We start from the raw sequence: 57,671 nt of genomic DNA, 5'->3' as shown, positions 1-57,671 counted from the left end.
GTCATATACCGCAGAAAGCCCTGTCGTCTCAACGTCAAATACAACATATGTATCTTCTTCAAGCTTCCGGTGTTGTTCTTCAAAAACAATCGGTACTCCGTCATCCACTAAATATGCTTCCAGTCCAAAAATAACTTTTACGCCATTTTTCTTTCCTGCAGAATAAGCTTCCGGAAATGATTGAACGTTCGCGTGATCTGTAATCGCGATGGCAGGATGTCCCCATTTTGCTGCTTGTTCAACAAGAGCTGTTGCGGAGACAACTGCATCCATCTGACTCATCGTTGTATGTGCATGTAGTTCAATGCGTTTACGATCCTTTGGTGCTTTGTCCTGTCTTATAATAGGTGATACTTCCATAACATCTTGAGCCATCATAATAAGGTCGCGTACGAATGTATCGTTTTGAATACCTCCACGCGCACGAATCCAGGCTCCTTTTTTCAAAGTCTTCATCATTTCTGCATCTTCATCATCCCGCGAGAACATTTTCACAAGAATGGAATCCGTGTAATCGGTCACTTTGATTGTCAGGAGTGACCTTCCGCTGCGCAATTCACGCACGTCCGTATCAAACACATACCCTTCAATTGTCACTCGGCGTTCTTCATCTTGAATTTGTTGAATTTCCAACATTGGCTCGTCAGGTTTGATAGGTGTACCAAGTCTGAATGGTCCAGAAACATTACCATTTTCCTTCTTGGTTGTTTCACGCAGTTTCAAATCAGCTAACGCTTTTTGACCATACGCTTCTTCTTCTGCATCACGTTGTGCAACAAATGCTTTACGCGCATCTATGGCACCACTATCTTCCTCTGTCAATTTGAAATCGACGGCAGGTCTTGGAAAACCGAATGAAGTGTAGACATCCGAAATGATAGAAGCGTATTTACTTTTCATCGTTTGCAGTTCCATATCACTTGTACAAAGTAGCGTCATTTTACCACCTTGCATAACCGGCTTTTGGCTTATCAGCCGCTCTCTAATCGGTGGCGACATGTCGCTCATTTCTTCAATAATAAACGGCCAATAGTCTGTGATTAACTTGTTGTCCACATCTTGGGTTTCAGACGATATATGAATCTTGACCGTTGCGATAGCAGAGAATGTTTCATTGATGCGCTGAGAAAAAATTGTATATATATCTACCGGTAGTGGCTTATTTAAAGTTATATTGAATTGCCACACTCTTGATTTCCGATGAATGTTCACACGGTTCAGTTCTGCATTTTCAAAGTGGATGACAAATTGGTCATCTGTCATTCCGATTTGCTGTAACAATATATATAATTTATTTAAAGCGTCCATAAGCCTCTCCAATCTTTCATTAGTGAAAAAGAAGGGAAGTACCGATGTGCGGCCTTCCCTCCTCTAACTTATTCCGCTGTGAAGTACGCCTGTAGTTTTTCGGTAAGTTCTTCTTTTTGCCATTCAGTCGATTCACCAGTTTGTCTGAATTTAACTTCAACAATTCCTTCAGAAGCTCTCTTTCCAACTGTAATCCGGACTGGCAAGCCAATCAAATCTGAATCAGCGAATTTGACTCCCACACGTTCAGGGCGATCATCATAGAGAACATCATATCTGTAAGATTCCAAAATAGTATATAATTCATCGGCCAATTCTTTCTGACTGTCATCTTTGACATTCACAGTAATGAGATGGATATCAAATGGGGCAATCTTCTTAGGCCATTTCAAACCATTCTCGTCATTGAACTGTTCTGCGACTGCTGCAAGTATACGGGATACACCAATACCGTAACAACCCATAATATACGGTTTAGCCCTGCCGTTCTCATCAAGGAATGTTCCTTCCATCGGTTCGCTGTAAGTCGTCCCTAGCTTAAAGATATGTCCAAGTTCAATTCCTTTAGCGAACTTAATTGTACCAGTTCCATCTGGAGAAATATCTCCTTCGTGGATGAATCGAAGATCCGCATAGCGATCAACTGCAAAATCGCGTTCAGGATTGATGTTCGTTAAATGGAATCCATCTTCGTTCGCGCCGCAGACACCATTCACGACGGACGCAACTGAGTGATCTGCAATTACTTTAAGATCAATTGGCAATTTAACAGGACCGATTGAACCAACTTCACAAGAAAGAAGTTCTTGAACCTCAACCTCGCTAGCAAGTTCCACAAGTGTTGCACCAAGCGCGTTTTTAAGCTTGATATCATTAATTTCATAATCCCCACGGCACAGCACTGCAATTAGTTCATCATCTGCTTTAAAAACAAGCGTTTTAATGATACGCGATGCGTCAACGTCCAAAAACGTAGCTACATCGCTAATCGTACGTTGTTCGGGAGTTGCAACTTTCTCGACCTCTTGTAAGTCTTCATCAATCTTTTCATATGCCATATTAACTTCAGCCATTTCAACATTGGCTGCATATGATGATGCGTCACTATATGCAATGGTGTCTTCACCGATATCAGATAGCGCCATAAATTCATGCGTATCTGTCCCACCGATTGAACCACCATCCGCTAAAACAGCACGGAAATCGAGGCCTAGTCTTGTGAAGATGTTCACATAGGCTTGTTTCATTTCCTGGTATTTCTCGTCAAGACTTTCTTCTGTCGCATGGAAAGAATACGCATCTTTCATGATGAATTCGCGTCCTCGAAGAAGGCCAAAACGTGGACGCTGTTCGTCTCTAAACTTTGTTTGAATCTGGAACATCGTAAGCGGTAACTTCTTATAGGATTTCACTTCGTCACGGACGAGGGAAGTAATCACTTCTTCATGCGTTGCTCCTAGAGCAAATTCTCTATTATGACGATCTTTCAGTCTAAACAACTCAGGTCCGTAATTAAACCATCTTCCCGTTTCCTGCCAAAGTTCGGCTTGTTGCAAAGCAGGCATCAATACTTCTACGGCTTCAATCGCTTCCATTTCTTCGCGGATAATCGATTCAATCCTCCGAATCACTTTAGTGCCAAGTGGAAGGAAGGAATATACCCCACTCGTATTTTGGCGGATAAATCCTGCACGTAAGAGTAATTGATGTGAAATAATATCAGCGTCAGAAGGTACTTCACGCATTGTTGGTATGAATGTTCGTGATTGTTTCATCTATGTTTCCCACCTCAAGTAATGTTTTTGAAATCCTGATCTATTGGCTAGACGTCAACGCCCTGAATTGCTTCAGAGCTGTATGTCTACTTTTACTACTTTCATTAGAAGAAAAAGCGCTGTATATCATTCCAGGTTACAACGAGCATTAGTACCATCAGGAGCATAATCCCGACAAAATGTACCATTCCTTCTTTTTGTTTGTCGACTGGCTTGCCGCGAATGGCTTCCAGTAAGAAGAACAACAACCTTCCACCGTCAAGTGCTGGTAATGGTAGTAGGTTCATAATTCCAAGGTTAATGCTTAAGATTGCTGCCCAGTTCATGAGTTGGTATACGCCGTATTGCGCGACTTCCTCCGTCGCTTTGTAAATGCCAACTGGACCCGATAAAGCGTCAATTGTGAACTTACCTGTTACAAGCATACCCAGTAATTCAAATATCCTGACAAACCAAGTTACCGTTTCTTCCGCTCCATATTGAACTGCTTTCAGCGGATTTTTAATCACCGGGCTTGTATAGCGCACACCGATTTGGCCGATTTCTTCTCCCGACTCTTTAACTTTAACTGTGTCTGGCACAACATCCAGCGTCAGCAAATCGCCGCTTCGATCCACTTCAAATTGGAGAGGCACGCCGGCACTCTCTTGAATGATAGCAGCAAACTCCTGCCATGTGCTAATTGGATTGCCGTCAACTGCTTTGACATAATCTCCATCTTGCATTCCAGCTTTTTGCGCGGAACCCTCACTTATGACGTCCGAAATAATAGGTTCATATGTTGGAACGCCTTGTAACAAACCGATTGCAAGGAATATGAAGAAAGATAAAATAAAGTTAAACATAGGACCTGCAAATATTGCCATCGCACGAGCGCCAACAGATTTCGATTCAAATTGACGGTCGTATGGGGCAATAAGTGTCTTCTGCCCCTTCTCAAAAATGATAGCCTTTCTAGATACGTTATAACGTACTAGCTGCCCTTCATCATCATATCCTTCAATGAATAGTTCTTTTTCCAAATCTGAGGATTCTGTTTCCAGAAACAGAACATCCGGATTTGCAACATTACGGTTCAAATAAATTTTCTCAACTTCATTAGAAGCATTAATCAGGAGACCTACGCGATAACCCGGTTGTAATTCAACCGTATCGAAATCTTCTCCTGCCATTCTGACATAACCGCCAAGCGGCAGAAGTCGGATTGTATATAAAGTTTCACCTTTTTGAATTCCAATAATTTTAGGGCCGAATCCAATTGCAAATTCGCGCACCATGATTCCCGCCTTTTTCGCAAACAGGAAATGTCCTAGTTCATGAAAAAAGACCAAAGAACCGAATATGATGATAAACGCTATAACGGTTTCCATGAAAAACCACCTTCACTGACCTTATTGGCCTTTTCTAAAAAACTTATTCTATCATAGCATACACCATTTTCCGAGTCAGTGAATCCGTTTCTAAAATCGATTCTAGTTCCAGAGCAGAACTTGTTTGATGCGTGTCCATCACTCGTTCAATAATGTCTTCAATCTGTACAAAAGGTATGCGTCCATTCATGAACAGCGATACCGCTACTTCATTCGCTGCATTCATGGCTGCTGGCATTGTCCCACCCTCTTTACCGGCTGCATAGGCAAGCGCCAATGCTTTGAAACGGACCAAATCCATTTTTTCGAAATGGAGCTTGCCAATCTCCTCAAGACGAAGCGGTTTTGCGTTTTGCATTGGGATTCGATCTGGAAACGTTAAGGCGTACTGAATAGGAACTCGCATATCTGGTGACCCCAGTTGAGCCATAATACTTGTATCTTCGAACTCAACCATGGAATGGATGATACTTTCCTTATGAAGTAAACAATCTATTCTTTCATAAGGCATTCCAAAAAGATGATGGGCTTCGATTACTTCAAGACCTTTGTTCATCATTGTCGCTGAATCTATTGTTAATTTGTTCCCCATAGACCAATTCGGATGAGCAAGTGCCTGTTCTAAGGTCACATTTGTAAGTTCATCTCTTGTAAGATTTCTGAAACTCCCTCCTGACGCTGTCAAAATAAGCCGAGAGACACGTTTAGGATTTTCTCCATTCAATGCTTGGAAAAGCGCTGAATGTTCACTATCTACCGGTAAAATGGGTACACCATGTTTACGAGCTTCATTCATAACGACATCCCCGGCTGCTACAAGCGTTTCCTTGTTGGCGATAGCAATTGTAATTCCCGCACGTATTGCTTCAAGTGTAGGTTTGAGTCCCACACTTCCAATAACTGAGTTAACCAAAATGTCAGCGCCTGTGTGCCCTGCGATTTCAATCAAACCCGCTTCGCCGTATAAAAAGTGACTACTCGGGAATTCAGCTTGCAACTTCTCAGCATCTTCTCGTCTTATTACCGATACCGTTTTCGGTTGAAACGCAGAAACAATTTCCCGTACCTTATCAATATTCAAACCAGCCGAAAAAGATACGAGCTTAAATTTCTCAGGGTTCGAACCGATGATATCGAGCGTCTGTAAACCAATGGATCCTGTAGCACCTAATAAACTAATATTCTTCATCATAAGACATCCTTTCCGTTAACCCACGAAGTGTAAGAAATGAAGCAATGGCAAAACGAAAAGGAGACTGTCGAACCTGTCTAGGATCCCACCATGACCAGGCAGAAGTTGTCCTGAGTCTTTCACCTCGAAATGCCTCTTTAGTGCCGATTCGACAAGGTCACCCAGTTGTCCAATAATTGAGGCTATAATTGTCACTACAATAAGTATTATGTAAGTTGAAGCTACCGGGAAGAAGTATTGAAAAATGAATGCAAAGACAACTGCGGACAATACTCCGCCAATAAAACCCTCAACGGTCTTATTCGGGGATATTTCTGGCCATAGCTTACGCTTCCCTATTTTTCTGCCTATGAAATAAGCACCCGAATCAGTTGTCCAAATCACCATAAGTGCATATACGACATATTCGATTCCATAAACCCGTGTTTCAATCAAATAATAAAACCCGATTCCAACGTATAATGCGCCCAAAACAGAAAACGCTGCATGGTCGAACGTAAACCGATTTTTAACAATGACAGTATAGATTAATAAAATAAGTACAATGGCAAATGTCAATTCGATTTTTGTATAGCCAATCATTTCAAATAGATTGTCACTGGTAACTGCAGGCATTAATAATACTGCTAGCGCTATCCATGTCAAAAAACCTTCAATTGAAAATAGATGTATGTCTTTCATTCGCAATAGCTCATATAGTCCAATTGTTGCAATTACATATACCGCAATTGTGAATGGTATTCCTCCCATGATGACTAGCGGAACGAATAAAATTAACGCAACGATTGCAGTCAGTATCCTTTGTTTCAAACGTCCCCATTCCCTTCCACACTTCCAAACCGCCTATTTCTCAGTTGGAATTCTTCGATTGCATTCAACATGCATATGTCATCAAAATCTGGCCATAACACATCAGTGAAAGAAAACTCAGCATATGCCAACTGCCATAACATGAAATTAGACAATCTTACTTCACCGCTAGTTCGGATTAGCAGGTCTGGTTCCGGTAAATGGGCAGTCATTAGATGGGAACCGATGAGTGTTTCATCAATATCTTCAGGTTTAATAGAACCGTCCGCAATGAGTTCAGCAATTTCTTTTACAGATTCAACTAACTCGAGTCTGCTTCCGTAGTTCATGGCGAAATTTAAAGTCAAACCGTCGTTGTGTTTCGTTTCTTCAATCGCTTTGCTAATTGCATCTTTTGTATGTGTCGGCAACATATCAAAGTTCCCAATCATCTCAACTTTCACGTTTTGCTCAATTAGTTCTGGGAGATATGTGCTTAAAAACTCACCAGGTAACTTCATTAAGAAATCTATTTCGAGTTTCGGTCGTTTCCAGTTTTCTGTAGAGAATGCGTAGAGTGTAAGTACTTTAATGCCCAGATCATTTGCAATACGCGTTATTATACGAACTTTTTTCATACCTTCATGGTGACCTGCAACTCTTGGTAAATTACGTTGTTTTGCCCATCTTCCATTTCCGTCCATAATAATTGCTACATGGGCAGGGATTGGCCTACTTTGAATTTTGGCAATTTTGTCCAATAACAAGCCCTCTGGCACCACTGTTTTTTTCCGAAAAAATTTATCCAGCATATTGTTTCCTCCACTCAGCTACTGTCAGAGCAAGTTCATACTCTATCGTAACAAATTAGACGGTTAATTTCATTTTTTATTGCTGTTCAAGGAACAAACGCGGAAATACCTATTCTGAGATTATAGCCAAAAGGCGACTTAAGGAAGGCTGTCTAAGTTCGCGACAAGGAGTGATAAAGTTCAATCTTTCCACTCCATAACCTGCGTACTGCAGGCAATCGCGGCGTCATTTACCATAAGCCTGGACTGACTCATAACCTAATCCTCGCCTCTAGATGTTGGAATCTAGATATGGAATATCGCCTATTTAAGGTTTTCCACGGTCCGTGAACTTTATAGTTTCCTTAGCAAAAGAAAAAGACGTCCTGAAATTAGGACGTCCAGAAATATAGAAAGTTCTTCTATCAGATTTCCATGATTTCATTCTCTTTATCTTTCGCGATTTCATCGATTCGCAAAATCTGTGAATCCGTCAGCTTCTGAATTTCATCACCATATCTGTGTAATTCATCTTCAGTAATTTCACTGCTTTTTTCAAGCTTCTTGAAGCCTTCATTTGCGTCACGACGAACATTACGTATTGCAACTTTTGCTTCTTCAGCTTCTTTTTTCACAGACTTCACTAGTTCTTTACGACGATCTTCCGTCAATGCTGGAACTGCAAGGCGAATGACAGTCCCGTCATTCGAAGGTGTAATTCCGATATCTGATTTCATGATTGCCTTTTCAATATCAGCCAATATTGTTTTGTCATATGGTTGAATGACAAGAAGGCGCGCCTCAGGTACTGAAATCCCAGCCATCTGTGATACCGGAGTAGATGCACCATAATACTCAACCGTTAATCTATCCAGCATAGAAGCGCTTGCACGCCCTGCACGAATTGATGCCAGTTCTCTTGTATATCCACCAATTGCTTTTTCCATACGGTCTTTCGCTTCGTTCATAACTTCGTTTGCCATTATATATTCCTCCTGACGACCGTCCCGATTGGCTCACCAAGGACAGCTCTCTTAATATTTCCATTTTCCATAATAGAGAATACTACGAGCGGGATATCGTTGTCCATACATAGGGTTGAAGCTGTTGAATCCATAACTTCAAGTCCTTGGTTAATGACATCCAAAAATGATAGTTCTAGGTATTTTACTGCATTTTTATCTTTCGCTGGATCAGCGGAATAGACACCATCCACATTGTTTTTTGCCATAAGGATAACATCTGCTTCAATTTCAGCCGCACGTAGTGCTGCTGTCGTATCTGTAGAAAAGTAAGGATTCCCTGTACCCGCGGCAAAAATAACGACCCGTTTTTTTTCGAGATGTCGAATAGCTTTCCGGCGTATGTATGGTTCCGCAACCTGTCTCATTTCAATAGATGACGATACGCGCGTTTCAACACCGATTTTTTCTAGTGAATCCTGTAGAGCGAGGGAATTCATGACTGTAGCAAGCATGCCCATGTAATCCGCCGTTGCGCGGTCCATCCCCATTTCGCTGCCAACTTTACCACGCCAAATATTTCCGCCACCGACAACAACAGCAACTTCGACATCGAGATCGACAACTTCTTTCACTTGCGTTGCAACAGTTTTGATAACTTCTGGCGATAGACCGAAACCTTTATCACCTGCAAGCGCTTCTCCGCTTAATTTCAAGACGATACGTTTATATTTTGGGATGCTCATTTGTACCCTCCATCTACTATTTTTCTTAAAAAATGAGGAACACACGCGTGTGTTCCTCATTTTACTTTATAATGGATCAGTTACCTTTAACTTGATTCATAACTTCGTCAGCGAAGTTATCTTCAGGTTTTTCGATTCCTTCACCAACAGCGTAACGAATAAACTCTTTCAATGTTCCGCCAGTTGATTTTACGAAGTCCCCAACTTTTTGATCGGAATTTTTGACGAATGACTGATCAAGAACACAGATCTCTTCGAAATATTTTCCGATGCGGCCTTCGACCATTTTCGCTACGATATTTTCAGGTTTACCTTCATTAAGTGCTTGTTCTGTAAGGATTTTACGTTCGTGTTCAACTTCCTCAGCAGAAACTTCATCACGTGAAACGTATTTAGGATTTAATGCAGCAATATGCATCGCAACATCTTTTGCAGCATCTGAATCAGTTGAACCTTCTAAGAGAACAAGAACACTGATACGACCACCCATGTGCAAGTATGGACCAAATGCATCGTTGTCTGTTTTCGTACGGATTTCATAACGGCGTAGTGAAATCTTCTCACCAATTTTAGCAACAGCATTAGAAATGTGATCTGCTACTGTTAATCCGTTTGGTAATTTCGATTCAACCGCTTCCTCAACTGTTGCAGGTTTTGTAGCAAGAATGTGCTCAGCAAGTTCATTTACAAGTGTTTGGAAACCTTCGTTTTTAGCTACAAAGTCAGTTTCAGCATTCACTTCTAAAATAATCGCTTCGTTGCCGTCAACAAGGATGTATGTTGTACCATCTGCTGCAATACGGTCCGCTTTTTTAGCTGAACTAGAAAGACCTTTTTCACGTAAGAAGTCAATTGCTGCTTCCATATCACCATTTGTTTCAGTTAACGCTTTTTTACAATCCATCATACCTGTACCTGTTTTTTCACGCAGTTCTTTAACCATTTGTGCTGTAATTTTCATTTTTCCATTCCTCCTATATTAAGCCGTCAATTCCGAAAAAAGACGATAAGGGTATAAGCCGCTTATCGTCTTTTCATTTACTGGATTTACTCTGCAGCTACTACAGTTTCCTCTTGAGTCGCTTCTTCGTCTTCGCCTTGTCTAGATTCGAGCAAAGCGTCAGCCATTTTACTTGTTAACAGACGTACCGCACGAATCGCATCATCATTCGCAGGAATGATGTAGTCGATTTCATCCGGATCACAGTTCGTGTCAACAATTCCGACTAGAGGAATTTTTAATTTAATTGCTTCTGCAACCGCGATGCGCTCTTTGCGTGGGTCAACAACAAACATAACATCTGGAATTGCTTTCATATCACGGATTCCGCCAAGGAATTTCACAAGACGTTCGTGTTGTTTTTTAAGTTGTCCAACTTCTTTTTTAGGAAGTACGTCGAATGTACCGTCTTCTTCCATTTTCTCGATTTGTTTCATGCGTGCAACACGTTTTTGGATTGTACCAAAGTTTGTAAGTGTTCCACCAAGCCAGCGTTGGTTAATATAAAACATTCCAGCGCGTTCAGCTTCTTCTTTAATTGCATCTTGTGCTTGTTTCTTAGTACCGACGAATAGAACTTTCCCGCCATCAGCACCCACTTGACGCATGAATGCGTAAGCTTCTTCTAATTTCTTCACCGTTTTTTGAAGATCGATGATGTAGATACCGTTACGTTCTACGAAAATAAATTTCTTCATTTTCGGGTTCCAGCGACGTGTTTGGTGACCGAAGTGCACCCCTGCTTCAAGCAGTTGTTTCATTGAGATTACTGACATTTGTTATTCCTCCTGTTTGGTTTGATTCCCTCCGTGTACTTCATCCGACAGAACGACCTCTCGGCACCATTTCTGACGTCCGTGCACGTGTGTAGTAATACCACTTGCTAATATAACATAGGACTTTTACATTTGCAACAAGTTCATCGGAATTTCAAGATAAGTTCTATTTCCGTAAGTCCTTTACCTAGTTTCTTTGCAATTTCCTCATCAGAATGACCGGCGTCATGCAGGATGAATATCCTCGCCCTGTCGTCTTCTACTATCGGTTCATCCGCATCAACTTCTTCGAGTGTAATCTCTTCTTCAAATAAAGTTTGCTTCTTCGTTGATTCGCTGAAATGTTGGTGCCATAATAAAAAATATTAGAAAAAGCGAGAGCCCCACGAGTACTTGGTTTGGAGGCATTTGGTTTGTAGCTAATGCTGTTCTGACGAATGATAGAACAATTATGATTCTCTCAAAAGAAGTCATCAAAATTTAAATCTCTGGAGCAAATGATAAAACCGTCAGCAACAACATCATTTTAATGGATGTCGATACGTCGGATGGGTCACTAACCGAAAAAAATTTAGTGATGTCATTCATCTCGGTTACGCCCCTTTTCTGTCAAGCGGCCGATTTGTCGTTTTCTTTTCTCTCTCCTCAATCTTCGATCTAATGGGGCTGCTAAAAATCGTTGAGTATTCCGAATTTTAATAATGTGATTTTTTTATTTTCTTGCTACTTTAACTAGTAATTGATTGGGTATTCCAGTCGCCGAATCTATAGTATCTGTATTGTAAAATTCAATAAGTTTATTAGTTTTTTCAGGGTCCTTCGTAAACGAATCTGACACAGGCTTATCGGGATTCGGCCCTGCGTCAGCGTAAGCAGTCAATAATGTGAATTGATTCACTAAAAAAGTGATTATAATGAGAGCTAAAAATGCTTTTGTACATTCATTAATTTCATGCTTTGGTTAACCTAATGCTTTTTCAACTGCTTCGACGATGCGGTCTGCCTGAAATGGTTTAACAATGAAGTCTTTCGCACCTGCCTGAATCGCATCGATAACCATACCTTGTTGTCCCATTGCCGAACACATAATGACCAGTGCAGAAGGATCTTTCTCTTTAATCGCTTTTAGGGCAGTTATTCCGTCCATTTCAGGCATCGTGATGTCCATCGTAACGAGATCAGGCTTTAATTCTAAATACTTTTCAACCGCTTGTGCACCATCCGCCGCTTCACCGACAACCTCAAAATTATTTTTCATCAAAATATCTTTAATCATCTTACGCATGAAAGCTGCGTCATCTACTATTAATATACGTTTAACCATTTTCATTCCCCCCCGTTAGTTATCTTAAATTATTCAAACGATCTATTTGGCTTAATTTATCTGTAATCCGTACACCGAATTTCTCCCCAATTACAACAACTTCACCTTTTGCTATATGGCATCGTTCACTAGAAAATCAACTTGCTGGCCAGCCCGCAAGTTTGTCAAGTTCAATGATAGAACTTCTCGACATCTCCAATATCTCTTTAACAAAACGTTTTGTTCTTCCCGGTTCAACGGTAGCCTGTAACGGAATGACCTAAAACATATTCAAGTTATTCGTTTCCGAACTTTTCAATAGAACGAGTCGCAGACATCAGGTCATTCATTTCACGCAACAGGTCAACATTTGACATCGAAACATACCCATCCTCATGCGCATCAGGGGGAGATGAATCATAAACAAGTTTAAAGGGCGTTTCGGCATCTTCTATAATAGTTGAAACGAAATAGATTTACTGCGGTAGGGCTGCCATTCTCCCGCGTGTCGTATAGACATTCGCCATATAGGGGATATAACATCCATCCTAAAACGTCGTGTAGTCAATGCTGATGCAGAGGTGTTCCAGCTGTTAAATATAGTCATTGTTAACAACCTTCTTTAATACTGACTTTAATCGCTTTGTAAACCAAAGTGTCAACATTCGCTATTTTTCGCAATATCACCTTTCCTTTTGTACGGAATAATCCGAATACTGTTCTAATCACGAAATCGTCGTTCCAAATAAACTCGATTTCCCCGAGTCTTAATCTATATATTCCCCAATAGTGTGATAATAAGTCTTTATAATTCGGGTTATATTTTAGTATAAATATAGCCACTACTATTGTAGCGGATTTTGTAAATTCTTGTCTATCACTATAAGATTAACACCATTAGTTCATTTAGCTCTATTTACAATATATAAGTCGTTATGAAGGTAATGATCGTTCAAAAATAATGGTTACTATGGATTCTTTTTCTTTTTCTTTTTCTTTTCCTTTTCCTTTTCCTTTTCCTTTTCCTTTTCCTTTTCCTTTTCCTTTTCCTTTTCCGAATTTTAATACTCCCCTTCGGCAAGCTTGTTTATTGCAAATAAAAAAACACCTCTCTCTTTCAAAAGAAGTGTTTAAATACTATTTGCTTTAATTATGATTTTTGTTTTTCAAGTTCTTCTAGGAATTTATTGTTAAGAACTTTAATATAAGTTCCTTTCATACCAAGTGAACGAGATTCGATGACGCCGGCACTTTCAAGTTTACGCAAAGCATTTACGATAACCGAGCGAGTGATTCCCACGCGATCTGCAATTTTAGATGCCACTAGCAAACCTTCGTTACCGTCAAGCTCATGGAAGATGTGTTCGATAGCTTCGTGTTCACTGTAAGAAAGTGAACTGATTGCCATTTGAACAACTGCTTTACTGCGTGCTTCAATTTCGATTTTCTCAGATTTTTCACGTAAAATTTCCATACCTACGACTGTTGCTCCATACTCTGCAAGAATCAAGTCGTCATCTTGGAAGTCATCTTTAAGTCTTGCGAGGATAAGCGTACCAAGGCGCTCACCACCACCGACGATAGGTACAATTGTCGTCAAACCGTCTTTGAATAATTCTCGGTTTTCATTTGGGAATACTGAATGAGTATTGTGGACATCAAGGTTAGAAGATGTCTCTCTCACGTCAAACAAGCGATTCGTATATTCTTCAGGAAATTTGCGATCGATGAACATTTGTTTCATGCGTTCATTGTCAATTTTATGATGAATTTCTAGGCCAAGCAACTTCCCTTTTCTACTAACGATAAAAGCGTTACATTCGATTACAAAGCTGAGTTTTTCAGCCATTTCTTTAAAGTTTACCGGTTTTCCTGCTGATTCTTGTAGCATTGCGTTAATTTCGCGTGTTTTTGATAACAAATTCATTTTTATATTTCCTCCTCAAGGTAATTGCTGTCGTTTAATGAATATTCTAAAGGTTTTCAATCATTAAATAAACTAATACGTTTCGTTATAGGATAAATTGTGACAAATCTTTGTTTTTTGCGATATCTTTCAACTTTTCGTCGACATATGCAGGTGTTATTTTTATTGTTGCAGGTCCAATATCAGATGCTTCAAACGATAATTCTTCAAGTAACTTCTCCAAAATCGTATGTAAGCGTCTAGCTCCGATATTTTCTGTCGAATCATTCACTTCAAATGCGATTTCAGCAAGCCTACTGATTGCTTCATCCGTAAAGTCTAAAACGACATCTTCTGTATTAAGCAGTTTTTCGTATTGCCGGATTAATGAAAAGTCTGGCTCTTTTAAAATACGGATAAAATCATCTTTAGTTAGTTTTTCAAGTTCAACCCGGATTGGAAATCGGCCTTGCAGCTCTGGAATGATATCAGAGGGTTTTGACATGTGGAAAGCTCCCGCAGCAATGAATAGGATAAAGTCTGTTTTAACAGTTCCGTACTTAGTAGTGACGGAAGAACCTTCAACGATTGGTAAAATATCTCGTTGTACACCTTCTCGTGAAACATCAGCTGAAGAACTACCTCCACCCCGACTTGCGATTTTGTCCATCTCATCAATGAAGATGATCCCTGACTGCTCTGTCAATTCAATAGCACGCCGAGCGATTTCATCAGTATCAATGAGTTTGTCGGCCTCTTCCGCTTCGAGTGCAATACGAGCGTCTTTTACTTTCAAATTCCGCTTCACTGTCTTTTTCGGCATAAGTGAAGAAAGAGCATCTTGCATATTTGCACCCATTTGTTCCATACCCGAGCCTTGCAAGCTGTCAAACATGGATGGCTGCTGAGCAGAAATTTCAATCGTAACCATTTGCTCTTCAAGTTCACCCGCTTTAAGGCTTGCGGCGATATCAGAACGTTTACGCTTCACATCGGCCATTTCTGCATAATCCGGCTCTTCTTGTTCTGTTTTTTGCCCGAACAGCATTTCAAAGGGATTTTGTATATTACCCATTTTCTTTTTTTCAGGAACGAGAAGTTCAATGAGACGCTCTTCGGCAAGGATAGATGCATTCTCTTTCACAGCTTCGCGTTGTTCTTCCCGAACAATCCGCACACCTGCTTCAGTTAAATCTCTTATCATCGATTCAACATCACGTCCGACATAGCCAACTTCTGTAAACTTTGTAGCTTCAACTTTTAGGAACGGCGCGTTGACAAGTTTCGCAATGCGTCTAGCGATTTCAGTCTTCCCAACACCGGTCGGACCAATCATTAGTATGTTTTTTGGAATGATTTCATTTTTCTCTTCATCCAATAAAAGACTTCTTCTGTATCTGTTACGAATTGCAACAGCCACTGCCCTCTTCGCTTTATCCTGCCCAATAATATATCTATCTAGATGCGCAGTTAGTTCTTTGGGTGTCAGCTCTACTTTATTTTTCATTCAAGCACCTCCACAATAATATGGTCATTCGTAAAGACACATATTTCTGCAGCCGTCTCCAGCGCCGCTTGTGCAATTTCAGCAGCGTTCAGTGATTGACCGCTATATTTTTTCAATGCTCTTCCGGCAGCAAGTGCATAATGACCACCAGAACCGATTGCTAAAATTCCGTCATCCGGTTCAATCACTTCACCAGTACCCGACACTAGAAGTAATGTTTCGCTATCCATGACAAGCAACATCGCTTCAAGTTTACGAAGAATCCGGTCGCCCCGCCATTCTTTAGCAAGTTCTACTGAGGCCCGTTGAAGATTCCCATTGTACTCGGTTAGCTTTGCTTCGAACAATTCAAATAGTGTAAAAGCGTCTGCTACGGATCCCGCGAAGCCTGCCAACACTTTACCGCCAAATATTCTACGTACTTTTTTTGCCGTATGCTTCATAACGACTGCATTTCCTACTGTTACTTGCCCATCACCCGACATGGCACTTACACCATTATGACGAATTGCAAAAATTGTAGTTGCATGGAATTCCATCAGATCATCCTCCTATGCTCGCGGATGCGTATTCATATATGTTTTCCTTAAGTGCTCTTTTGTTATGTGTGTATACACTTGCGTTGAAGATAAGTGACTGTGTCCCAGAAGTTCCTGAACAGTCCTCATGTCAGCCCCTCCTGCCAAGAGATGAGTTGCAAAAGAGTGGCGAATCATATGTGGATAAATCTTTGAGTGGAGTGATGCGCGTTCCATCATCATGCTCAAGATATGACGCACACCTCGGTCAGTCAAAGGATCGCCCCGCAAATTGACGAACAACATGTCATGTTCTTTTTGTTTCATCAAATCCAGTCTGCTTTTCTCACGATAAGCATCGAGTGCGGATTGCGCAAAACTACCAAACGGAACATATCGTTCTTTGCGACCTTTTCCCATGACCAGAACGATGCCAAGATGGTCATCTATATCCTGTATCTTGATGGACGTTAGCTCACTAACGCGTATGCCTGTTGCATAAAGTAACTCCAAGAGTGCATAGTCACGTAATGACTTCTTATCCTGCCCATCACAAGACGAAAATAACAGCTCCAGTTCTTCTTCATAAAAAAAAGCCGGAAGTCTATCTTCCTTCTTCGGATGGTGGAGTGAACGGAATGCAATATCATTAATCTCATATCTGGCATTCGCAAACTTGAAGAATGAACGGATTGAAGATACTTTTCTGGAAATCGATGCTCTCGATAAACCCTTGTCATAAAGTTCCGTCGCATAAAGCCTTGCTTCGGGATATGTGACATCATTTAAATCTGTTATCCCCTCAACTTCTAGAAAGGACAGAAATGCATCTACATCTTTTTCATACTCTAATACTGTATAAAAAGAATAGTTTTTTTCCAGGCGTACATATGAAATGTATTCATCACGAATGATAGAAGGTTGTACAGTCATACATTTCACTCCTCGAATGAAAAAGTCCTAAAGCTGATAAACTATTCTGAGTCATTTGAATAATAACACATTTCACACAAAACACTATAGCAAATTGATGAATAGACGTAAAATAATGACTTCTTAAGGAATTCAAAAGTCATCCACGATTCACTATACAATAAATATCGTTAATTCGGCAACTATCTACCACCAAGATGTCTGACCTCTTGCAATTTGTTCTACTTTTAGACACAATTTGTTCATATCCACAAAAAAAAGAAGCCCGGATCACATCCATGACTTCACTAATCTTAATAAATTAAAATCAACTTAGTGTGACTGTCTGAAATTCACTAATTGCATTCAGAGCGCGCTCTGCATGCTTTTCTGCTCTTTCAACTTTGGTTTTAACGCGTTTATCAAGTTCTGGGAAGAGACCAAAGTTAATGTTCATCGGTTGGAAATTATTCGGGTTAGCTTCCGTGACGTATCGCGCCATGCTACCCAGTGCTGTTTCGTGTGGGAAAGTGATAGGTTCATTTCCAAGTGCCAAATTGGCGGCATTCATACCTGCTATGAGTCCCGAACCAGCCGATTCGACGTAACCTTCTACACCAGTCATTTGGCCTGCGAAAAATAGATTACGATTCGCTTTCAATTGATAAGTCGCATCCAACACACGGGGTGAGTTAATGAAAGTGTTCCGATGCATAACACCATAACGAACGATTTCAACATTCTCCAAGCCAGGAATAAGATTGATAACTTCCTTTTGTGCGCCCCATTTCATATGTGTTTGAAAGCCCACGATGTTATATAATGTACCCGCCGCATCATCCTGACGAAGCTGGACAACTGCTTTTGCAAGCTCTCCAGTTTCCGGATGTTCAAGCCCTACTGGTTTAAGTGCACCGAATAAAAGTGTTTTGGCACCTCTTTGAGCGATTACTTCAACGGGCATACACCCTTCGAAATAAATCTCTTTTTCAAATTCCTTAAGTGGTACGATTTCCGCTGCGACAAGCGCATTATAAAATCGTTCAAACTCTTCCTCATTCATCGGACAATTTAAATAAGCGGCTTCACCTTTATCATATCTAGATTTCAAATATACTTTATCCATATCAATTGAATCTTTTTCAATGATAGGTGCTGCTGCGTCGTAGAAATACAGATAGTCTTCGCCTGTTAGTTTACGTATCTCTTCAGCTAGTGCAGGTGACGTCAAAGGACCCGTTGCAATGATAGTAATTCCTTCTGGTAGTTTAGTCACTTCTTCATTAATAACCTCGATGAGCGGATGATTTCGAATCGTTTCTGTTACTTTTCCTGCAAATTCATGACGGTCAACCGCCAATGCTCCCCCTGCAGGAACCGAGCAAGCATCTGCAGCTCTAATAATCAGTGAATCAAGCATTCTCATCTCTTCTTTAATAATACCTACTGCATTCGTCAGATTGTTTGCGCGCAGTGAGTTACTGCACACCAGTTCAGCAAATTTGTCTGTATGGTGCGCTGGCGTCTGTTTTACCGGACGCATTTCATATAAACGAACATTTACACCACGACTGGCGATTTGCCATGCAGCCTCACTCCCAGCGAGGCCTGCGCCTATCACATTTACGATGGGTGTCATACCTTCACCTTCTCTTCTAAGTTGTTATTGTCCAGGCTCCAGCGCCTAGAGGCTCGGGTCATAAGTCGGTCCGGCTATGCAGCAAAGAACGCTGCTTCGCCAGCCCGTCTTATTCCTGTCGCCTCTGAACAGGCGCTTTCGCTTTTCTTTATTGTTTAGTTCCAGGCGTCAGATGCTCGGCCATAAGCATACCGGAAAGTTCACCGGTACGTCGTCGTTCTGGCTGTGCAGCAAAGAACGCTGCTCCGCCAGACCGTCTTATGTCTGCCGCATCTAAACGACACCTTCCACTTTTCGTTATTGTCCAGGCTACAGCGCCTAGAGGCTCGGGTCATAAGGCAGCCTGGCTATGCAGCAAAAAACGCTACTTCGCCAGCCCGTCTTATGCCTGTCGCCTCTGAGCAGGCGCTTCCGCTTTTCCTTATTGTCTAGCTCCAGGCGTCAGATGCTCGGTCATAAGCATACCGGAAAGTCACCGGTACGTCGTCGTTCCGGCTGTGCAGCAAAGAACGCTGCTCCGCCAGACCGTCTTATGTCTGCCGCATCTAAACGACGCCTTCCACTTTTCGTTATTATTGCGTATCTTCTTTGTAGTCACATTCTGTACATTGAATCTGAACGCCTTTTTTCGATTTCTTTTCAACTAACGTGTTTTCACATTTTGGACAAGGTCTTGAAACAGGCTTATCCCATGAAACATATTCACATTCGGGATACTGATCGCATCCGTAAAATATACGTTTCGTTTTACTTTTTCGTTCGACGACCTGTCCTTCTTTACAAGTTGGGCAAGTGACGCCGATGGGTTTGATAATCGCTTTCGTATTACGGCATTCCGGAAAATTCGAACATGCCATGAATTTCCCATAACGGCCTAATTTGTATACCATAGCCGAACCGCATTTCTCACAATCTTCACCCGCAGGCTCGTCTTTGATTTCAATTTTTTCCATCTCAGCATCTGCAACTTGCACATGCTTTTCAAAATCCCCATAAAAATTATCAATTACTTCGACCCATTTTGTCTGGCCATGTTCAACGTTATCAAGTTCTTTTTCCATTTGCGCTGTAAATTCAAGGTCAATAATATTTGGGAAGTATTGATTTACTGCCTGATGGACTATCCCGCCAAGCTCTGTCGGAATAAATCTCTTCGCATCCAGTGTCACATATCCGCGTTTTTGAATTGTGTCGAGTGTCGGTGCGTACGTGGACGGACGACCTATTCCCTGCTCCTCGAGCGTTTTAACCAATCTTGCTTCCGAATACCTCGGAGGCGGTTGAGTAAAGTGCTGTTTGGGATCAATTTCACTGAACTTCACTTGTTCCCCTTCTTCGAGCGGCGGGAGAATACGGTCTTTCTCCTCTTCTTTATCGTCATTACCTTCAACATACACTTTCATAAATCCTTGGAATTTCACTTGTGATCCATTTGCCCTGAAGCGGACTTCACCGTTCACAAGGTCAACAGCGACTGTATCAAGTACCGCTGGAGCCATCTGACTAGCAACAAGTCGCTCCCAAATCAGTTTATAGAGACGCAGTTGATCGCGGGACAACACCGTTTTCATCGCAGCTGGTGGTCGCATGACTGACGTCGGGCGTATCGCCTCGTGTGCGTCCTGCGTTTTTGCAGTACTTTTTGCTGCTGGCTTAGATGTTGCAACAAACTCTTTTCCATACATTGTTTCGATGAATGATTTTGCTTCTTCTTTAGCACTATCGGCAATTCTAGTTGAGTCTGTTCTCATATAAGTTATAAGACCGACTTGTCCTTCTTTTCCGAGGTTGATACCTTCATATAGTTGCTGGGCAAGCATCATTGTCTTTTTCGCTCGGAAGTTTAGCTTTCTAGCCGCTTCCTGTTGCAAGGACGAAGTTGTGAACGGTAGTGCCGGATTTCGTTTGCGCTCTTTTTTCACGACTTTCCCAATATCGAATTTATCTCCTTCTAATTGACTTAGAATGGCATCGACTTGTTTCTTGTCTGTCAGTTTTACTTTTTTCTTTGAATCGCCAAAAAACTCCGCTTCAAATGAAGTATCATCTTTTTCAAATTGAGCCGAAATACTCCAATACTCTTCAGGTACGAACGCATTGATTTCATTTTCTCTATCGATAATCATACGAAGTGCTACAGATTGAACGCGTCCTGCGGAAAGACCTTTTTTAACTTTCTTCCAAAGGATCGGACTTATGTTATAGCCTACCAGGCGGTCCAATATACGACGTGCCTGTTGAGCATCTACGCGATCCATATCGATGGGACGTGGATTTTTAAAGGATTCTTTAATCGCTTCTTTTGTTATTTCATTGAATACAACACGGCAATCTGATTCAATATCTACGCCAAGTTGGTTTGCTAAGTGCCAAGCAATTGCTTCCCCTTCTCTATCTGGGTCAGCTGCGAGAAAGATTTTTTTAGCTTTTTTAGCTTCTTTTTTCAATTCTTGAAGAATCGGGCCTTTGCCACGGATCGTAATGTACTTCGGTTCATAATTATTTTCGGTATCTACACCCATCTGGCTGCGCGGTAAATCGCGTAAGTGACCAAGTGATGCACGCACTTTATATTTCTTTCCGAGATAACGCTCGATCGTTTTCGCCTTTGCGGGTGACTCTACAATTACTAGGTAGTCTGCCATTAAGTGTCTGCCTCCTTAAAGAGGTTCCATATTTATTCCTCAAAAGAATATCTGTTGCAAAATGTATACCAGATTTCGAATTAATGCAAACTTTTTAGAGGAAAAGGTGTTTTTTCAATTCTTAAAAACTAGCGATTCGACGATTTGAAATCCATTCCAGACCGGTTTTGCGCCCTCATCTAGCAACTTATTCGGCCCCGCCGATAATGGTGATGTGATAGGACCGGGAACGGCATAGATATCTTTCCCATGATCAAGCGCATGCTCGACTGTGCTCATCGTTCCACTTTTATCTGCGGATTCTGTTACTACGACTGCATCTGCTAAACCGCTTATGATTCGATTCCGCATCGGAAATGTCCAACGTTCAGGACTTACGTAAGGTGGATACTCTGTGACTAGCAGATGTTCAGCCGCTATTTTCTCCGCAAGCAATCGATTTTCTTTCGGATACAGGTGTAATAACCCATGGCCCAGTACAGCTATGGTTTTTCCACCAAATTCAATTGCAGCTTCATGAGCCATCGTATCAGCACCCATCGCAAGTCCAGATACAATAACAGCCTTATTTTCTACGAGTGGTGGCACAATCAATGACATTGCTCTTTTTGAATAAATTGTTGCTTTTCGAGATCCAATAATTGCAACATTAAGGGCGTTGGCAAATAGCGTTGGATCACCTTTAATATACAGTACTGCCGGGGGATCGATAAGTATTCGCAACTGGTCAGGGTAAAGGGGGTGTGAGAATGGAATGGCGGTGATTGCATGCCTTTGATATAACTTTTCGTAGGGGGTCGACATATTTTGAAACAAATTACCTTTTAATTGGCTCGCTTTTGACGTAGTGATATTCAAAATTTGAGCAAGTTCAATAGCCTTGTAAACATATAATCTATCGAGATTGGGGTCTATCTCGTAAAGGCTGTTTAATCTGTTCAAAGGTACCGGAAATACATAGTGAAGCCCTAGCAATCGCTTTTCAGCATCTGTCAGTTCCATTGAATTCCTCCCTTATTAGATAATAAAAAAAGATGCAGCGCATAAATCAGCACGCTGCATCTTTAATATTAGTGTGTTTTACAACTTTCGTACAGACCTTTTTCTTTAATAACTTTAATTAACGTTTCACCGATCACAGAAGGAGTGTCTGCAACTTCAACCCCAGCAGCATTTAGCGCTTTGATTTTGTCTGCAGCTGTTCCTTTACCGCCGGAAATAATGGCACCAGCATGGCCCATACGTTTTCCTTCAGGAGCTGTTTGACCACCGATAAAGCCAACAACAGGCTTCGTCATATTCGCTTTAATCCACTCAGCTGCTTCTTCTTCAGCAGTTCCGCCGATTTCACCGATCATAACAACCGCATATGTCTCAGGGTCTTCGTTGAATTCTTTTAGCACATCGATGAAGTTTGTTCCATTGATAGGGTCTCCGCCGATACCAACAGATGTTGACTGTCCGATTCCAGCATTCGTCAATTGAAGTACTGCTTCATACGTAAGTGTACCAGAACGTGAAACAACGCCTACATGACCTTTTGTATTAATGTAGCCAGGCATGATACCGATTTTACATTCGTCTGCCGTAATAACACCCGGACAGTTTGGACCGACAAGACGTGTTTTCTTGCCTTCCATGTAGCGCTTCACTTTTGCCATATCGAGTACTGGGATATGCTCTGTAATACAGATTGTCATATCAAGTTCAGCTTCTACTGCTTCCAAAATTGCATCTGCAGCAAATGGAGCTGGTACATAAATAACAGAAACGTTTGCGCCTGTCGCTTTTACAGCTTCTTCAACTGTATTGAAAACAGGAACTCCCGCTACTTCTGTTCCGCCTTTACCAGGCGTTACTCCGCCAACAATTTTCGTTCCGTACTCAAGCATTTGTTCTGTATGGAAAAGTGCCGTAGCACCTGTAATTCCTTGTACGATAACCTTTGTATCTTTGTTAATAAAAATACTCATCGTTTGTCCCTGCCTTTCTTAACCTACTAGTTCTACAATCTTTTTAGCACCGTCTGCCATTGTATCAGCAGCGATGATGTTCAAACCTGATTCATTCAAAAGTGCTTTACCTAAGTCGACATTTGTACCTTCTAGACGAACGACAAGTGGTACTTGAAGACCAACTTCTTTTGACGCAACAATAACACCTTCAGCGATAACGTCACATTTCATGATACCACCGAAAATGTTGACGAAAATCCCTTTAACATTTTTATCAGAAAGGATGATTTTGAATGCTTCAGTAACTTTTTCAGCTGTCGCACTGCCACCAACGTCTAGGAAGTTAGCAGGTGATCCGCCGTAGTAGTTGATTGTATCCATTGTAGCCATCGCAAGGCCTGCGCCGTTAACCATGCAGCCAATACTACCATCTAGGGAAATATAGCTAAGGTCATACTTCGAAGCTTCGATTTCTTTTGGATCCTCTTCATCAAAGTCACGTAGTTCTTGAATGTCTTTGTGACGGTATAGTGCACTGTCGTCAAAGTTGAACTTCGCGTCAAGAGCAAGTACATCGTCACCAGCTGTTACAACTAGCGGGTTAATTTCAACGATGGATGCGTCTTTTTCTACGAATACTTGATAAAGTCCAAGCATAAATTTCGCAGCTTTGTTTACAAGGTGTGTAGGGATGTTCATGTTATATGCCATGCGGCGTGCTTGGAATCCAGTTAAACCGATAACTGGGTCAATGACTTCTTTGAATATCTTTTCAGGTGTCGCTTCCGCAACTTCCTCGATATCCACTCCGCCTTCTTCAGAACCCATAAGTGTTACGCGATCTGTAGCACTATCAAGGACTAGTCCAAGATAATATTCTTTCTTAATGTCGGAACCTTCCTCGATAAGTAGACGTTTAATCTCTTTACCTTCAGGACCTGTTTGGTGAGTAACAAGTGTCTTACCAATCAATTCTTTTGCGTAAGCACGAACTTCATCAAGATTTTTTGCAATCTTAACTCCGCCTGCTTTCCCGCGGCCACCTGCGTGGATTTGCGCTTTTACTACGATAATGTCTGTACCTAGTTCCTTCGCAGCTTTTACCGCTTCCTCAGGAGAGAAAGCAACAAGACCATTAGAAACAGCTACCCCGTATTCTCTTAGTAACTGTTTACCTTGATATTCATGGATATTCATCTTACATCCTCCATTCGAACTTCTAACTCTTTTAATTTACTGCCTCATCCATTGTAGTAAACTTGTCAAACATTGTCCATAGTTGTGTGTCGAATGTTTGATTTTGTCGAAACTTTCTCAAATCATTTACCAATTCCATGTTTACGGTCAATCTGATAAATATACGCAAAAACCTCAGATACCGCTTTATATAACTCTTCCGGAATGGATTCATTGACGTTCAACTGTCCTAGTATTTCGACTAAACTTGAATCCTCCTGAATTGGAATGTTATTGGCAAGTGCCCTTTCCAATATACTTTCAGCAATTTTACCCTTCCCTTTCGCAACCACTTTTGGTGCTCCCTCTGAGAATGGTTCATATGAAAGGGCAACAGCCTCTTTTCGTACATGCAATTCTTCAGTCATATGCGAAAGTCAACTCCTTGTCCATCAACTTTTGATGGACTCTTCTGTTTAGGTACAATTTTTTCTTCTTCCGTAAACTTTTTAAAGAAGACTCCTGATAGTTTATAACCCGCTGACTCGAGTCCTTCCTTCAACTTTAGCTGAAGAGGTGCTCCAATTGTCTTGAGCGCATCATCCGCATTAAAAATAGTTACCGATACAATCCGATTTTGAACTTGCATATCGATTACCGTCTTTTTTATTGATGCAAGATCAAGATAAAACAAGATCCTTGCAAATTCAGGGTCAATTTTCCCGTCCTCTTTCATGCGTCCGTTCCACTGTAATGTCGCCTCAATACGCTTACCAAAAAAATCGAGCGGTACTTGCATAACGAGCTGATGCTGGATTCCGTTTTCCCCGGATTGCAATAAAGGACCATTCATCCTCATTACGACAGTTTCTGCGGCCTCACGAAGAGTAACGGATGCAGAGGGATTATGCATAAGCGCAAGTAATTGTGGCTTCAAAGATTCAGCAAGACGTCCAAAGTCAGGTTCTTTTCCGAGCAACCCGGCTTCGTAGTTAAGTCCGAGTGAGCGCATCACTGTTTCCAAAGCGTCCTTCACGGCCTTCCCATCAATCAATGATGCAACATTAACTTCAGCTGTTTGTATCGCTTTTTGAATGTCTGGATTGACGGACTGTTCTGCCGCCCGTAAAAGTACAGATAGTTTTTCCGTTCCTAGCCGTCCCAGTAATGTTAGTAGTGCTTCTATAGGGTCCTCTGATGGAGTGCTAGATTGGAATGGATTAGCAATTGTATTTTCTGCATTTACACGTATAAACCCCTGACTGAATTCCTGAACGAATTTTGTCATCGACTCGACTGGTGGCTGTGCATTTACAGCCCGGTCGATAATTGCCGAAAGTAAGTTTTTTTGCTGTAAATTCATTCCTGTATCGGATAAAATCAATGCTTTCAAACTAGCTAACGGAACCTGTTGATTTTGTTGTTTTGCCTCCTCAACTTGTTTAAGGAGTGTCACTACTTGCTGCACGATGGGTATCGGCAACGAGGTAGGTTGAGGTGTGGTGGCAGCCTGCCCAGCCATATTTGTAGCAGGAATACCCTGTGCTCCAACTTGGCCAACTCTTTCAGCTGATAGTAGTGAAATGAGGACTTGTGGTAAATTTGCAAGGGACGTCCGTTCTGGTAATATACCTGCACTTTTCATTAATTGCAGTGTAGCAAAACGGTTTTCAACAGGTGCGGCATGATCAAGTAGCGTCACAATGGATTGTCCTAGCAGTGAACCGCCTGTTGCCTGCGCAAAAGGCTTAGCCATCTTTTCAAGCGCTGTGAGTATGGCGTCTTTAACTTGTGGTGCTAATGCGTTATCTAGAACCAATGCATTTTTCAATAACTGCAATACGCTATGCAGGCCTTCTTTCGTCTCAACGCCTAAAAGTGATCTGAAGTTATTTTCTGTAAACGGTAATTTCAGTTCATGCATTTTCTGAATGGATGCTAGCGCCTCATTCCGAGCAGATGTCGGTACACCTTTCAGTAATTCTTCCGATTCTAGCAGATACCCTCTGTTCATCGGAATTCTATTTTTCAAGACAAACGTTAATAGGGATTGCATTTCTTGCGTCTTTGGAACTTGCATTGCGTCCATGAGTGCACCAAGTTGACGAGCTTGCCCTTCTGTCGCTTGTAGGGGTCCTGATATAATTTTAAGCTGTAACTCAGGCTTTACCGAATTTACTTGAAAGTAATAGGAGTCGCCCGCTTTCATTGGCACTTCAAGTTTTGCGAACAGCTTTTGTCCGCCTATTTGTACTTCTGCCATTTGTCCTGGGAAAAGTTGTTTTATTTGCCCATGAAACATCTGGCCTTCATTTAAGACGAATGGTCTATTCGGTGCATCTCCTACCATCGCTTGTCCCGACATTGATACTCCGGCAGTTGGAAAACTCATTCGTTCTTCCTCCCGTCTTTTAACATTGATTTCACAGGTTCAAAACTGGCACGATGATGTTTGCTTGGGCCATGTATTTGAAGCGCCAAAACATGTTCTGATGTTCCATATCCGGCATTTTTATTAAATTTATAAACAGGAAATTCGTTATGTATTTCATCCATAATTGCATCTCTCGTCGTTTTTGCAATTATCGAAGCGGCCGCAATTGCCAAGCTCTTTGCATCGCCTTTTATAACAGACTCTGTCGGACAATTTACAGCGAGTGACATTGCATCCGCAATGACAAAATCAGGTTTGATTGACAACCCTTTTACAGCCCGTTCCATGGAGTCCCTTGTCGCAGCGTAAATATTTGTTTCATCGATGGTTTTAGCTGATTGAATATGCGCTGAATAGGAGATAGCGACACTTCGAATCTTTTCCGCAAGTCGTTCCCGTTCCGCCTTCGGAATGGCCTTTGAATCATCCAATCCGATGAGTTCAGGCGTTTCTCGAGGTAAAATGACCGCTGCAGTGACCACAGGACCCGCTAACGGTCCTCTTCCCGCTTCATCCACCCCAGCAACCATAGCACCCTCAAACGGCGCGTAAGACTTGTCAAATGCTTTTTTCTCTGCATGCGCTTGCTCTATCACTTTTCTTTTTTCATAACGACGCTTCCAACGATTAAGTGCATTTTGCACACCCATTCTTGAATCCAGTTCCAGTTCTTCCATCCACAATTCCGGTTCTCCAACCGTTTTTAGCAGTTCTGTAATATCCTTTATGGTTTTCAACGTGATCACCTTTCATTCATAAGCGGTTTATCGATTCATTCCTTTTGTATTATATCGGTTGCTATTGAGTGGTATCCACAGGTCAACTATATAAAGTACTCTAAACAAAGAAAAAACCGATTGCCGCGGAAGTAAATTCCGTGCCGGCATCGGCTTAATCCATTTGCGGTTGAAGTGATGTAAAGTCGAATGTCAGTTTTCCAAGGTATTCACTTCGGATATCGCGCACGATTAACTCCGCTACCTTATCAAGATCTATTTCTCCACCAGTTGTATAAACTTTACGAAGAGATCCGATCTGTTCAAAGACCGGAAGAATTTCTTCTCCTACCATTGTCAAACCATATCTAGCTGACAGCCGATCGGGATAATTTGCTTCAAGAAAACGTAGGCCGTATACAGCCAAATCTTCCATATTGACGATTGTATCTTTAATAGCTCCTGTCAGCGCAAGTTTGTAGCCAACTTCTTTATCTTCAAATTTCGGCCAAAGAATACCAGGTGTGTCCAGAAGTTCCAGTTCTTTTTCGTATTTAATCCATTGCTGCGCTTTCGTAACGCCTGGTGTATTGCCCGTTTTGGCAATGTTTTTCTTTGCAAGTCGATTGATAAGGGTCGACTTTCCGACATTCGGAATCCCAACAATCATCGCTCGCATGGCGCCTGGACGAATGCCCCTAGAACGCAATCTTGCAAGTTTCGGTTCCAATATCTCTTTAGCAGCTTTAATAACAGTCTGAAGCCCTTTTCCTTCAAACGAATTGATGGCAACGGCACGTAATCCGCGCGTTTCGAAATAGTGAATCCAGCGTGCGGTCTCCTTTTCGTCTGCGAGGTCCATCTTATTCAAAATTAACAACCTCGGCTTTTGATGAATAACCTCGTCAATCATCGGATTTCTTGAAGAGAGCGGAAGCCTAGCGTCGATTAACTCAAAGACGATGTCGACTAGCTTCAATTTTTCAGTTACTTCGCGTCGTGCTTTTGCCATATGTCCGGGAAACCATTGAATTGTCATGCTGTAAGTTCCTCCTGTCAGTTGATAATTCCGAAATCTTTAACCGGCCAGAAGACGATTTTTGTACTACCGATAATTTCATCGATTGAAACAGCTCCAATATGTCTGGAGTCTTTACTTTTTCTTCTGTTGTCCCCCATGACAAATACATGGTCTGCAGGAACCGTTGTACTTTGAATTTTTTCTTCAAGAGTGAAATTTTCAGTTAGCGGACTGTCTATAATTTCTGACTTGTATTGATCGAGATACGGCTCCTCGAAAGGCTCTCCATTAATGTATAAAATGTCGTCCTGATATTCCACTTCATCACCAGGAAGTCCGATTACTCTTTTTATATAATCTTTTTCTTCAGGCGCATGGAACACCACGATATCAAAACGCTTCGGTTCACCAATTGTGTATCCAATCTTATTTACAATCATCCGATCACCATTTTCGAGCGTCGGCATCATCGATACCCCATCAACAACAATCGGCGTAAAGAGGAACACCCTGATAATTGCAGCAAGACCGAATGCGATTAAAAGCGCTTTCGCCCATTCCCACGTTTCATTTTTCTTCTTTTTCTCTTCATTCATCGGCTGAGCCTCCTGCGTATTTCTGTCCTTATTGTACAGTCTATTCAATTTTGAGGCAAAAAGAAAGGAGGCCGTTTGTTGGCCTCCTGGATTTTGCTTTTGTTTATCGAAGTTCTTTGATACGTGCAGCTTTTCCGCGCAGACTGCGAAGGTAGTACAACTTCGCACGGCGTACTTTACCACGACGTGTTACTTCAAGTAGAGTGATTTTTGGTGTATTTACAGGGAATGTACGCTCAACACCTACACCGTTGGAAATTTTACGGACTGTGAAAGATTCACTGATTCCGCCTCCACGACGTGAGATAACAATTCCTTCAAATAGCTGAATACGCTCACGCGTTCCCTCTACAATTTTCACGTGCAAACGAACTGTATCTCCTGCACGGAATGATGGATGATCAGTACGAAGCTGATCTTTAGTAATTTCTGAAATAATATGTTGCATAATTTAACCTCTCCCTATCCACAGAAGTTCTTGCACTAATTGCCTTTGCAGCGGAACATCAGTAATTATGTACTCACATAGAAGCACATAGTACATAATACCACAAAGGTCAAATCGATGCAAGGTCATCTGTCTACTTTTTCTCGATTAAGCTGGTTGAGTAACTTGCGCTGATTGTCCGTAAGCGGCGCGTCTTTGAGCAAATCTTTTCTCCGTTCAAACGTGCGAATAAGCGACTGCTGTTCACGCCATTTATCGATTTCTGCATGGTTGCCGGATAACAATACATCTGGTACTTCCATTCCTTTAAAATTAGAGGGTCTTGTATATTGGGGATGTTCAAGTAAGCCTGTTGAAAACGAATCCAGTACAGGAGAATCCACATTGCCAAGGACATTCGGTAACAGCCGCACTACACTATCAATCACAGCCATTGCAGCAATCTCGCCCCCTGTCAGAACGAAGTCCCCGATGGATAACTCGTCCGTCACAAGATGCTGGCGTATCCGCTCATCGTACCCCTCATAATGCCCACATATGAACACGATATGTTCCTCACCAGATAGTTCTTCCGCTTTCTTCTGTGTAAATCGTTCTCCCTGAGGACACATCAGAATAACACGCGGAGGCTTTTCAAGTCCTTCTGAAATCGCTTCGACTGCCGCAAAAAGCGGTTCCGGTTTAAGGACCATTCCCGCTCCTCCGCCATATGGATAATCATCAACTTTATGGTGCTTGTTTGTTGAATAGTCCCGAAAATCAGTTACACCAAAGGTTACTGCATCATTTGACTGCGCCTTTTTCATGATCGAGGAATGGAGAACGCCTTCAAACATTTCTGGAAACAGTGAAAGGACATCGATTTTCATCATGAAAGAAGCCCTTCCATTGGATCAATGATGATTTTTTTATTGTCTATATCTATTTCTTTGACGATGTCTTCAATGTAGGGGATATAGTGCGGCTTCCCTTTTTCGGGTATTACCGTCCATACATCATTCGCACCCGTTTCAAGAATCTCCGTTACTTTTCCGATGTCAGTACCATCGGTCGTGAACACTGAACAACCGATAATCTCGTGATAATAGAATTCGTTTTCATCTAAATCACCAAGCTCATTTTCAGGTATTTTAAAAATACCGCTACGATACTTTTCGACATCATTAAGATTTGGATGATTTTCAAATGTTAACAGATCAAAGTTCTTATGTTGTCTGTGACTGGCAACAGTCAAATAGATCGGGGCTTTACTGTCCGGCATGAACAAGGCCAGCTTGTTTCCAACCGTATAGCGCTCCTCCGGGAAATGAGTGCGTGAAACGACACGAACTTCTCCACGGATACCGTGTGTATTAACAATTGTACCAACATTAAACCATTGCATATATTGCACCATCCTTTATATGAAAAGCGAAAATCGCCTGATCAAACACAACAAGCATTAGACAAGTCAGAGGATAGGGTCTACGTTCGTCGTAGCGTATCGCAACAAAGTGAGATACGGTTCATCCCTCCCAACTTACAAATGAACTAAATATTTGACGCCTAACCTAAAGTGTTCTGTGTCTACAAACTATTATTTCCTTACATTTTATAATTATTCAATTAATAACTCAGACAAAAAAGGAAGGAACCTGAGCTCCCTCCCTTGCTATATCAATCTATAATATCGATATAAACCTTTTTGCCGTGGTGACTGCCTGCTGCTGAATAAACAATGGTGCGTATCGCTTTCGCAACACGTCCCTGCTTTCCGATAACTTTTCCCATATCTTCGGGATTGACGGATAGTTTATAAATGACACGGTTATCATGTTCATCCATCGCTACCCGGACATCTCCAGGATAATCGACTAACGGTTTGACGATTGTTTCAATCAGCTGCTTCATGTGCACCCCTCCTGATTATTTACCGTGTTTAGCGTTATGGTATTTTTCCATGATGCCTTTATCGGAAAACAGGTTACGGACTGTATCAGAAGGTTTAGCACCATTCTGTAACCATTGAAGAGCTAGCTCTTCGTTGATTAATACTTCAGCCGGTTTTGTAAGCGGGTTGTAAGTACCAACTGTTTCGATTTGACGACCATCACGTGGTGAACGTGAATCTGCTACAACAATACGATAGAAAGGAGTTTTCTTTGCTCCCATACGTTTAAGACGAATTTTTACTGACATTTTTACTTGCACCTCCGAATAGTTTCACACAAGATAGTATATTATCAAGCTTTCTGTTGTTTGTAAAGTGTTTTTTCTTAACACCTTGAATTTTATTTGAAAAACGAATCTAATCCAGGCATTTTCATCTTCTTTTTACCTTTTTGTTGCATGCCGGACATTTGTTTCACCATTTTTTTCATGTCTTCGAATTGCTTTAATAGCCGATTGACGTCTTGAATGCTTGTTCCTGAACCTTTTGCAATTCGCTTGCGGCGATTTGCATTAATGATTTCAGGTGTATTGCGCTCATTTTTCGTCATCGATTGAATGACCGCTTCAACGCGTCCCATTTGACCTTCATCTACTTTGGCATTTTCTAGACCTTTGATTTTATTGGCGCCAGGCATCATTTTCAATAGTTCGTCGAGTGGCCCCATCTTCTTCACTTGCTGAAGTTGATCAAGGAAATCATCCAGTGTAAATGACTGTGTCCGGAACTTTTCTTCAAGTTCTTTCGACTTCTCTTCGTCAACGTTCTCCTGAGCCTTTTCAATGAGAGACATGACGTCTCCCATACCAAGAATTCGCGACGCCATACGCTCCGGATGAAATGGTTCAAGCGCATCCATTTTCTCGCCCATTCCGACAAACTTAATCGGTTTTTCTGTAACAGCACGAATTGAAAGCGCAGCTCCGCCTCTGGTATCCCCATCAAGTTTTGTCAGAATAACACCTGTAATACCTACCGTATCATCAAAACTTTTGGCAACATTGACAGCATCTTGACCCGTCATCGCATCGACAACTAAGAATACTTCGTCTGGAGTACTGAGTTCACGGATATCCTTAAGTTCCTGCATCAGAACTTCATCGACATGCAGCCTTCCTGCTGTATCGATGATAACGACATCATGGTGTTCTTTCTCCGCCTCTGCAAGCGCCTGGCGGACAATTTCAACAGGTGAAATGTCTGTTCCAAGTGTAAATACAGGCATTGTCAATTGTTTTCCGAGTGTTTCCAACTGCTGAATTGCAGCCGGTCTATAAACGTCTGCCGCAACAAGAAGAGGCTTTTTATTGTGACGTTTTCGAAGAACACTCGCCAATTTTCCAGTAGTGGTCGTTTTCCCAGCACCTTGCAAACCAACCATCATAATAACTGTCGGTGATTTTCTCGCAAATTGGATTGGGTTCTGTTCGCCACCCATCAGATTCGTCAATTCATCTTTAACGATTTTGACAACTTGCTGACCGGGTGTAAGACTTTTCATAACGTCTTGTCCGACAGCACGTTCGCTGACGGTTTTCACAAACTCTTTGACCACTTTTAAGTTGACGTCAGCTTCAATTAGCGCAAAACGTACTTCACGCATCATTTCCTTAACGTCAGTTTCATCAATCTTTCCTTTGCCCTTAATCTTCTGTAGCGTCCCTTGCAGGCGCTGGGCTAATCCTTCAAATGCCATGCACAGAGCCTCCTACTCATTATCTTTTATTGCGATTAATAATTCCCTGATTGTTTCCGACTTTTCATCATTATCATCGGTTACGAGCTCTTCAAGAGAATCCACAATTTCTGCTCGCTTCTGGAATTTCGAAAATAAGTTCAACTTCATTTCGTAGTCTTCGAGCATTGCTTCAGTCCGGCGGACGTTGTCATAAACAGCTTGACGTGATACGCCGTATTCCCCCGCAATCTCGCCAAGTGAAAGGTCTTCCAAATAATAAAGCTGCATATAAAGTCTCTGTTTATCAGTCAAAAGCGACTGATAAAAATCGAAGAGGAAGTTGATGCGTGTCGTTTTTGCAAGCGTCATAGGCTCTGCCTCCCCGCTTGTCTTCCTAAGCCATCATAATATGATGTCAGAGTACTGTCAAGCTATTTTACTTGTCTGTTGCAGTATCCTCTTGTTCAAGGCCGTCAGCAAAAAGACCATACACATACTTTTCCGGATCAAAGGGTTGTAAATCATCCACACCCTCGCCTAGACCAACAAATTTAACTGGGATATTCAATTTCTTTCGAATAGCAAGGACAATACCGCCTTTTGCAGTACCATCTAGCTTCGTCAAGACAATTCCAGTAACGTCTGTCGCTTCCTTGAATGTCTCGGCTTGTATTAATGCATTTTGCCCTGTAGTCGCATCCAGAGCCAACAGTACTTCGTGTGGAGCACCTTCAACCTCTTTGCTAATGACGCGGTGTACTTTCTGAAGTTCATTCATCAAATTGACTTTGTTTTGAAGTCTACCAGCAGTATCACAGATAAGGACATCCACTTTACGATTTTTAGCAGCTCGGATAGCGTCGTACATGACTGCAGCCGGGTCAGATCCTTCTGATTGGCGAATCACTTCAACCCCAGCACGTTCTCCCCAGACAACTAGCTGATCGATTGCACCTGCACGGAAAGTGTCACCAGCAGCAAGCATGACGGTCTTTCCTTCCGCCATTAGACGTGCCGCCAACTTGCCGATTGTGGTCGTTTTTCCGACCCCATTGACACCTACTAATAACACAACAGTCAAGCCTTCTTCCTGTATATTCAAGCGATTGTCGAGTTCTTCGCCGGCTTGATAAATCTCAACGAGTTTTTCAGAAATAACCGATTGAATTCCCGCAGTGTCTTTAATATTCTTACGTTTTACTTCCACTTTCAGTAAATCAATTAGTTCCATAACAGTTTCATATCCGACGTCAGCCTGTAATAGCAACTCTTCCAATTCTTCAAAGAACTCTTCATCAACCACCCGGAATCGGGCAACTAAGTCATTTACTTTAGATGTAAACTGATTACGTGTTTTAGATAATCCATCCTTAAACTTTTCTGTTACTGATTCGTTCGCACCTGTAATCTTTTCTTTAATTTTTTTTATAAAAGACAACTATAGCCTCTCCTTTACATTATCGCTTCTGCAGGCACATCGGAAAGTTTGACCGAAATGACTTTGGAAACTCCTGATTCTTGCATTGTAATACCGTAAAGCACATCGGCACCTTCCATTGTTCCTTTCCGATGTGTAATTACGATGAATTGTGTCTTCTCAGAAAACTTCTTCAAGTATTTACTGTAGCGTAAGACATTCGCTTCGTCGAGTGCCGCTTCGACTTCATCGAGAATACAAAATGGCACTGGCCGCACTTCAATGATTGAAAATAACAATGCAATCGCTGTTAACGCTCGTTCGCCACCCGATAACAGACTTAGATTTTGCAACTTCTTCCCTGGCGGCCTGGCTACAATTTCCACACCTGTTTCCAGTAAATTATCAGGTTGCGTAAGATGTAAATCAGCGTCCCCGCCGCCAAACATTTCCTTGAACACATGTCTGAATCGGTTCTGTACTGCATTGAATGTCATTGAGAACCGCGTCGTCATTTCTGCATCCATTTCAGACATCGCTTCGTGAAGAGTCGTTTTCGCTTCAAGTAGATCATTGCGTTGTTCGTTTAAGAAGATATGACGTCCCGATACTTCTTCAAATTCTAAGATGGCTCCTGGATTAACGGTACCCAGTAAGGACAATTCTTGTTTTAAAGATTCAACGTTAGACCTAGTTTGCAATTCATCAAAGTCATCTGATAAATCCATGTTAGGATATAAACCATATTCATCTAACAAACGCTGAGTGACCGCGTCGTATTTCACTTCCACGCGGGATAACGAAACAGAAACTGAATTCAATGTGGAGATAACGTCTCCGGCTTTGGCTCGAAGTTTTCGGAGTAATATACTTTTTCCCTCGAGTAAATCAGCAAGTTTTGCACGTTTTTTTCTGCCTGCAAAAACTGCTTTTTCAATTGTGTTTTTTTCAGCAGTCGTTCTATTAATCTCCATTGCAATTTGTTCAGCGGTTAATTCACCACCACTGTCGCTTCCAGTGTAATACTGCATTTCATCTTGCAATAGAGACAGTTTCTGTTCAGCCTGTTCGGATGCGAGCACCGTTTCTTGTATAGATGTTAGCTGATGCGTCTTCTGTTCACGTAAAACCGCTACTTGCTCCCGAAGTGCGTTATAACGGACTGTCAAGGTAGCTTCTTCATTTCTACGGTCAGAAGCAAGTCGTTCAAGCGTTTGCACCTGCATTTGAATTGAAGTTAATTCTTTTTTCACGTGTGTATGTTTTTTTTCTAATTCTGCTTTCTTTTCCAACAGTGCCGAACCCGTACTTTCTGCACCTTGTCTCCCCATGTCGGTCAAAGTAAATTCTGCTTCAGCAGAATGGATTGCAATACCAGTCTCCCGAATACTCGATTCCATAGCCACAATTTCAGCTTGTAGACTAGCAGTTTTCTTACGATAATCATCCACTTCGTGCAGTTTCCTCGCAACTTCCATTTTCGTGTCGCCGATTTTCTTTGTAGCGGATCCGATTGATTCCGCCATCTGATTTAGTTGTTTCTGCAAGGTTTCAAGTTCCGCTTTTCTTGTGAAAACAGAAGCCTGCCCCTTGGCACCACCACCAGTAAGCGAACCTCCTGCATTTACGATATCTCCGTCGAGCGTCACTACACGGAAGCGATAGCCTAGTGCTTTCGCAATAGCTGAAGCCCCCGCAAGTGTTTTCGCAACAATTGTATTACCAAGCAAGTTTTCCTTGATGATTAAGTACTTAGCATCACTTTGCACGAGTCGATCTGCCGTCCCTATGTATTCCGGATGCTGTTCAACCGAGGCCAGTGCAGCTGATTGGAGCTTCCTGGATTTCATCACGTCTTTTGGTAGGAAAGTCGCCCTTCCCGCATTCTTCGCTTTTAAATAAGCAATTGCCTTTCTTGCCTCGGATTCGGTCGATGTCACAATATGTTGCATTGCTCCACCAAGCGCGGTTTCCACTGCTTTAATATACTCTTTTTCTACAGATATTATTTCTGCGACCGCACCATCTATCCCTGTCAATTTACCGGATTTTTTCGCAACAAGGATTTCTTTTACGCCCGAATAAAATCCTGAAAAGTCCGCTTCCATACTTTCAAGTGCACGCACCCTGCCATGCATCTCGTGCTGTCTGTTAAGTGCATTTTGCATCAGTTCCTGCTGTGAACTTAGTTCCCCTTCGGTCTTCCGCAAAGCTTTTGTCATTGCGTGAAAAGCCGTATTCACTTTGTCCATTTTCTGTTTTAACATGGACAACTTGTCCGATTTTACAGACCTTTCTTCGGTAAGGTTTTTAATACGTTCTTTCAGCACTGATGTCTGTTGGATAATCTTTTCAGAAGATGTTTTTTCACCTACGAGACGCTCCTCCGCATGCTTCAAATCGTTGCGAATGGTGGCTTCCTCGTTTAGCCTATCGATATAAGCTGATTTCAACTCATCGATTTCTTTTTCAGTCTCTTTGACTGAACGTTTGAGTATTTGGGAAATCCCATCCATCTCAACATTTGTTTTTGCGTATTCTATTTCTGTGTGTTTCAGTTTTTCACGGGCTGTTTTAAGTTTTAATGAAAGGGCTATCACTTCTTTTTCCGTAGCAGCCAATTCAAATCGGGTTCTTTCAATCTGCTGGTCTGCATTGCGGCGTTTTTCAAGTGATAACAGCCGTCTACCTTCCCATTTCTCTGACTCTGCACTCGTTACTACAAGTTTTTTTTGTAAAATATCTAATTGGTCATCCATGACCCCAAGTTCTATTTTCGCTAATTCAGATGCTTTTTCAGCTTTTTCAGAGTCTGCTTCTAACAACTCTTTCTTTTTCTGTATGCGCACAGCTTCTTCTGTTTTTTCACGAATAGAACTGTAAAGATTTCCCGCATCGAAAGTCAATAGAGATACGTCGGCTTCACGCATCTCTTCTGATAGGACTTTATGTCTTTTTGCCGCTTCTGCATTTATCCGTAGAGGCTCCATTCTGGAATCGAGTTCTTTCAGAATGTCAAGAACCCTGTCCAGATTATCTTCTGTTTCAAATAGTTTTTGTTCTGCCTTCTTTTTCCTCGTCCTATATTTCAGAACGCCAGCCGCTTCATCAAAAATACTTCGCCTGTCTTCAGGTCGGCTATTTAGAATTTCATCTACACGACCTTGTGAAATAATTGAAAATGCTTCTTTTCCAAGTCCAGAATCCATAAATACATCATTGATATCCTTTAACCGGCATTGCTGTCCGTTTAATAGATAGGCGCTGTCTCCTGAACGAAAAACACGTCTGCTGACACTGATTTCCGTATAATCAAGTGGAAAGAGGCCTTTACTATTATCTAGTATGAGCGTCACCTCTGCAAAGTTAAGTGATTTTCTTGAATCACTCCCTGCAAAGATGACATCTTCCATCTTCGATCCCCGTAGAGATTTCGCAGATTGTTCGCCAAGGACCCAGCGAATGGCATCCGTAATATTACTTTTTCCACTTCCATTTGGACCAACTACCGCTGTAACTCCTGGGACAAAGTCGATTGCAATCCGTTCCGCAAACGATTTAAATCCTATAATTTCAAGTCTTTTCAGAAACACGATTAAATCTCTCCTTCAGCCTGCCGACTCTTCAAATCTTGAATTGCCTGACGGGCTGCTTCCTGCTCGGCCTCTTTTTTTGATTTGCCAAGGCCAGTGCCAAGTTGCGTATCGCCTAATTTGACGACAGTTACAAAGTTTTTTGCATGTGCCGGGCCTTTTTCTTCAATGATTTCATACTGAAGTTGACCGCTATTCGTTTGCTGCACAATTTCCTGCAAACGGCTCTTATAATCCATCACATGCGAAAAAGCACCGATACTGATTTTTGGGAAAACGACTTTTTCAAGGAAAGGTATAACTGCTTCCATTCCTTGGTCTATATACAATGCTCCAATATATGCCTCAAACACGTCAGCGAGTAGTGCAGGGCGCATTCTACCCCCTGTCTGCTCCTCGCCTTTTCCAAGGAGGATGTAACGTCCAAACCCAAGTTCATTTGAAAACTTCACAAGTGAAGGTTCACAAACAATAGCTGCTCTCAGTTTCGTAAGTTCTCCTTCGCTCATATTAGGCTCAGTCGAATAAAGGAATCGGGAAACACCCAATTCAAGCACTGCATCTCCCAAAAACTCAAGTCTTTCGTTATCCGTGAAGTTTTTTCTCCGATGCTCATTCACATAAGATGAATGTGTAAATGCGTTGTAAAGTAATAGATTATTTTTAAAGTAGATGTTTAATTCTTTTTGCAATTCATCGAACTTGATTCGAACTGCAGCCGGTAGGGATGCATTTGTATTTTTGCCTCTGTAATTGTTTGTATTAGTCATTATCGATTCTACCTTTCAGTGCATAGTGCATATAATTTTACCCTTTTCAAGGCTACAGTGCAAAAAAAATATGGGAAAACCGAAAAGAGACGCTTGCCATCCTCTTTTATAGAGAGGACGGAAGTGTCTCAACCGGAATGTACATTAGTTAACTTTCTTTTCGATATGCGAAACTGCGTCACCGACAGTTGCAATCTTTTCAGCTTCATCATCCGAAATTTCCATTTCGAATTCATCTTCTAATTCCATTACTAGTTCTACGACGTCCAATGAATCTGCGCCGAGATCATCACGGAAAGAAGCTTCCATTTTAATTTCACTTTCATCGACGCCAAGGCGGTCGACAATCACTTTTGTTACACGTTCAAGTACTGTTGACAAATTTGTCACCTCCTCTCAAGAAATGTGGAAGGCGTCGTTTAGATGCGGCAGACATAAGATGGATTGTCCGAACGGCGTACTTTGCCCGGGAAGGATGCATTTCAATCCTTCCTAGGACGAGCCAGCTTATGACCGAGCATCTGACGCCTGGAACTGGACAATCAAGAAATGCGTAAGCGGCCTGCTAGAGGCGACAGGCATAAGACGGATATAGGAAGGCAGTCTAACTGCGCGACGTCCTGTCGCAACGACTGCATGACCTGCATCCTTCCTAGCTTGACCGACTTATGTCCCGAGCCTCTAGGCGCTGAAACTGGACAACAAAGAAATGTGTGGCTGGATGTTCGATTTACCTTTATTACATTACCATACCGCCATCGACATGAATCGTCTGGCCGGTAATATAAGCAGCATCTTCCGATAATAGGAAGAGAACAGTGCGTGCTACATCTTCCGGTTTGCCAAGCTTAGCAAGAGGGATAACCGATATCATTTGGTTTTTCACTTCTTCGCTTAGTGCATCTGTCATGTCGGTTGTAATGAAACCCGGCGCGACAGCATTGACATTGATATTGCGCGAAGCGAGTTCCTTAGCAGCAGTCTTTGTAAAACCAATGACACCAGCTTTTGCAGCGACATAGTTTGCTTGTCCGGGATTTCCAGAAACGCCTACAATCGATGCAACGTTGACGATTCTTCCTTCGCGTTGCCTCATCATCTGACGCGTGACACCTTTCGTACAAAGGAAGACACCTTTTAAGTTAATGTTGATAACATCATCCCACTCGTCTTCCTTCATGCGCATGAGCAAATTGTCTCTAGTTATTCCTGCATTATTAACCAGGATATCAATTCGACCAAAAGTATCTACTGTTTTATCAACCATATTTTTAACACTGTCCGCATCAGAGACATCCGCTTGGACAGCAAATGCTTCTCCTCCGAAATCAGTGATCAATTTAACAACTTCATCTGCCTTGTCTTTACTGCCGCTGTAGTTTACAACAACACGAGCACCTTCTTTGCCTAGAAGCAATGCAATTTCACGACCAATGCCACGTGACGCCCCTGTGACAATTGCCGATTTACCATCAAATCTCCCCATTACGACCACCCTTTCGATGCTTCAATTACAGATTGTAACGTTTCTTCATCATAGACTGGTAATACCGTGGCGCTCCGATCGATTTTTCTCACGAGTCCACTCAACACCTTACCCGGACCACACTCTATAAAGTGTGTAACACCAAGGTCTAGCATTGTGCGTACAGAATCTTCCCAAAGGACCGGCGAATACAGTTGTTTGACAAGTAGGTCTTTTATTTCATCCTGTTTGTTAACAACAGAAGCGTTGACATTCGCAATAACTGGAATAGTCGCATCATGCATCTCAACGCCATCAAGCGTTGCACGCAATTTTTCCGCCGCAGGTTTCATGAGTGATGAATGGAACGGGCCACTCACATCCAGCGGAATTGCTCTTTTTGCTCCCGCTTCCTTCAATTGTACACACGCTTTATCGACGCCAGTTTTCGTTCCTGAAATAACAATTTGGCCTGGGCAATTCAAGTTAGCCGGTTGAACGGCAAATCCATCTGCTGTAATGGCATCTGTGACTTCCTTCAACTTCTGACCATCAAGACCGAGAATTGCCGCCATAGCACCTTCACCTGCCGGAACGGCTTCATTCATATATAATCCACGCTTATGCACAATTGACACACCATCTTCAAAAGACATTACGCCTGAAGCCACAAGTGCTGTGTACTCCCCAAGGCTATGACCCGCCGTATAGTCCGGCAAAACACCTTCTTCGACTAGACGCGCCGCAATCATAGAGCCAACCGTTAGAAGTGCCGGCTGCGCATTGTAAGTCAACGTTAGTTCATCTTGAGGTCCTTCTAGAATAACTTTACTCAGTTGGAAATCAAGCACACGGTCTGCATTGTCTAAAAACAGTTTGCTTTTTTCAGCGGTTTCCACGAGTTCTTTTCCCATACCAACCGATTGTGAACCTTGTCCAGGAAAAATGAATGCTACTTTCGTCATTGCTTTTCCACCTCTCCAATCGTTTTACGTATTGTTCCGCAAACGTCATACTGCACCATCGTCCTCGCTTGGCGAATTGCATTTAATATGGCGTTCGCATTAGACGAACCATGTGCTTTTATGACGGGAGAATTCAAGCCAAAAAGGCCTGCTCCGCCGTATTCGGTATAATCCATTTTACTTTTCAATCCGCGTAAATCATCTTTTACTAGTCCAGCAGATAGTTTTGATTTCAAAGAGGCGTTAAAAACGCCTTTCAACATGGAGAAGAATGCGGATGCAGTCCCTTCTATTGTCTTAAGAACCATATTACCTGTGAAACCATCTGTAATAACAACGTCTGCCACGCCCGTTAATAAATCGCGAGACTCGACGTTTCCGATGAAGTTGATTGGCGCTTTCGAAAGCAAGTCAAAAGCCGCCTTCGTCAATTCATTCCCTTTTCCTTCTTCCGTTCCGATATTTAATAATCCAACACGTGGATTTTCGAGACCACGTACCTTTTCAGCGTATATGCTTCCCATCACTGCATATTGTTCTAGATGGGATGGTTTCGCGTCCGCATTTGCGCCAAGGTCCAGCATGACGAATCCTTTTCCATCAATAGTAGGTAGTGTCGGCGCTAAAGCAGGTCGCTCAATACCGTCAATCCTGCCTACGATGAATAATCCTGCCGCCATTAAGGCACCTGTATTTCCTGCTGAAACGCAAGCTGAAGCTTCGCCGTCTTTGACAGCTTGAGCCATCCTCACCATTGATGCATCTTTTTTCCGACGAATGGCACGAACTGGCTCATCGTCTGGTTCCACTTTTTCTGTACAGTGAATGACTTTTAGACGGGCGTGTTCCTTTAGGAAAGGCGCCATCGCCTGTTCATCACCATAAATATGTATGTTTATATCATCAAATTCAGTTAGACTTTCGAGTGCCCCGGCAATAATTTCGCCTGGTGCATGATCTCCACCCATTCCATCTACAGCTATGATCATTTTAATTCCCCCTGCTTCCTATCAGTCGTCCGGTACATGTGAAATTCGCCAGTGAATACCGTTTCGTCATTGACCGTCGATGCGACCACGACTAATGTCCGCTTCTCTCCAAGACTTTCTTTTTTCACTTCTGCACGTGCAACTACTCTATCACCGGCTCTTACCGGCTTCAGAAAGTCAATGGTCGACTTCACAGTCAAAGCAAGATCATCATTCATAACAGCAACAGCAAGTGAGTTTGCTTGGGCGAAGAGGTGATGCCCTCGCGCAATACCGTTGCGCTGAAAGACATGATCCTCAGTCACATCGAATATCGACAATGCCCTCTTATCGAGCTCCATATCAATAATATCTCCAAATACTTCATCGGAATGAAGAGACTTCACTTCCTCTTTCATCGTTCGAGACGCCACAGTTTTCAAACGCTCCCGTAGCTCTGGAATACCGTTCTCAAGCCTGTCCAACCGGATTGTTTGAACGCTAACAGTAAAATGTTCTGACAGTTCTTCATCTGTCAGAAACGGATTTTCATCAAGCAACCTTCCAAGCAGTCGCTGCCTTTCCCTTTTAGGCACTCTCAATCGTTTCACCTTCCGGATTAGCACTTGGTACTAATAGCAGTATATAAAAATAAAAAAAAGAAAGCAAGTATAGAAATGCGAAAGTGGCCGTTTAGATGCAGCAGGCATAAGACGGATTGGCGAAGCGGCGCCTTTTGCCGCATAGCCGAAGTGGCTTATGACCCAAGCATTTGGGAGTCGGAGCTAGACAGCATTGAAATGCGAAAGTGGCCGTTTAGATGCGACAGGTAGGAGGTCTTGAAGAGAATGGCGCTCTTTGCCTTTTATCCTGTAGCCTGAAGCGACTCGAAGGGCTGACGCCTGATGTTGGACACCACCGAAATGCGGAGACGACCGTTTAGATGCGACAAGTAAGAGGGATGTAGTTCAATCCCTCCATGCTGGAGTTAGACTTCAATCAATTCTATCGCCACTCAATGCACCCGACTGTTCCAAGTCTAATCGGAGGGAGCTGTATTCGGGGTTTTCCCAGAAATGACGTGACTCCAAAAGTCTCTCGGCATCTTTTCTTGCCGTTTCAAGCGCCCTGTAATCATGTACAGGATCAGCCACCTTGAACTCGGGTATACCACTTTGCTTTTTCCCGAAAAAATCGCCGGCACCTCTTAGCTCAAGATCTTTTTCCGCTAAGACAAATCCGTCATTCGTTTCCGTCATCGTCTGCATCCGTTCTTTTCCTTCTTCCGACTTCGGATCAGCTAGCAGAACGCAATAAGATTGTTCAGCCCCGCGCCCTACCCTTCCCCTCAACTGATGCAGCTGAGCAAGTCCGAACCGCGTCGCGTCGTAAATAAGCATGAAAGTAGCATTCGGCACGTTAACGCCAACCTCAACGACAGTTGTAGAGACAAGTACATTGATTTTGCAATCACTGAAATCTCGCATAATGGCATCTTTATCATCAGAATGGAGGCGACCATGCATAAGGCCGACTGTGTATTTACCGCTAAAATATGTAGATAATTGACTATGGACATCCACCGCATTCTGAACATCCAATTTATCGGATTCTTCGATAAGCGGACAAATGACATACGCCTGATATCCGGCATTCAACTCTTTTTCCATTTTCCGTAAAACAGGTTGCAAGGAGTCTTCTTTTAGCCAATGTGTTTCAATTTCTTTCCTGCCTGCTGGTAATTCATCTAAAATTGAGACATCCATTTCACCAAATGCAGTTATGGCAAGTGTCCGCGGAATTGGGGTTGCCGTCATGAACAAAACATCTGGATTCAATCCCTTATCCCGTAAAACACGCCGCTGTTCAACACCAAAACGATGCTGTTCATCCGTAATGACCAAGCCTGGATTTTTAAAAACTACATCAGGTTGAATCAGTGCATGCGTACCGATTAGTAGATTCACTTCACCCGACTCGAGTTTTTCAAGCAAATTTTTACGTGCTTTCGCTTTCGTTGAACCTGCAAGGAATGCCACAGTGACGCCGTGTGGTTCAAGCCATCCAGCAAGCGTCGTGGCATGTTGCTCTGCCAGGATTTCTGTCGGAGCCATTAGTGCACCTTGAAACCCGGCGGTAATAGCAGCATACAAAGCGATTGCTGCTACAACTGTCTTTCCGGAACCGACATCTCCTTGAAGTAGACGGTTCATCCGAGTTGGGCTTTTCAGTTCTATGCATAACTCATTGACAACTCTCTTTTGGGCTCCTGTCAATTCAAAAGGTAACGCCGCAATAAAGGTCTTAACCTTCTTTAAATCGTAATTGATGATTTGACCCTTCTCTGCTTCTTTCCGAGCTTTTTTCATGCCTAGCATTTTCAGCTGGAACATCAGTAATTCCTCGTAAACGAAACGTCTTCTTGCCTGTTTTACCTCTGCAGTGCTCTTTGGGAAATGAATCATCTCAAGAGCCTTCTCGATTCCTGGCAAGCGATAAAGTTCACGAATATCAGCGGGTAGTGTTTCCGTATGAATGCCTGAAGCTGCATCCATTGCACTGCGCATGATACGTCGAAACGTCTTCTGATGCATAACGCCTTTTAAGCTGTATACAGGCTCAAAGTCAGCTTGTTCCGTTTTGGGACCATCTTTGAAATTACTCACATTTATCACTTGTCTGCCACGATCCCATTTCCCGGTAACTGTAACAATCATTCCAGGTGCCAAACGATCTTTTAAATAGTGCTGATTAAAAAAAACCGCCTTCACAAGATGCCTTCCGGCAAGAAGGCGGACTTGTAGACGGGATCTATTTTTACCTAAAAAAAGTACAGATGGTTCACTTTCGACTCGACCTTCAATAGTAACCCGCTCATTATGCGGAGTTTCGGTCAAATCTTTCAACTGGAAGTCTTCATGGCGATACGGGAATGTCATGAAAAGGTCTTGGAGCGTGGAAATCCCAAGCGCTTCAAGCTGTTCACGGGCTGCTTTCCCCACCCCTTTTATCGTCGTGACAGAATTATGATTTGACAGTGTCACGATCGGCCTGTTCATTACCAAAAATTTTCGCTTCCAGTGCTTTTCCAGTCGGCGTAGCGGCCAGTCCACCTTTTCCTGTTTCTCGAAGTGCTGAAGGCATCGATTTACCTATTTTGTGCATCGCTTCAATCACTTCATCAGTCGGAATACGGCTTACCACACCCGCTAGTGCCATATCCGCACCAACAAGTGCTTTAGCTGCACCCATTGCATTACGTTTTACACAAGGCACTTCAACAAGTCCAGCAACTGGATCACAAACTAAACCTAGCATGTTTTTCATGACGATTGAAAATGCCTCTGCACTTTGTTGAGGAGTTCCGCCCGCCATTTCGACGATTGCAGCTGCTGCCATTGAACCAGCAGAACCCGTTTCAGCTTGACAACCACCTGCAGCACCCGATATCGACGCATTATTTGCGACGACAAATCCGAAAGCACCCGACGTAAATAGATAATTAATCATTTGTTCCCGTGTAGGGTTCAACTTATTTTTCACCGCAAACAATGTTCCTGGAACGATTCCCGCTGCGCCTGCGGTAGGTGTCGCACAGATTGTACCCATAGCTGCGTTCACTTCATTTGTGGCTACCGCTTTACTAACAGCATCCATTACGAGGTCTCCGGTTAGTGATTTCCCAGTCGCCATGTATTTTTGAATAAGGACTGCATCGCCGCCAGTTAGCCCAGAAGCCGAATGAACACCTTCCAGACCTCTTTCTACAGCTTTTTCCATCACAGTCAGGTTGTTATCCATCTGGGCGATGATTTCTTCTCTAGAGCGCTTTGTCATAAGTACTTCCTGTTCAATCATAATTTCTGAAATAGGCTTATTTTGCGACTCGGCAAGTGCAACGAGCTCTTTTACATTACTGAATAAAATATCCATCTATGTGTTCCTCCTCGTTTACTGTTATTAGTTTGCCAACGTTGATACTTGCGTTACGTTAGGTAGTAATTCCAACTCATTAATCAGTTCAGCATTTATCATTTGGTCGACTTCAATAACCATAAGTGCCATTTCACCTTTTTCTTTCCTGTCCACTTCCATATGTGCAATATTAATATTCAAATTAGCAATTGCATTGGAAACGCTCGCTATAACACCTGATCGGTCATTATGAACGATTAGTAGCGCTGGATAATGACCAGATAATCTAAGTGGGAAACCGTTAAGCTCAACGACTTCCATGGTGCCGCCTCCTATGGATATCCCAGTCAGTTCCATCGTACCTTCACTATCCCCAATAATTAAACGGGCTGTGTTCGGGTGTACTGCCTCTTCCTCTTCTGGAATAAATTCATATGTCAATCCCAGTTTTTCTGCATCAGCAAATGCTGATTTTATACGTTCATCGAAAGTATCATAATCTAATAATCCACCAATAATCGCTATATCGGTCCCGTGCCCTTTATACGTTTCTGCAAACGATCCGTATAAGTGGACTTTAGCCCATTGCGGTTGTCTGCCGAAAAGAGTTCTTGCTACGCGACCGATTCTTGCAGCACCTGCAGTATGTGAAGATGATGGTCCAATCATTACTGGTCCTATAATATCAAAAACTGATCTGAATTTCATAAATGAAACCTCCTTATAGTCAAGAACATACTGTTATTCATTTTACACGATAAATCTTTAAAAGACAAAAAATGTTGTTCGCATTACATCCATAAAAAAAAGCAGTGCGGCATTGCAGGCGCACTGCTTTTTACTTGGTTATTCAACAGAGATGATATATGGATATAAAGCCTGTTTCCCATTGAATAGTTCAACTTCTGTATGGTCAAAGTTATCCTCTGCAAAACTTGCTATAGCAGTTGCTTCTTCCTTACTGACATCTTCACCATAAATAATTGTAACGATTTCATCGTCTTCATCGATAAGCGTTTTTAGTAGTGTTTTTATAACATTCTCTAGAGAAGGTTCCGATGTAATGATTTTACTTCCTGAGATTCCCATAAAGTCATCTTTTGTAATTTCAATGCCATCGATTGACGTATCTCTCACTGCATATGTCACTTGTCCCGTTTTTACAGATGATGCTGCTTCCAACATCAGGGTAGCATTAACACTTACTTCCGCTTCCGGATTAAATGCTAGAATGGCTGCAAGTCCTTCTGGCACCGTTTTTGTAGAAACAACGGCAGCTTCTATACCAGCGAGTTCGGCTGCTTGCTCAGCTGCCATAATGATGTTTTTATTATTCGGTAAGATAATGACCTTTTCAGCACCCACTTCACGAATCGCCTTTACGATATCCTCGGTAGATGGATTCATCGTCTGCCCGCCCTCAATCACCACGGAAGCACCTAAACTTTTAAATAATTCAGAAATCCCGGCTCCCATTGCAACTGTAACGACCGCATAAGGATGTTTTACCGTCTCTTCTTTTATCATATTTTGCGCTGAATGATTTACTCCCACGATTTCAAGATGTTGCTGGCGCATATTTTCAATCTTGATGTTGATGAGAGAACCAAATTTTTGTCCATAACTCAGTGCATCACCAGGTTCTTCAGTATGAATATGTACTTTTGCGACTTCCTCATCGGAGATAACTAAGAGTGAATCACCAAATTGGCTTAATCCATTTCGGAAGTCTGATTCATCATATGGATTTGTTTGCAATTTATCGTCTTCAAACTTCACCATAAATTCCGTGCAATATCCAAATTCAATGTCTTCCGTATTCATGTAACCTTGTACGCTTCGATGATGTTCTGCACTAACCAACTCATCCATCGATTCGACAATTGTTCTTTCAGGGAGCGCTTCACCTTTCAATACTGCAAGGAAACCTTCATATACATAAACTAAACCTTGTCCACCGCTATCTACAACGCCAACTTCCTTCAAAACAGGTAGCAAGTCAGGTGTACGTTCGAGTGAAGCAATAGATTCCATTACTATCGCTTCCATCACTTCAATGAAGTCATTTGTATGCGTAGCTTTTTCCACTCCGGCATTTGAAGCATCTTTAGCGACTGTTAAAATTGTTCCTTCAACAGGCTTCATAACTGCTTTATAAGCTGTTTCTACGCCATACTTCAAGGCAGCTGCGAATTGTGTGCCGTCGACATCAGATTCATTTTCAATTGCTTTTGCAAAGCCTCTGAATAACTGTGAAAGAATGACACCCGAATTACCACGTGCTCCCATCAGTAATCCTTTTGATAGCGCTTGTGAAGTTTGACCAATGTGCGCAACCGCATTTTCTTCCGTCTCTTTTGCTCCTGATGTCATTGATAAATTCATGTTGGTGCCGGTATCTCCATCAGGTACTGGAAAGACGTTTAGTGAATCGACATAATCGGCATTTTGATAAAGATGATGAGAACCCATTTTTATCATTTCCGCAAATTTCAAACCATCTATGGATTTCATAGAACTTTTTTCCTCCTTCAACCTACAGGTTTGTCACTCGGACTCCCTGAACAAAAATATTAACAGACTTCACAGTCATGCCGACTGTCTTTTTCAATGTATACTTTACTTTTGATTGGACTTGGTATGCAACTTCTGTAATTTTTGTACCGTATCCAACAATTACATACATATCAATATGCGTATCTTCACCAACATTACGGACGATGACCCCACGCGCAAAGTTTTCTTTTCTGAGGATTTCGGTAAGGCCATCTCGAATCTGATGCCTTGAAGCCATACCAACAATCCCATAACATTCGATAGCCGCTTCCCCTACTACTTGGGTAATGACGTCATTTGTAATGTCAATTTTGCCGTATTCGTTCTTCACTTCGATTGACATGTCTAATCCCCCTTGAATCCTTTTTCACTTATCCCATTGTACTATACCTGAAATTATAATAAAAGAAAGCACATCTAAGAGTTTCAACGTGTAAAGGTATTTACCTTGAAAGATGTCGCAAAAAAGGGTTGCAACGTGCCTATTCATATGATACATTATTATGGTATGCGAATAAAGAAGTAAGTCATCTAATCATCATTCGCAAGGAGGTACTATTATGTCTAAAGAATGTGTTATTACAGGACGCAAAGCCCGTACAGGCAATGCACGCTCCCACGCATTGAACTCAACTCGTCGTTCATGGGGTGCGAACCTTCAAAAAGTCCGTATTCTCGTTAACGGTAAACCTAAACGTGTATGGGTCTCAGCTAGAGCCCTTAAATCAGGTAAAGTTCAACGTGTATAATGGACTGTAATTCTAATTTGGGTGCCATCCATATCGATTGGCACCCAAGTTTAGAGGAAATAAAACGCCGAGCTGAATTTCTTCAGCCCGGCGTTTTTTCTTTTTTCCTTTTTTTACTCTTGTTGTTACTTGCAGTTGCTTTCGGTGATTCATCTTTTTGGAAAACAACCATGCACTTCCTCACTATTCCACTCACAAACTTCGGCATTGTAAAAGTATAAACCCGCAATTCCCCACTCCTTTCAGGAATCTGAACTCCTTACCATTAAGCATATGCCTTTGTAGAAGGAGATAGTACAGACTTCTGAAACTGGTTCATTGCTCGTGAATAAGGTCATGCCTGTTTCGAGGGTAGCATTAGTCGTTTCATATTTGAATCCGGTAAGCGTTAGACCTTCAACGGTTCCCCCAAATGGAAAAAAGGATATGTATGGATAGCGGGTACCCGGCTTCACTTGATGCTCTCCCGGAATAAGTATCGAAAGCTCATTCGTTCTATTATGAATTGAAAATGTTGTTTGCTTATTAGCCATCTGAAGCCGGTACATCAGATGAAGGGCAGATTCCATATGATCTAGCCTTCCACCTGTAACACCTGTCAAAACAATATGTTCAGGTTGATAGGATAGAGCGCGATTCACTGCGAGTTCCAAATCCGTCTCATCCTTCTCAGAACGAAATCGGCCTATTATCTGGACCGATGTAGCAATCAAATCGTATTCAACTTCAGAAACCGAATCAAAATCACCGATTGCTTCAAGAGGAGTAATTCCTCTATTTAGTAAGTGAAGTGCTCCTCTATCCGCACCGATGAACACCGTATCTACATGACGGAATTTTTCCAAATCGGCTATCTCAGAAGCTGGTCCGCCTGCACAAACGACTGCATATTTCATTTTTTCAGTGCTCTTTCACCTGCTGCTTTGATACGATGTAATGCTTCCGTAGGATTTGGCGCATTATAGATGGCTGATCCCGCAACAAAAATTGTAGCCCCAGCTTCCACGCAAGGAACAATTGTTTCTTCATTAATGCCTCCATCGATTTCTATTTCAATGGGGAGCTTATTTTCACGAATAATATCTGCCAACTGTTTCACTTTTGGAATAACGGAGTGAATGAACTTTTGGCCACCAAATCCCGGATTAACCGTCATGAACAAAACCAAGTCGATTTCATCAAGAACATGTAGAATCGTTTCAATCGGTGTGTGCGGATTTAAAACGACCCCGGATTTCACGCCCGTGGACCGTATCAACTGTAGTGTACGATGTAGATGGGGACACGCTTCTACATGTACTGTGATGTAATCTGCCCCCGCTTTAGCAAATTGCTCAATATATGCATTCGGGTTTTCAATCATTAAATGAACGTCAAGCGGCAATTTCGTTATAGGTCTAAGCGCTTCTACAACAATTGCTCCCATTGTGATATTCGGAACGAAGTGACCATCCATCACATCTATATGAATGAGTTCAGCTCCTGCTGCTTCTACTTCTCTCACTTCCTCAGCAAGCTTTGAAAAATCTGCCGCTAATATTGAAGGTGCAATTTTAATCATGTTTTTCATACCTCGGCTTTCGGTCAAGTATTTCTTGCATGAACTGCAAGTAGTGATCGTAGCGGTGACGTGGAATTTCTCCAGTCTCCACCATTTCTTTTACTGCACATTTAGGCTCTTTCAAATGCAAGCACCCTCGAAATCTGCAGTTTGGTGAAACTTCATCCATATCAACAAAATAACGGGATAGTTCCTCTTTCTCAATATGATCGAATTCGAGTGAACTAAACCCTGGAGTATCTGCAACAAGGCCACCTGACATCTCAAGCAATTCAACATGTCGCGTCGTATGTTTCCCACGTCCAAGTGCTTCGGAGATAACGCCCGTTTTCAAATCGAGTTCAGGCAATATTGTGTTTAACATAGTTGATTTACCTACACCTGATTGGCCAGCAAGAACAGTCGTTTTTTCCGCCAAGTATGGGTTCAACAAGTCCACCAGCTTCGGATCGTCAATATATGTCTCGATTACATCATAGCCAATCTTTTCATAATACGCAGCATGCTGGGCTACTACTCTCAATTCTTCTTCATTCGCTAAATCTTTTTTCGTTAAGCAAATAATCGGCTTCACATCAAATGATTCGACGACAACGAGGAACCTATCTAGTAAATAAAGACTGAATGCTGGCTCCACAATCGAGAATACCAACAGCGCCTGGTGAACGTTCGAAATTGGCGGACGAACAAGCTCATTAAAGCGTTCATGCACCTCAGTTACAGTCGCATCGTTATCTTCAACCCGCACATAGGTAACAAAATCTCCGACTAACGGATGGACGCCACGGTTTCTAAAAACCCCACGCCCTCTACATTGTATAATTTCTCCGTTATTTTCAACATAGTAATAGCCACTAATTGCTTTTCTGATTTGTCCTTCTGGCATTCTTTCACCCCTTCTATTTAGCGTCGCGTTAAGGGACTTCTTTCTCAATGATCATTGTCGAATCCCGTGTAACTTTATACGCTCCGCTTTGTCCTTCTTCTAATTTAAGAGTAATTTGTTTTTGTATTGTTTTCGTAATGGGGAATTCTTCGATAGGGCTGGTCATCGTATTATCTTTGTCTTGAACATAAATACGGATCATCTGCTCAACCGGTTTAGGTTGGATTTCATTTTCAGTATCATTCTCTACGTCAGAATCGACTTCTTCACCTGATTCAGGTTCATTTACTTCAGGATTAGGTTCAATTACTTCAGGTTTATATTCAATTGTCACAGTTTCTACATATAACCTAGTCGATTTTTCCTTCTGTCCTTTTGATACAACTACTTCCACTTTTCCACCTTTTTCAATGCTACTTCCCGCAACTGGATCTTGAGAAATGACTTGCCCTGCAGGTACGGTGTCGTGATACTCTTGTTTCCCAGCCCCAATATTGAATCCTGATGTTTTTGCATATTCCTTCAGTTGGTCGTTATCGAACCCTACTATATTACCAACGGTTCGCATATCTTTCCCTTTGCTAACAGTAAACACTAAATCTGTTTCACTCGGAACTACATCCGTACCCGGTTCATGACTTTGTTCTAAAATGGTTCCCTCAGGCTCATCAGAAAATTCTTCTTCCGATTTTACACTTTTAAAATCGAAGTTTTCCAGAAGTTCAGTAACTGACGAGTATTCTCGTTTCCTATAATCGAGAAGGGTCATCTCTTCTTTTCCCGTACTAATATAGAGGGTAACTGATGAACCTTCTTCCCTTTCTATTCCAGCCTCAGGCATTGTTCTAATCACATCTCCTGCATCGACATCATTAGATGGCTGCGCAGTTCTTTCATCGACCTTAAAACCCTTTTCAACAAGCAAGTCTTCCGCGGCTTTTTCTTCCATTCCAGCTACCTCCGGAATTTCGACCATTTTAGGTCCTAGCACGCCCGGAATCTGAGATAAAAGTAATAACAGAATTATCACGCCGAAGACGCCTCCCACGATGAATGGCCACTTTTTACGTTTTTTCTTAGGCAATGGAGGTTGTTCTGGCTCAACCGGCTCGATTTTCTTCGTTATTTCAATATTATCAAATTTTGGTGCTTCGTTTACAATCGGAATAGCCCGTGTATGATCATCGTCAAATACAATTTCGAATTTCTTCTCATCGGCACGTTCTGGTAATAGTACAGTGCCTAAATCATCATACATTTCATCCGCTGAATCATAACGATATGTGGCATCTTTCATAGTAGCCTTTAAAATAACGTTTTCCACACTTTGTGGAATCGTTGGGAACAGCTTCTTTACAGATGGTGTTTCTTCCTGTAAATGTTTCAATGCAATCGCTACTGCTGTATCGGCCGAAAACGGTAATTCGCCTGAAAGTAATTCATAAAATACGATCCCCAACGAATAAATGTCTGATTTCTTTGTTGCCATTCTGCCACGTGCTTGTTCAGGTGACAAGTAGTGAACGGTTCCAATGACAGAGTTTGTTTTTGTATGGGCTGTTGCGCTCAGTGCCATCGCAATTCCGAAATCAGTAATTTTCACATCCCCATCTGAATCCATTAGAATGTTCTGGGGTTTAACATCTCGATGGATGATTCCATTATGATGGGCATTCGCCAAAGCAGACACAATCTGCTGCATAATCGGTAAAGCCTGTTCAGGCGTTAAAGGACCATTATCTTTAATAAACTGTTTCAAAGTCTGCCCTTCAATATACTCCATCACAAGGTAGTGAAGTTCGTCTTCTTCACCAACATCAAATATGTCGACAATATGAGGATGTGTAAGACTAGTTGCGGATAGTGCCTCACGTTTAAATCTTCTTTTTAAAGCCTCTTCATTGGCAAAATCATAATTGAGCACCTTGATTGCGACATCGCGATCTAAAATGACATCATGTGCAAGGTAGACTTTTGACATACCACCCTCACCGATGTTTCTAACAATTTCATATCGCCCGCCAATTCTTTTCCCGATCATGGATTAGTCGCCTCCACTCCGGTCGGATCAATCAAAATGACAGTTATATTATCTTCTCCGCCCATGTCGTTCGCGTAGTTAACAAGATCTTCCGCCTTCTTACGTAACGTAGAATTTGATAGCACCATTTTTCGTATGGAATCATTGTCGATTTTATTACTAAGACCGTCCGTGCAAATGAGTACGAACATTCCATCGTCCAGCTCAAACGAATAAAGGTCCGGTGTTATTGTTTTTTCAGAACCAATTGCTTTCATAATCCAGTTCTTTCGTGGATGGGACGCTGCCTCCTCTTCGGTAATTTCACCGCTGTCAAGGAGTGCATTGACGTAGGAATGGTCCCGGGTCACTTGCCGTATTCCTTTATCTTCGATTGTGTATACACGACTGTCTCCGGTATGCGATACAAGACAAGTACGACCGCGAATTAAAGCCGCCTCAAGTGTAGTACCCATTCCTTTATACTCTTCATTTTCAGACGCTTGTTTATAGATTATCTCGTTCACATGAATGATGGCCTTCTGAAGCCACTCCGCCCAGTTCTCTTCCGCATTAAAAGTTGAACTATCCAATTTCATGAATTGTTCTCCAATAACTTTGACCGCAGTCGAACTAGCATAGTCACCTCCACGATGGCCACCCATACCATCTGCAGCTACAGCAAGAATAATCCCCCCAGGAAGTGTGTATACCGCTGCACTATCTTCATTGACCGTTCTTTTCTTACCAATGTCAGTCAAGACTTCAAATTGCAATGTCCATCTCCCCTTTTCCACTCGAGTCCCTCTACTTATTTAACTTTCTTTCGGAAAGCTGCAACAAAAAATCCATCGCTACCAAAATGTTGCGGTAGCACTTGTAGTGTATTGTCTTCAATCGCTAATTTCTCATTACCAATCAATTGTGTCAACGGAATCTTTTCCATGTCTGGATGACGTGTAAGGAAACGTTCTGCCATCCCCTGATTTTCGGAATATTCCACAGTACATGTACTGTAGACAATTACCCCATCCGGTTTTATCAATTCGCGAGCCGTGTCGAGAAGGTCCGATTGAATAACTGTTAATGCATCAAAGTCTGCTTTCGTTTTATTGTATTTGATTTCGGGTTTTCTACGAATAACACCGAGACCACTGCAGGGAGCATCGACGAGGATACGATCGAACGAAGCCAAGTCATAAAGATCCGTCAATTTCCGACTGTCACCGCTTAATGCTTTGATGGATGATAAACCAAGTCTGGTTGCATTCGCTTCAATAAGCTTCAGTTTATGTTCATGAAGATCATGTGCGAATACTTCTCCTTCGTCATTCATCTTTTCAGCTATATGGGTCGTCTTACCTCCAGGCGCTGCACACATATCAAGTACTTTCATGCCAGGCGATAAATCTAGAGCCAGGATTGGAAGCATTGAACTTTCGTCTTGGATAGAGATAAGCCCTTTTTTATAGGTTTGTGTATTGGCGAGATTTCCACTCTCGGAAATGATGCACTCCGCAACTACTTCACCTCTTCTAACTTCGATTCCTTCCGACTCAAGTAAGGCAATTACTTCTTCCGTAGTTGCTTTTGCTGTGTTGACACGCACCGTCATCGCCGCCGGATGATTGTTTTCATGCGCCATCACAGCTGCTTCTTCCTCACCAAATTGTTCAATCCATCTCTTAATAAGCCATTCGGGATGACTCGTTTCTATCGATGTCTTCAGACTACTGTCTTCCATATCATCCAGTGAACGGACACCTTTTCGTAATACTGAACGAAGAATACCATTCACTGTTGGTGCAATCCGTTTGTGACCACGTCTTTTTGCAATTTCCACTGCCTCATGGACAACCGCATGCGGAGGGATTTTCGTCAAATAGACAATTTGGTATAACGATAACCTAAGAAGTTCTCGTACCCAGCCGTCCAGTTTTCCGTGAACAAAAGGTTCAAGATAGTAATCGAGCGTCATCCGATGTTGGAGTGTGCCGTAAGTCAATTCTGTTAACAGGCCACGATCTTTGGTCTCAATACCATACTTTTCAATTGTTCTGTGAAGCAACAGATTGCTATAAGCCTGATGTTCATTTATTTCCATCAATATTGAAAGAGCCGCATCGCGGACATTGCCATTCCATATTTTCTTTTTAGGTCTAGTATTCACTCGAAACGATCCCCTTTACTCCATTTAGATCCGGTCCCTCGAATGAATTCATCCGCAGGCATCCGTTTTTTTCCGGCTGGCTGAAGATCCGTTAAAGCTACAGCTATATCATCGCCGGCTTTTACAATAATGCGATTGCTCTCAATTTCGATAATTGTACCAGGCAATGCATTGTCGTTCGATTGTACTTTCTCACTCCACCAAATTTTAACACTTTCTCCTTGGAAAGTAGTATAAGCAACCGGCCACGGATGAAGTCCACGAATTTTATCATAGATTGCTTTTCCATTTTGGGACCAGTCAATCCGTTCCTGCTCGCGGGAAATATTGCGTGCAAATGTTACAAGTGATTCATCTTGAACAGTTTGCTTATTTGTTCCATTCAATATGGAGGGCAACGTTTCTTTAAGAAGCTCCGTTCCTGCCACCGATAATGCTTTGAACATACTCCCCGTGTTGTCCGTATCTGAAATGGGGACAGTCACTTGAGAAATAATATCGCCTGCATCGAGTTTTTCAACCATATACATAATTGTGACACCCGTTTCTGTTTCACCGTCCATGATGGCTTTGTGAATCGGTGCTCCACCGCGGTATTTTGGCAGTAATGAGGCATGTACGTTAATGCAGCCGAGTCGTGGAATTTCCAACAGTTCTTTAGGTAAAATCTGCCCAAATGCTGCAGTTACAATCAAATCCGGTTTGAGTGCGATTATTTCCTCGAGCTCAGCTGAACCTTTCAGTTTTTCAGGCTGAATGACTGATAGTCCGAGTCGAAGTGCCTCAGCTTTAACTGGAGGAGGTGTTAAAATTCTTTTTCGTCCAACAGCTCTATCCGGCTGAGTAACAACCGCTGCGATTGTATGTCCTTCTTCATAGAGCATTGTCAGAACTGCTACCGAAAATTCGGGTGTTCCCATAAAGACAATCTTGGTCATTGATTTCCACCTCCACTATTTAGTGACTCATCTTCTTCTTCTTCAAGTACCAATTCTGATGGGTCAACAATACGAATAATTTTAGAGTTGAATAATACGCCATTTAAATGATCTATTTCATGTAGGATGGCACGTGCCTCATAATCTTCTGCCTCTAGCTCGTATAGATCTCCGTTTCGTTCTTGCGCCTCTACACGTACAAAAAATGGTCTTTCCACTTCGCCGAATAAGTCAGGGAAACTAAGACAGCCCTCTACCTCTATTTCAGAGCCTCCGATTGCAGTCACAACAGGATTTATCATTTCAATGACTTCCTGCCCTTCGCCCATATCGACAATTGCTACACGGACAGCTTCGCCAACTTGCGGTGCTGCAAGACCAATTCCATCTGCATCCACCATTGTGTCGTACATATCATCGAGTAGCTTATAAAGCTTCTTATCAAATTTATTTACTTCTTTACATTGTTGTAGAAGAACCGGAGCCGGATGCTTCACAATTTTACGTATAGCCAAAACTATTCCTCTTTTCTATCTATGGTGTCTGAATCAATTTCATAATAGAGGATTTTGTCTTAAAATCCGAACAAGGTTGATTGTAACGAG

Annotated in this window: 55 protein-coding genes and 3 pseudogenes (1 of these 58 cut by a window edge); 1 reads left to right on the top strand and 57 read right to left on the bottom strand. The window is 42.1% G+C overall.

Annotated features, from left to right (window positions below; genetic code table 11):
- From AC1TO4_RS02225 to AC1TO4_RS01990, 48 genes and pseudogenes are all read right to left on the bottom strand, one after another.
- A protein-coding gene (locus tag AC1TO4_RS02225; RefSeq protein ID WP_482103954.1) for a PolC-type DNA polymerase III crosses the window boundary here: on the bottom strand, positions 1 to 1,308 show its 5' portion. Its footprint begins 3,003 nt before the window's first position; the window shows 1,308 of its 4,311 coding nt (coding positions 1–1,308); its start codon is at positions 1,306 to 1,308; its stop codon lies off the left edge, out of view.
- A 68-nt stretch (positions 1,309 to 1,376) separates the two neighbouring features.
- Entirely contained in the window at positions 1,377 to 3,083 is a 1,707-nt protein-coding gene (locus tag AC1TO4_RS02220; protein WP_482103953.1) for a proline--tRNA ligase, read from the bottom strand.
- A gap of 104 nt (positions 3,084 to 3,187) precedes the next feature.
- The gene (gene rseP, locus AC1TO4_RS02215; RefSeq protein ID WP_482103952.1) at positions 3,188 to 4,453 is read right to left on the bottom strand and encodes an RIP metalloprotease RseP; all 1,266 of its coding nucleotides are present in this window, start codon (positions 4,451 to 4,453) and stop codon (positions 3,188 to 3,190) included.
- Positions 4,454 to 4,496: 43 nt separating this feature from the next.
- Positions 4,497 to 5,642, bottom strand: a complete 1,146-nt coding sequence (locus tag AC1TO4_RS02210) for a 1-deoxy-D-xylulose-5-phosphate reductoisomerase (RefSeq protein WP_482103951.1) — start codon at positions 5,640 to 5,642, stop codon at positions 4,497 to 4,499.
- 18 nt (positions 5,643 to 5,660) lie between these two features.
- A complete protein-coding gene (locus AC1TO4_RS02205) occupies positions 5,661 to 6,455 on the bottom strand; it encodes a phosphatidate cytidylyltransferase (protein ID WP_482103950.1) in 795 nt (264 codons plus the stop codon).
- On the bottom strand, positions 6,452 to 7,246 hold the full coding sequence (locus AC1TO4_RS02200) for an isoprenyl transferase (RefSeq protein WP_482103949.1): 795 nt from the start codon (positions 7,244 to 7,246) through the stop codon (positions 6,452 to 6,454). Before AC1TO4_RS02200 ends, AC1TO4_RS02205 begins: the two co-directional genes overlap by 4 nt.
- 404 nt (positions 7,247 to 7,650) lie before the next feature.
- Positions 7,651 to 8,208, bottom strand: coding sequence for a ribosome recycling factor (frr, locus tag AC1TO4_RS02195; RefSeq protein WP_482103948.1), 558 nt, complete (start codon positions 8,206 to 8,208; stop codon positions 7,651 to 7,653).
- A complete protein-coding gene (pyrH, locus tag AC1TO4_RS02190) occupies positions 8,208 to 8,933 on the bottom strand; it encodes a UMP kinase (protein ID WP_482100467.1) in 726 nt (241 codons plus the stop codon). Before pyrH ends, frr begins: the two co-directional genes overlap by 1 nt.
- A gap of 76 nt (positions 8,934 to 9,009) precedes the next feature.
- Positions 9,010 to 9,894 (bottom strand): translation elongation factor Ts, encoded by an 885-nt coding sequence (gene tsf, locus AC1TO4_RS02185; protein ID WP_482100466.1) that lies wholly within the window; start codon positions 9,892 to 9,894, stop codon positions 9,010 to 9,012.
- 86 nt (positions 9,895 to 9,980) lie between these two features.
- Positions 9,981 to 10,709: a 30S ribosomal protein S2 gene (gene rpsB, locus AC1TO4_RS02180; protein WP_482100465.1), complete on the bottom strand. Its 729-nt coding sequence runs from the start codon at positions 10,707 to 10,709 to the stop codon at positions 9,981 to 9,983.
- 143 nt (positions 10,710 to 10,852) lie between these two features.
- Positions 10,853 to 11,297 (bottom strand): annotated as a pseudogene (locus AC1TO4_RS02175) (hypothetical protein).
- 373 nt (positions 11,298 to 11,670) lie between these two features.
- Positions 11,671 to 12,033: a response regulator gene (locus AC1TO4_RS02170; protein ID WP_482103947.1), complete on the bottom strand. Its 363-nt coding sequence runs from the start codon at positions 12,031 to 12,033 to the stop codon at positions 11,671 to 11,673.
- Between the two features lie 19 nt (positions 12,034 to 12,052).
- Positions 12,053 to 12,289 (bottom strand): annotated as a pseudogene (locus tag AC1TO4_RS02165) (FliM/FliN family flagellar motor switch protein); the annotation flags it as partial.
- A gap of 37 nt (positions 12,290 to 12,326) precedes the next feature.
- A pseudogene (locus AC1TO4_RS02160) lies at positions 12,327 to 12,619 on the bottom strand (flagellar basal body rod C-terminal domain-containing protein); the annotation flags it as partial.
- Positions 12,620 to 13,162: 543 nt separating this feature from the next.
- A complete protein-coding gene (gene codY, locus AC1TO4_RS02155) occupies positions 13,163 to 13,939 on the bottom strand; it encodes a GTP-sensing pleiotropic transcriptional regulator CodY (protein WP_482100432.1) in 777 nt (258 codons plus the stop codon).
- A gap of 85 nt (positions 13,940 to 14,024) precedes the next feature.
- Complete coding sequence (gene hslU, locus AC1TO4_RS02150; RefSeq protein WP_482103946.1) at positions 14,025 to 15,425, bottom strand: ATP-dependent protease ATPase subunit HslU; 1,401 nt, start codon at positions 15,423 to 15,425, stop codon at positions 14,025 to 14,027.
- Positions 15,422 to 15,967, bottom strand: a complete 546-nt coding sequence (gene hslV / locus AC1TO4_RS02145; protein WP_482100610.1) for an ATP-dependent protease subunit HslV — start codon at positions 15,965 to 15,967, stop codon at positions 15,422 to 15,424. The genes hslU and hslV overlap by 4 nt, the downstream gene beginning before the upstream one ends.
- A 9-nt stretch (positions 15,968 to 15,976) precedes the next feature.
- Positions 15,977 to 16,876: a tyrosine recombinase XerC gene (xerC, locus tag AC1TO4_RS02140; RefSeq protein ID WP_482103945.1), complete on the bottom strand. Its 900-nt coding sequence runs from the start codon at positions 16,874 to 16,876 to the stop codon at positions 15,977 to 15,979.
- Positions 16,877 to 17,183: 307 nt separating this feature from the next.
- On the bottom strand, positions 17,184 to 18,494 hold the full coding sequence (trmFO, locus tag AC1TO4_RS02135; protein WP_482103944.1) for an FADH(2)-oxidizing methylenetetrahydrofolate--tRNA-(uracil(54)-C(5))-methyltransferase TrmFO: 1,311 nt from the start codon (positions 18,492 to 18,494) through the stop codon (positions 17,184 to 17,186).
- A 572-nt stretch (positions 18,495 to 19,066) separates the two neighbouring features.
- The gene (gene topA / locus AC1TO4_RS02130) at positions 19,067 to 21,139 is read right to left on the bottom strand and encodes a type I DNA topoisomerase (RefSeq protein WP_482103943.1); all 2,073 of its coding nucleotides are present in this window, start codon (positions 21,137 to 21,139) and stop codon (positions 19,067 to 19,069) included.
- A 114-nt stretch (positions 21,140 to 21,253) separates the two neighbouring features.
- Complete coding sequence (gene dprA / locus AC1TO4_RS02125) at positions 21,254 to 22,141, bottom strand: DNA-processing protein DprA (protein WP_482103942.1); 888 nt, start codon at positions 22,139 to 22,141, stop codon at positions 21,254 to 21,256.
- A gap of 68 nt (positions 22,142 to 22,209) precedes the next feature.
- On the bottom strand, positions 22,210 to 23,112 hold the full coding sequence (gene sucD, locus AC1TO4_RS02120; RefSeq protein WP_482103941.1) for a succinate--CoA ligase subunit alpha: 903 nt from the start codon (positions 23,110 to 23,112) through the stop codon (positions 22,210 to 22,212).
- 18 nt (positions 23,113 to 23,130) lie between these two features.
- The gene (gene sucC / locus AC1TO4_RS02115; RefSeq protein ID WP_482103940.1) at positions 23,131 to 24,291 is read right to left on the bottom strand and encodes an ADP-forming succinate--CoA ligase subunit beta; all 1,161 of its coding nucleotides are present in this window, start codon (positions 24,289 to 24,291) and stop codon (positions 23,131 to 23,133) included.
- Positions 24,292 to 24,413: 122 nt separating this feature from the next.
- Positions 24,414 to 24,698 carry an EscU/YscU/HrcU family type III secretion system export apparatus switch protein gene (locus AC1TO4_RS02110; protein WP_482100424.1) on the bottom strand — a complete coding sequence of 95 codons (285 nt, stop codon included), beginning with the start codon at positions 24,696 to 24,698 and terminating at the stop codon, positions 24,414 to 24,416.
- A complete protein-coding gene (locus AC1TO4_RS02105; RefSeq protein WP_482103939.1) occupies positions 24,695 to 26,662 on the bottom strand; it encodes a hypothetical protein in 1,968 nt (655 codons plus the stop codon). The genes AC1TO4_RS02110 and AC1TO4_RS02105 overlap by 4 nt, the downstream gene beginning before the upstream one ends.
- On the bottom strand, positions 26,659 to 27,450 hold the full coding sequence (locus AC1TO4_RS02100; protein ID WP_482103938.1) for a ribonuclease HII: 792 nt from the start codon (positions 27,448 to 27,450) through the stop codon (positions 26,659 to 26,661). The genes AC1TO4_RS02105 and AC1TO4_RS02100 overlap by 4 nt, the downstream gene beginning before the upstream one ends.
- A gap of 145 nt (positions 27,451 to 27,595) precedes the next feature.
- On the bottom strand, positions 27,596 to 28,459 hold the full coding sequence (gene ylqF / locus AC1TO4_RS02095; protein WP_482100421.1) for a ribosome biogenesis GTPase YlqF: 864 nt from the start codon (positions 28,457 to 28,459) through the stop codon (positions 27,596 to 27,598).
- Between the two features lie 17 nt (positions 28,460 to 28,476).
- Complete coding sequence (gene lepB, locus AC1TO4_RS02090; RefSeq protein WP_482103937.1) at positions 28,477 to 29,037, bottom strand: signal peptidase I; 561 nt, start codon at positions 29,035 to 29,037, stop codon at positions 28,477 to 28,479.
- Between the two features lie 103 nt (positions 29,038 to 29,140).
- Positions 29,141 to 29,485, bottom strand: a complete 345-nt coding sequence (gene rplS / locus AC1TO4_RS02085) for a 50S ribosomal protein L19 (protein ID WP_482103936.1) — start codon at positions 29,483 to 29,485, stop codon at positions 29,141 to 29,143.
- Between the two features lie 125 nt (positions 29,486 to 29,610).
- Positions 29,611 to 30,354, bottom strand: coding sequence for a tRNA (guanosine(37)-N1)-methyltransferase TrmD (trmD, locus tag AC1TO4_RS02080; RefSeq protein ID WP_482104041.1), 744 nt, complete (start codon positions 30,352 to 30,354; stop codon positions 29,611 to 29,613).
- Complete coding sequence (gene rimM / locus AC1TO4_RS02075) at positions 30,354 to 30,869, bottom strand: ribosome maturation factor RimM (protein WP_482103935.1); 516 nt, start codon at positions 30,867 to 30,869, stop codon at positions 30,354 to 30,356. Before rimM ends, trmD begins: the two co-directional genes overlap by 1 nt.
- 272 nt (positions 30,870 to 31,141) lie before the next feature.
- The gene (locus tag AC1TO4_RS02070) at positions 31,142 to 31,375 is read right to left on the bottom strand and encodes a KH domain-containing protein (protein ID WP_179391376.1); all 234 of its coding nucleotides are present in this window, start codon (positions 31,373 to 31,375) and stop codon (positions 31,142 to 31,144) included.
- A gap of 15 nt (positions 31,376 to 31,390) precedes the next feature.
- On the bottom strand, positions 31,391 to 31,663 hold the full coding sequence (gene rpsP, locus AC1TO4_RS02065; RefSeq protein WP_482100417.1) for a 30S ribosomal protein S16: 273 nt from the start codon (positions 31,661 to 31,663) through the stop codon (positions 31,391 to 31,393).
- Between the two features lie 92 nt (positions 31,664 to 31,755).
- On the bottom strand, positions 31,756 to 33,111 hold the full coding sequence (ffh, locus tag AC1TO4_RS02060; protein ID WP_482103934.1) for a signal recognition particle protein: 1,356 nt from the start codon (positions 33,109 to 33,111) through the stop codon (positions 31,756 to 31,758).
- A 12-nt stretch (positions 33,112 to 33,123) separates the two neighbouring features.
- Complete coding sequence (locus AC1TO4_RS02055; protein WP_482100415.1) at positions 33,124 to 33,462, bottom strand: putative DNA-binding protein; 339 nt, start codon at positions 33,460 to 33,462, stop codon at positions 33,124 to 33,126.
- Positions 33,463 to 33,529: 67 nt separating this feature from the next.
- Positions 33,530 to 34,531 carry a signal recognition particle-docking protein FtsY gene (ftsY, locus tag AC1TO4_RS02050; protein WP_482100414.1) on the bottom strand — a complete coding sequence of 334 codons (1,002 nt, stop codon included), beginning with the start codon at positions 34,529 to 34,531 and terminating at the stop codon, positions 33,530 to 33,532.
- A 14-nt stretch (positions 34,532 to 34,545) separates the two neighbouring features.
- Complete coding sequence (gene smc, locus AC1TO4_RS02045; RefSeq protein WP_482103933.1) at positions 34,546 to 38,103, bottom strand: chromosome segregation protein SMC; 3,558 nt, start codon at positions 38,101 to 38,103, stop codon at positions 34,546 to 34,548.
- 2 nt (positions 38,104 to 38,105) lie between these two features.
- Complete coding sequence (gene rnc, locus AC1TO4_RS02040) at positions 38,106 to 38,873, bottom strand: ribonuclease III (protein WP_482100412.1); 768 nt, start codon at positions 38,871 to 38,873, stop codon at positions 38,106 to 38,108.
- Between the two features lie 144 nt (positions 38,874 to 39,017).
- Positions 39,018 to 39,254: an acyl carrier protein gene (locus AC1TO4_RS02035; protein WP_482100411.1), complete on the bottom strand. Its 237-nt coding sequence runs from the start codon at positions 39,252 to 39,254 to the stop codon at positions 39,018 to 39,020.
- A 358-nt stretch (positions 39,255 to 39,612) separates the two neighbouring features.
- The gene (fabG, locus tag AC1TO4_RS02030) at positions 39,613 to 40,359 is read right to left on the bottom strand and encodes a 3-oxoacyl-[acyl-carrier-protein] reductase (RefSeq protein WP_482103932.1); all 747 of its coding nucleotides are present in this window, start codon (positions 40,357 to 40,359) and stop codon (positions 39,613 to 39,615) included.
- Positions 40,359 to 41,303 (bottom strand): ACP S-malonyltransferase, encoded by a 945-nt coding sequence (fabD, locus tag AC1TO4_RS02025; protein WP_482103931.1) that lies wholly within the window; start codon positions 41,301 to 41,303, stop codon positions 40,359 to 40,361. The genes fabG and fabD overlap by 1 nt, the downstream gene beginning before the upstream one ends.
- Positions 41,300 to 42,292: a phosphate acyltransferase PlsX gene (gene plsX / locus AC1TO4_RS02020; RefSeq protein WP_482100408.1), complete on the bottom strand. Its 993-nt coding sequence runs from the start codon at positions 42,290 to 42,292 to the stop codon at positions 41,300 to 41,302. Before plsX ends, fabD begins: the two co-directional genes overlap by 4 nt.
- The gene (gene fapR / locus AC1TO4_RS02015) at positions 42,289 to 42,873 is read right to left on the bottom strand and encodes a transcription factor FapR (RefSeq protein WP_482100407.1); all 585 of its coding nucleotides are present in this window, start codon (positions 42,871 to 42,873) and stop codon (positions 42,289 to 42,291) included. The genes plsX and fapR overlap by 4 nt, the downstream gene beginning before the upstream one ends.
- Before the next feature lie 393 nt (positions 42,874 to 43,266).
- Positions 43,267 to 45,330: an ATP-dependent DNA helicase RecG gene (gene recG, locus AC1TO4_RS02010; RefSeq protein ID WP_482104040.1), complete on the bottom strand. Its 2,064-nt coding sequence runs from the start codon at positions 45,328 to 45,330 to the stop codon at positions 43,267 to 43,269.
- Positions 45,296 to 46,204 carry an L-serine ammonia-lyase, iron-sulfur-dependent, subunit alpha gene (sdaAA, locus tag AC1TO4_RS02005; protein ID WP_482103930.1) on the bottom strand — a complete coding sequence of 303 codons (909 nt, stop codon included), beginning with the start codon at positions 46,202 to 46,204 and terminating at the stop codon, positions 45,296 to 45,298. Before sdaAA ends, recG begins: the two co-directional genes overlap by 35 nt.
- Before the next feature lie 27 nt (positions 46,205 to 46,231).
- Positions 46,232 to 46,894, bottom strand: coding sequence for an L-serine ammonia-lyase, iron-sulfur-dependent subunit beta (gene sdaAB / locus AC1TO4_RS02000; RefSeq protein ID WP_482100405.1), 663 nt, complete (start codon positions 46,892 to 46,894; stop codon positions 46,232 to 46,234).
- A 138-nt stretch (positions 46,895 to 47,032) separates the two neighbouring features.
- Positions 47,033 to 48,700, bottom strand: a complete 1,668-nt coding sequence (locus AC1TO4_RS01995) for a DAK2 domain-containing protein (RefSeq protein WP_482103929.1) — start codon at positions 48,698 to 48,700, stop codon at positions 47,033 to 47,035.
- Between the two features lie 22 nt (positions 48,701 to 48,722).
- Complete coding sequence (locus AC1TO4_RS01990; protein ID WP_482100403.1) at positions 48,723 to 49,085, bottom strand: Asp23/Gls24 family envelope stress response protein; 363 nt, start codon at positions 49,083 to 49,085, stop codon at positions 48,723 to 48,725.
- A 217-nt stretch (positions 49,086 to 49,302) separates the two neighbouring features.
- On the opposite strand from AC1TO4_RS01990, the gene rpmB reads away from it, so the two are divergent.
- Positions 49,303 to 49,491 carry a 50S ribosomal protein L28 gene (gene rpmB, locus AC1TO4_RS01985; protein WP_482100402.1) on the top strand — a complete coding sequence of 63 codons (189 nt, stop codon included), beginning with the start codon at positions 49,303 to 49,305 and terminating at the stop codon, positions 49,489 to 49,491.
- An 82-nt stretch (positions 49,492 to 49,573) separates the two neighbouring features.
- Here the strand turns inward: rpmB and spoVM are convergent, their stop codons facing one another.
- Genes spoVM through def form a run of 9 tightly spaced genes read right to left on the bottom strand, consistent with a single transcriptional unit; the run spans position 49,574 to position 57,581 of the window.
- Complete coding sequence (gene spoVM, locus AC1TO4_RS01980) at positions 49,574 to 49,720, bottom strand: stage V sporulation protein SpoVM (RefSeq protein WP_482103928.1); 147 nt, start codon at positions 49,718 to 49,720, stop codon at positions 49,574 to 49,576.
- 13 nt (positions 49,721 to 49,733) lie between these two features.
- Entirely contained in the window at positions 49,734 to 50,387 is a 654-nt protein-coding gene (locus AC1TO4_RS01975) for a thiamine diphosphokinase (RefSeq protein WP_482103927.1), read from the bottom strand.
- Positions 50,384 to 51,052, bottom strand: coding sequence for a ribulose-phosphate 3-epimerase (gene rpe / locus AC1TO4_RS01970; protein WP_482100399.1), 669 nt, complete (start codon positions 51,050 to 51,052; stop codon positions 50,384 to 50,386). Before rpe ends, AC1TO4_RS01975 begins: the two co-directional genes overlap by 4 nt.
- Positions 51,045 to 51,938 (bottom strand): ribosome small subunit-dependent GTPase A, encoded by an 894-nt coding sequence (gene rsgA / locus AC1TO4_RS01965; RefSeq protein WP_482100398.1) that lies wholly within the window; start codon positions 51,936 to 51,938, stop codon positions 51,045 to 51,047. Before rsgA ends, rpe begins: the two co-directional genes overlap by 8 nt.
- 28 nt (positions 51,939 to 51,966) lie before the next feature.
- On the bottom strand, positions 51,967 to 53,979 hold the full coding sequence (gene pknB / locus AC1TO4_RS01960) for a Stk1 family PASTA domain-containing Ser/Thr kinase (RefSeq protein WP_482103926.1): 2,013 nt from the start codon (positions 53,977 to 53,979) through the stop codon (positions 51,967 to 51,969).
- Complete coding sequence (locus AC1TO4_RS01955; protein WP_482100396.1) at positions 53,976 to 54,734, bottom strand: Stp1/IreP family PP2C-type Ser/Thr phosphatase; 759 nt, start codon at positions 54,732 to 54,734, stop codon at positions 53,976 to 53,978. The genes pknB and AC1TO4_RS01955 overlap by 4 nt, the downstream gene beginning before the upstream one ends.
- Positions 54,735 to 54,769: 35 nt before the next feature.
- A complete protein-coding gene (gene rsmB / locus AC1TO4_RS01950; protein WP_482103925.1) occupies positions 54,770 to 56,128 on the bottom strand; it encodes a 16S rRNA (cytosine(967)-C(5))-methyltransferase RsmB in 1,359 nt (452 codons plus the stop codon).
- On the bottom strand, positions 56,125 to 57,066 hold the full coding sequence (gene fmt / locus AC1TO4_RS01945; RefSeq protein ID WP_482103924.1) for a methionyl-tRNA formyltransferase: 942 nt from the start codon (positions 57,064 to 57,066) through the stop codon (positions 56,125 to 56,127). The genes rsmB and fmt overlap by 4 nt, the downstream gene beginning before the upstream one ends.
- On the bottom strand, positions 57,063 to 57,581 hold the full coding sequence (gene def, locus AC1TO4_RS01940) for a peptide deformylase (RefSeq protein WP_482103923.1): 519 nt from the start codon (positions 57,579 to 57,581) through the stop codon (positions 57,063 to 57,065). The genes fmt and def overlap by 4 nt, the downstream gene beginning before the upstream one ends.
- Between the last annotated feature and the right edge of the window lie 90 nt (positions 57,582 to 57,671).

This window comes from Sporosarcina sp. Y838 (assembly GCF_056786515.1).
The sequence above is the reverse complement of the archived record's forward strand: the minus strand, read 5'-3'. Positions and strand labels throughout refer to the sequence as shown.

Coding starts and splice junctions, on each gene's coding strand:
- rseP (WP_482103952.1), bottom strand. CDS start 4,453: ATGGAAACCGTTATAGCGTTTATCATCATATTCGGTTCTTTGGTCTTT.
- AC1TO4_RS01975 (WP_482103927.1), bottom strand. CDS start 50,387: ATGAAATATGCAGTCGTTTGTGCAGGCGGACCAGCTTCTGAGATAGCC.
- trmD (WP_482104041.1), bottom strand. CDS start 30,354: ATGAAAATCGATGTCCTTTCACTGTTTCCAGAAATGTTTGAAGGCGTT.
- AC1TO4_RS02210 (WP_482103951.1), bottom strand. CDS start 5,642: ATGAAGAATATTAGTTTATTAGGTGCTACAGGATCCATTGGTTTACAG.
- trmFO (WP_482103944.1), bottom strand. CDS start 18,494: ATGACACCCATCGTAAATGTGATAGGCGCAGGCCTCGCTGGGAGTGAG.
- rpe (WP_482100399.1), bottom strand. CDS start 51,052: ATGATTAAAATTGCACCTTCAATATTAGCGGCAGATTTTTCAAAGCTT.
- pyrH (WP_482100467.1), bottom strand. CDS start 8,933: ATGAGCATCCCAAAATATAAACGTATCGTCTTGAAATTAAGCGGAGAA.
- rsgA (WP_482100398.1), bottom strand. CDS start 51,938: ATGCCAGAAGGACAAATCAGAAAAGCAATTAGTGGCTATTACTATGTT.
- ffh (WP_482103934.1), bottom strand. CDS start 33,111: ATGGCATTTGAAGGATTAGCCCAGCGCCTGCAAGGGACGCTACAGAAG.
- xerC (WP_482103945.1), bottom strand. CDS start 16,876: ATGACTGTACAACCTTCTATCATTCGTGATGAATACATTTCATATGTA.
- recG (WP_482104040.1), bottom strand. CDS start 45,330: ATGAACAGGCCGATCGTGACACTGTCAAATCATAATTCTGTCACGACG.
- sdaAA (WP_482103930.1), bottom strand. CDS start 46,204: ATGGATATTTTATTCAGTAATGTAAAAGAGCTCGTTGCACTTGCCGAG.
- rplS (WP_482103936.1), bottom strand. CDS start 29,485: ATGCAACATATTATTTCAGAAATTACTAAAGATCAGCTTCGTACTGAT.
- AC1TO4_RS02070 (WP_179391376.1), bottom strand. CDS start 31,375: ATGAAGCAGCTGATTGAAACAATCGTCAAACCGTTAGTCGATTATCCT.
- fabG (WP_482103932.1), bottom strand. CDS start 40,359: ATGGGGAGATTTGATGGTAAATCGGCAATTGTCACAGGGGCGTCACGT.
- sucC (WP_482103940.1), bottom strand. CDS start 24,291: ATGAATATCCATGAATATCAAGGTAAACAGTTACTAAGAGAATACGGG.
- fabD (WP_482103931.1), bottom strand. CDS start 41,303: ATGACGAAAGTAGCATTCATTTTTCCTGGACAAGGTTCACAATCGGTT.
- codY (WP_482100432.1), bottom strand. CDS start 13,939: ATGAATTTGTTATCAAAAACACGCGAAATTAACGCAATGCTACAAGAA.
- AC1TO4_RS02170 (WP_482103947.1), bottom strand. CDS start 12,033: ATGGTTAAACGTATATTAATAGTAGATGACGCAGCTTTCATGCGTAAG.
- lepB (WP_482103937.1), bottom strand. CDS start 29,037: ATGAATGAAGAGAAAAAGAAGAAAAATGAAACGTGGGAATGGGCGAAA.
- AC1TO4_RS02110 (WP_482100424.1), bottom strand. CDS start 24,698: ATGACTGAAGAATTGCATGTACGAAAAGAGGCTGTTGCCCTTTCATAT.
- frr (WP_482103948.1), bottom strand. CDS start 8,208: ATGGCAAACGAAGTTATGAACGAAGCGAAAGACCGTATGGAAAAAGCA.
- AC1TO4_RS02105 (WP_482103939.1), bottom strand. CDS start 26,662: ATGAGTTTTCCAACTGCCGGAGTATCAATGTCGGGACAAGCGATGGTA.
- fmt (WP_482103924.1), bottom strand. CDS start 57,066: ATGACCAAGATTGTCTTTATGGGAACACCCGAATTTTCGGTAGCAGTT.
- AC1TO4_RS01990 (WP_482100403.1), bottom strand. CDS start 49,085: ATGTCAATCGAAGTGAAGAACGAATACGGCAAAATTGACATTACAAAT.
- AC1TO4_RS02220 (WP_482103953.1), bottom strand. CDS start 3,083: ATGAAACAATCACGAACATTCATACCAACAATGCGTGAAGTACCTTCT.
- rpsB (WP_482100465.1), bottom strand. CDS start 10,709: ATGTCAGTAATCTCAATGAAACAACTGCTTGAAGCAGGGGTGCACTTC.
- AC1TO4_RS02200 (WP_482103949.1), bottom strand. CDS start 7,246: ATGCTGGATAAATTTTTTCGGAAAAAAACAGTGGTGCCAGAGGGCTTG.
- rpmB (WP_482100402.1), top strand. CDS start 49,303: ATGTCTAAAGAATGTGTTATTACAGGACGCAAAGCCCGTACAGGCAAT.
- rpsP (WP_482100417.1), bottom strand. CDS start 31,663: ATGTCAGTAAAAATTCGTCTTAAACGTATGGGAGCAAAGAAAACTCCT.
- plsX (WP_482100408.1), bottom strand. CDS start 42,292: ATGATCATAGCTGTAGATGGAATGGGTGGAGATCATGCACCAGGCGAA.
- dprA (WP_482103942.1), bottom strand. CDS start 22,141: ATGGAACTGACAGATGCTGAAAAGCGATTGCTAGGGCTTCACTATGTA.
- tsf (WP_482100466.1), bottom strand. CDS start 9,894: ATGAAAATTACAGCACAAATGGTTAAAGAACTGCGTGAAAAAACAGGT.
- topA (WP_482103943.1), bottom strand. CDS start 21,139: ATGGCAGACTACCTAGTAATTGTAGAGTCACCCGCAAAGGCGAAAACG.
- AC1TO4_RS01995 (WP_482103929.1), bottom strand. CDS start 48,700: ATGAAATCCATAGATGGTTTGAAATTTGCGGAAATGATAAAAATGGGT.
- AC1TO4_RS02055 (WP_482100415.1), bottom strand. CDS start 33,462: ATGACGCTTGCAAAAACGACACGCATCAACTTCCTCTTCGATTTTTAT.
- rimM (WP_482103935.1), bottom strand. CDS start 30,869: ATGCAATGGTTTAATGTTGGTACAATTGTTAATACACACGGTATCCGT.
- ylqF (WP_482100421.1), bottom strand. CDS start 28,459: ATGACAATTCAATGGTTTCCCGGACATATGGCAAAAGCACGACGCGAA.
- sucD (WP_482103941.1), bottom strand. CDS start 23,112: ATGAGTATTTTTATTAACAAAGATACAAAGGTTATCGTACAAGGAATT.
- hslU (WP_482103946.1), bottom strand. CDS start 15,425: ATGAAAAATAAAGTAGAGCTGACACCCAAAGAACTAACTGCGCATCTA.
- pknB (WP_482103926.1), bottom strand. CDS start 53,979: ATGATCGGGAAAAGAATTGGCGGGCGATATGAAATTGTTAGAAACATC.
- sdaAB (WP_482100405.1), bottom strand. CDS start 46,894: ATGAAATTCAGATCAGTTTTTGATATTATAGGACCAGTAATGATTGGA.
- rnc (WP_482100412.1), bottom strand. CDS start 38,873: ATGACTAATACAAACAATTACAGAGGCAAAAATACAAATGCATCCCTA.